This window comes from Sphingobium aquiterrae (genome assembly GCF_037154135.1).
GTDB classification, from domain to species: domain Bacteria; phylum Pseudomonadota; class Alphaproteobacteria; order Sphingomonadales; family Sphingomonadaceae; genus Sphingobium; species Sphingobium aquiterrae.
In genome coordinates, this window is sequence record NZ_JBANFL010000024.1 from 1 (window position 1) to 57,671 (window position 57,671).

The following is a 57,671-nucleotide window of genomic DNA, read 5'->3' on the forward strand; positions in this document are numbered from 1 at the left end:
AGGGCAACCAGTCTCCGCTTTAAGGGGGAAACTAGTCACGAGACGCCCCCAGTCTCCGCTTTGGGGGAAAACGACAGTGCCGTTTGGTGGTTGTCCACCGAAACGGCGCGCTTCTACTAAAAGTTATGTATTTCTTGTTAGGGAAGTTAGAGGGTCCGCAAACCCGCGCCGTTATTGGCTTTCCGGCGTTTTCGTACTCCTGATAGCACGATAGGCGTACTCCCGATAGCACGATACCCGGTACTCCTGATAGCACGAGGCCGTCCACACCTTTTCCCGCAGTTATCCCCGTGCCGTGTGCAGCACGGGCCGGAAGGTCAGCAGTTCTTGTCCGTCGTCCGGCATTCGCTCGATGCACAGGACGTAGCCGGGCAGCGACTGCCGCGCGACCAGCGCGCGCAGGTCGTAGGCGAAGTCCGAGTAGCGCGCCGCGCTGCCGGACTTGCGATACAGGTGCCGGAAGTCGAATTGCCAGCCGTGTTCCTGCCGCCCGCCGTGCTTGCGCACCAGGCGGTACAGCCAGCGTTCGATGCCGCCCTTCAAGCGGAAGTACGCCGGGTCGATGGTCAGCACTAGCGCGGCGTCGAGCACGCCGGCATAGAACCAGTCCGGCAGGATCAGCTCGATGCCCAACGGCATGCCGCTGGCGTCGGCCAGCTCGCGCCATTCGTTGATCCATGAGAAGCGGTGCAGCCGCCGGCCGGTCGTCTCGCGGATGGACGTGGCAATGCTGGTCGATTGCAGCCGGTCGAGCGCGGCTTTCAGGCGCAGATAGTCGTTGAGGGACGTGCCGCGCCCGATGAAGCGCAGGATCTCGTAGGGCGTGGCGCGTATCCAGCGCGACGGGCGCAAGCCCGCGTCGCGCGCCTCCACGATCTGCGAGGCAGCCCATATCAGCACGTCGGCATCCCATATCGTTGCGATGCCATGCTCGGCCGTGCCTTCCACGCGGATGGTGATGCCGCCGGCGCGGAAGTCGATCGGCGCGATGCGCCGTGACTTTGCGAGCGAGAAGAACGGAAACGCCATCAAGTCCTGGCTGTCGCGGGGTGCCATGTCGCCCGGCAGCGCACGGAACAGGTCGAGCTGTTCGCGCTGCGGCAAGGCTTGCCCTGGCGGGCTGGACATGGCGAAGGCCACCCACGCGCCGACGATCAGCGGCCATCACGGTAGTCGCCCGCATGGCGTTCGGCATATTCCGGGTCGGACGTTGCCTCGTAGCTGCGCTGGTCGGCCCAGGCATCGAGGTCGCTCACGGCGTACATGACGCGCCGGCCGAACTTGCGGAACTTGGGGCCGCCGCCGACCACGCGCTGTTTCTCCAGCGTGCGGGGACTGAGGCGCAGGTACTCGGCGGCTTCGTCGTTGGTCAGGTAGCGTTGGGGCTGCGCAGGCGCAGCGCCAGCAGCGGCGGCAGGCCGCAAGGGAACAGGTCGCATGGGATGAACCTCCATCAAGCCCGGCCGCAACACGCGGTCGGATAGAGGCACTTTCAAGAAAGCGCGGCACCCCGCGAAGGGACGATCTGCGGGGGCTGCGAAACGTCCCCCCCTACTGAAACGGCAGCGGCGGAAGCTGTGCCAGGCGGCGGTAGCCGCCGCGCATCAACGCATCGCCGCGACGCACCAGCCGGCGCACGCGGGCGCGCAAGGCGCTGTCGGTGTGCCAGTCTGCGACGACCGCATCCGCACCGAACAGACCTTCGGCCATTTCGCGCAAGGACGCGCCCGCCAGGGTCGCGTCGAGCGCCTGGAGCGTATGCAGTTCCAGCAACGCGGCCGGCGTAGGCCGGGAACGGGCCGCCGCCGCAGGCGCGGCGACCGTGGCCACGGCCAGGGCGGCCAGCCCGGCCGCGAGCGTGCGATAGCGCGTGCAGGGTGTGGCGCAGGCGCGGGTAGCGTAGAGGTAGGCCATGCCATCTTCCAGGCCCGGCCCGAGCGCGAGCCGCAGGCAGCAGCCGGGCCACCGTGACACCAGCACCAGGCGCTTGCCGTCGTGGATCAGTTCCTTGCGGCCAGGTACGCCCCAGAACTCGAAGGCATGGGCTTCGGGTGGCGGATCGTCATCCGGGTAGAGCTGCACCACCGCATCGTGATCGGGGAACCAGGCCGGATGCGCGTCGCGCGCATCCAGCGCCGGGTCTTCCAGCAGGCGCAGGCCCCACGCCTGCGCCGCGTCCGGCCAGCGGCGACGGCGCAGCCAGTCGCGGCGGTAGCCGGGATTCCTGCGCAGATATTCCCAGGCCAGCGCGGGGCCGTCGAGGTGCAGGACGTAGAGATAGGCCGCTGTCGGATACCAGTGTTCGGCGCTGCGATCAGTCATGGCAAAACCTCCCTGTGCTTGGGATGCGTCGCCACGGATTCCGCCGTGCGGGAGCTATCGAATCGCCATCAGGTCGTCATCAAGATCGGGTTAAGCTGTAACTGTCGGTGTCAAGACCGTTTGGCTCCGGCGTGTTGCGGAAATCGTCTGAATGCGACGGCCGCACAACCCGGAAATGGTACGCGGCATCGGATACCGTGCCGCAGTCCTTGCCAAAGATCATGACTGTTTGCATCAGGCTGGCACCGCTTCGGTGCATCAATGCCGATCCAGACCTGTCCGGTCTTGAGTAAGACTGAAATAGTCTCAATGCGCCCTGGCTGGCCGGACTGCGCTGGCGTTCATCAGTCCGTGATCGAACCGTTCTCCTGCGCCAGCCGGACATACGCCGACAGCGGGCGCACCGCCTGGAAATACCGATCCCGCCGCACCGGCAGTTTGCGCGGCCCGACGATGCCGGCCAGGTCGGAGAGCTTGACCGTCCCCAGCGCAGGCATCCCGATGCCGAGGTCGATCAGGCCGTAGGCCGTGTCGCCATCCGCAGGATCGAGCGATACCAGCAGCCAGGTCGCGTGCGCATCCGGGGTGAACAGCCGCACCACGGGCATCGGGTCGATGCCTTGGCCGGCAGCGCGTGCGGCGCCGTGGGCCAGCAGCCGGGCGCGTTCGTCGGCGGTGAGAAGGGGCAGGGTCATGGCCGGAACCTCCACGAAACCGAGGATGCGCGGATGCGCTTCTCCGTCGAAGCACGGAACCGCCAAACCGTTTCCGTGCTTTCGTGCGCAAGCACGGATGCGCAAACCATCGCATCTGTAGAAGAACGCAAGCGCGTAAGCGGGATTGTAGGAAGCCGGAAAGACACGGATGCGATTCCCCGGTTCTGTCGAAATCCACACATGCGGAATTCCGTAAAAGCACGAAAGCGGGCCAGTCAGCCATGAATGAACACTATAGATTGTAGCTCTATAGGGCGCAATGGACTGTCATCTTGGTTTTTGTGGGGAAACCAAGTTAGTGGCAGCGAAACACTCATTAGCAGCGGCAATACGGACAGTCAGGAAGGCGCGAGGCTTGAGCCAGGAAGCGTTCTCCGACGTGTCCAGCCGCACCTATATGAGTACGCTGGAGCGCGATCTGAAAAGTCCGACGCTGCACAAGCTGACCGAACTATGCGAGGTCATGGAAGTGCATCCGCTGACGCTGTTGACGCTGGCCTACGCCGGCGACGACACGCGCAAGGCAGACGAGCTGCTGGCGCGGGTGCGCCAGGAGTTCGAGGCCGTGCTGAAAGAGCGCGACGCGCTGTAGCGCGTCTGGATTTCCGCAAGCGGAGCGCGCAGCACCGCAGGCGCGGAGGCGTGAGGGATTGAAGCCGCATGGCCGTGACGGCTTGCCGGCACGGGGCGCAAGCCCGAAAGCCCGGCGGCGCAACGCGCCGACACGCCATCTTGTGCTTGCTGCTACGGGCGTTGAATCATCCGACCATCGCCAATGCGATGCCGGCCCTGGACATGCCGGGCATGAGGCAACCGCCGAAACCCGGTGCGTGTGGTGCTGCGATCAGCAGCACCGCGCCCCGCCGCAATGGACGGGGCGCGGTGGGCGGCCGTCAGGCCGCCTTGGGCTTGCTGCGCGACCAGATCAGGTCATGCGTGCCGTTCTCGCCTTCGATCAGGCGGGCATAGACCGTTGCCGGGAACGAAGGATCGTCGATGGCCACCGACAGGTAATCCCGCCCGGCCTCGCTGGTTTTCTTCCACGCCGCGCCGAAGTCGTGGCCGGCCGCTTGCAGGCGGAAGTCCGGGGCGCTTTCGTTCTCACCCTTGTCGTTGGGAACCAGCTTGGCCTTGACGTTGAGGGTCAGGGTGCGGAGCTGGCCGGTGAAGCCGTCTTTCTCTGCGGTGAAGGTGCCGATGTTTGCCATGATGATTTCTCCTTTCGGGTTGAACAAGGTCGCGCCAGTGCGTCCTTGTTGTGATCCGTCCGGCGGGGGATGGGCTGGCCGCACCGCGCAGCGGTCGCAACACTGTGGAGAACCTGGAAGCGAAAAGAATTTGTCCCGCGAGGAATGCGCGCAGCGCAGGGGAAATTGTTTTCGCTGGAAGGTTGCGGCCATGAAGCCCAGCCACCGCCAGGATTCACAACAACACAAGGACGTACTGGCCGCCCGCTCCCGAATGGAGACATGGCCGACTCGGCATCCCCGCGCGACGGCTTCACCGGCCTACGCCCTGACACGGCAAGGACAACACCGGCGACAAGGGCGCAGGCGCCCCTGACGTTGCAGGTGGCCTCTTGTGTGAGGCGTGGCGTGGAGGCTCCATTGCAAGGCCGGGCGGCGTGTCGGTGAACCGTCCTTCGTGACGTACAGGCGACGAACTGCCAGCGTCGAGGACGGCACGCATTCGTGCAACCTGTCGCAGCAAGCCGAGGCGTAGCCCCACAAGCCCCGCCCATTGCGGCGGGGCGCGTTCGGAATGTCGTCGGTGCTGTGCGCCGACGCACTTATGGGCTTCGAGAGTTTTTCCGCGCATAAGGGCCACTTGTGCGTCGCCCCTTCGCCACCTGCCCGAAGGCGGCGAAGGGGCGTTGTGGCTTTGGGCCTTGAAACCGGGCGCGGCCGTCGCCGCGTCCGGTTTTTTGACCACCAGCCCCAGGGCGGAACGGCCTGGGGCTGGCGTTGATGGAATGGTGAAGCGCCCCGGTCGGAACCAGGGCGCTCATCGGTGCAGGGTCACGCAGCCAATGCCTCGGCCGGTTCATCGGTCACGGCGGCGGTGTCCGTGGTGTCGGCTTCCGCTTCCGTCGCCACATCCTGCGCGGCCTGCTGCTGCGTGGCTTCGGCTGCGAAGATGGCGGGCATCCATCCAGTGCCGTCCGCCAGCCGTTCGGCTTCGCTGGCAATGTCTCCCTTCTTCAACTTCGCCAGCCGGGTGACGTGCGCCGGGGCGAACTGCCCCACGGCTTGCAGAATCACGGCCTTCGGGATGTGCTGGAAATAACCCTCATTGGTGGGCTTCCACCATGCGGTCATATCCAACCCCACGGCCTGCGCCAGTTCCGCGCCGGGCTGGCGCTGCGCAGCGCGGGGCGTTACCACGTCCACCGTGACGGCCACGCATACCGCCAGCAGCCGCACCAGTTCATCTTGCGACTTCGCCAGCAGCACGGCGAACAGTTCGGCGCTGTCCTCCGGCAAGCCTTCGCCTGCGACCTGCTGCAACTCGCGCAGCGCCACGGCGGCGGGCGAATCCGGTATGTCCGGGGCGATGCCTTCCAGCCGGTCTTGCACTTTCAGGCTCACGCCCAGTGGCAAGTCGTGGCCGTAGTGGCTGCCCTGCAAGACGGTCTGCACCATGCCATGCACCAGCGCGGCCAGCGCGACTTGCGGATGCCGGGCGACTTCGATTTGCAGTGCGCCGGTACGGTGGGCGCTCAACCGCTGCGCCAGCTTGTCGGACATGGCGGCGGTCTTGGGTTGTTCGTCGTCCTCGCCTTCGTCGTCGTTCGCGGCTTCGCCTTCGCTACCGAAACCCTGCCGCAAGCGTTCCAGCGTGCGCAGCGCCTTGGCTTCGGCTTCGCGCAGCAGCCCGCGATGAATCACGGCCTGCCCGTTGCGGTCGATGGTGACGATGGCACCGGCTGCGGCCTTCGCGGTCGCGCTGTAGTCCTTCAATCCATCTTCCAGCGCCTGCAACTGTTCGCCCACGGCTTCGCCTTCTTCCTGCAAGGCATCGGCCTTTTCCTCGTCCTCGGCATCGAGCGCGTCATCCACGGCTGCGGCCAGTTCGTGCAGCTTGGTTTGCAGCTTTTCGATGCGCTGCGCTTCGCGCTTGGTCGGTTCGCGGCGCTCCCTCGGCGCATGCTGGAAGGCGTGCAGGTCGGCATGGGTCACGGCGGGCGTGGCATCCACCCATGCCCAACCTTCGGCCTTCACCTCGGCGGCGATACCGGCCAGCTTGTCTTGCGCCAGCCGTTCCAGCAGCGCGGCATCGGTCAGATACACGCCCGCATCGCCTTCCGCGAACAGGTCACGGCGAATGCCGCCGCCTGCGGCTTCGTAGGTGTCCAGCCCCACGAAACGCACCAGCGGATGCCGGTATGCGTCAGTCTCGCGCTCGGTCAGGCGGTCGCGCAATTGGGAAGGGTTGCGCTGCCACGTCGGAGCGTCGTAGAAGGCGCTTTCCTGCGCGACGTGGTCGTCGGTGATGGCAAGCGCCATCAACTGATCGAGCGTCACGGCTTCGGCGCGATAGTCGGCCAGCAGGCGAGGCGAGACGTTCGCCAGCTTCAAGCGGCGCTGCACCACCAGCGGGGACACGCTGAAATCGGCGGCTATGTCCTCGATGGGGCGGCCTTCGGCCACCAGCGCGGCGAATGCCTCGAACTGGTCGGCGGGGTGCATGGCTTCGCGCTGCACGTTCTCGGTGAGGCTGGCCGTGCGGGCCGTGCCATCGGCCACCAGCAGGCAAGGCACTTCCCATTCCTTGCTGATGCGGCGCTTCTTCGCCAGCAGCTTCAACGCGGCGAGGCGACGGCCACCCGCCACCACTTCGTAATGCTCGCCATCGGCGGCGGCAATGACGATGAGGTTTTGCAGCAGGCCGACACGCTGAATGCTTGCGGCCAGTTCGGGGATAGACATGCGCGGGGTCTTGCGCACGTTGCGGCCAGCAGGGCGCAACACCAGCCGCGAAAGCGGAACCAAAATCAGGTTCTTGGTCGGGTCAGCGGCTTCCAGCGGGATAGCGGCGGCGGTGTTGAGGGCGCGGGCTTCGGTTTGGGTAACGGCGTTCATGGTGATAGCTCCTATCGGTTCAGGGATGCAGCAGCGAAGGAAGCGGCAAGGGCTGCTGCCTGCCCCTGCTGCGTCGGGAATCAGGCTTTCAACTGGCGCAGGCCATCGGCCAGCATCCAAAGGGCGCGATTCAGGCGCACATCGGAATCCATGCCCTGCACCGGGCGGGTTTGCTGGCGGCGTCCGTTGGCGCTGCGGCCATGCAATCCGCCTTTGGTCAGGTTTTCTTGGGTGCGGTTGAACACGCTCCACAAGTCCGGGCGGCGGTCATCGAACCGACGCGGCATCAGGATTTGCGATTCGGTGATGGGCGCGGGCTTGTTGTCGGTGGGGTCATACTTCAAGGCCAGCGCGGAACGGGCGAATACTTCGGCTTCGCCTTCGTCCAGCGTGATCGCGCGCATGGCATCGCGGGAATCCTTCACCCGGTCGAAGCCGCGCAAGACTTCGTAAGCGCCTTCGATGACGTGCCCGGAAACGTCGCCCTTGTGGGGCACGCGCACATCGGCCACGGTGTCGCCGCACACAAGGCCATTGCTGCACACGAACCGGAACATGCCGGCCAGCATCTGATAGCTGCTCGTCCCGTCATGGGAGTTCAGCAGCACGATTTCGTTAGCTTCCGCGCCGTTGATTTGGCTGGCGTGGCGCAGGCGCAGCATGTGTTTGGTGTGCTCGCGCTTGCCTTCATCGCGCACGCGGGTTTGCGTCACCATGAAAGGCTGGAATCCTTCTTTGCGAAGCTCGGCCAGCACGGCGGCGGTGGGGATGTAGGCGTACCGCTGCGAACGGCTTTCATGCGGCGCGTCCGCGAAGATGGACGGCGCTACGCGGTGAATCTGGTCATCGGTCAGCGGGTAATCGCTGCGCAGCGAGGGGGAACGGGAAGCGAAACGGGATGCGAGTTGCATGGTCTTTCTCCTGACGAAAAGGGTTTGCTGTTCAAACCGCACACCGGATTCCTAGATTCGGAAGCCCAGCCTTTCGGCTGTTCTGTGCGGTTGGCACGAGGAACCCGGTTGGCCCTGTTGCCACCGTCTTTCCTGAGTTCATCGCCCGCGGCCAAAGGAGCGCGTGGACGGGGGCCGTCAAGGAGACAAGCGCAGGGTTGGTGCGGCCCGCAGGCGCAGCCGAGGACACGGCCCTGCGCGCCTTGACGGCCCACGGGAGCGGGCTACGGTCGCGGAGAAGGTGATGAAGTCAGGGGAGACGGCTGGACATGGCAACGGCCGTCCCTGTGTGCCGAACCGCACGCAAGCGAAGCGCGCAGGCCCGAAGCTGGAAGCCGGGCCGTAGGCGTCAGCCGAGCGGAGCGAGGGAACGATGGAAGCCCGTCAGGGGCGAAACCCCGAAGGGGGTTCGATGCGCAGCACGACAGCGCGACCGGCCATGTTTCTTGGCCGGGGACGCCCATGCAATCAACGATGGACAGCATGGGCCGGATGCTCAGGATGAAATGCCGATGGTATGCAGGTGTTGCCGCGCCGGCGCAGCCGGGGCGGCGGGCTTTGAGGGGCGCCAAGCGCAGCGCGGCGGGGATGGCCGCATGGCCTTCCCCTGGAGTGCAAGCGAAGCGCGCAGCGCCCCGGAAGGGGCGCGAAGGCATCAAGCCGCGTCGTCAGGGCGCAGGCTGGATTCCGCAACCGGCATCCACGGTGAGGACGAATCCAGAAAATAGCGCCGCCCGAGCGCGTACAGCCCGCAAGGCCCGGCAGGCTGATAAAACCCGGTGACGCGGCTATGGAACTGTGCGCCGAAGTCGTTGGTGTAGATCACCGCGTCGCCGATCTTGAAGCGCAGCGGCTCGCCGTTCTCCGGCGCGAATGGCTTGTGCGCGTCGTGCTGCGCTGAAACTTCGATGACCCAATCTTGATGGCTGCTCATGGCATTGATCTCCTGTGATGGTCGAGAAAACACATGGAGCGCCTTGCGGCGCTCCAAGGGCCGGGTCAGACAACGACACGCCCGGCCAGCCGCGCTTCGCGTGCATAGGCGCTCAACCGCTTCTCGGCGCGGAAAGACAGATCGCGTTCGATCGACAGGCCCAGCCCGCCGCGCACGGTCGCCAGCTCGTTCAAGCTGACCCAACCGATTTCCGGCATTCCCAGGCCCAGGTCGCAAAGACCAAAGGCGTGGTCGTGGTCATCGGGATCAATCTCGGTCAGCAGCCAGGTCGCGCCGGCATCCGGCGTGAACAGCTTGACCACGGGGGCCGGATCGAAGTGCGGGTTTTCCAGCGATGCACGGCCGTTGGCCAGCAGCACGATGCGCCGCTCGTCAGTGATGAGTGCGTGGTTCATGGTGAACTCCTGAAAGGATGCCGGGCGGAATTGCCCGACCCTTCCGGGGCACGGCGCAGCGCAAGCAGTCAGGGGTCTGACCTTGCCCGCGTTCTCCGGATCCCATAGCTGAGACCATCACGCGGCCTGCCTTGCCTGGGCGGCAAGCCAAGCCCGTTCGAACTGCATCGGGCTGACGTAGCCCAGCGACGAGTGAAGTCGTCGGTGGTTGTAGAACGTCAGCCAGTCGACGATCTCGTCCATCGCGGCGCGCCGGGTCTCGAACCGGCACCCGTGCAGCCTGCCGACCTTCAGCGAGCCCCACAGGCTCTCGGTCGGCGCATTGTCCCAACAGTTGCCCTTGCGGCTCATCGAGCTGCGCATGCCGTACTCGGTCAGCGCCCGCTGGAAGTCGTCGCTGCAGTACTGGCTGCCGCGGTCGGAGTGGAAGATCACCCCGGGCTCGGGCCGGCGTCGGAACCAGGCCATGCGCAGAGCATCGATGACCAACTCGCGCTTCATGTGTGGCTTCATCGACCAGCCCACAATCTGACGGCTGAACAGGTCGATGACCACGACCAGGTACAGCCATCCTTCATCGGTCGCAACGTAGGTGATGTCGCTCGTCCACACGCGGTCAGGTGCCGCTGGCGTGAATTGGCGGTCGAGCAGGTTCTCGGCCACCGGCAGCTTGTGGTTGCTGTCGGTGGTCGCCTTGAACTTGCGTTTGCCTCGCGCCTTGATGCCGTGCAGCTTCATCAACTTGCGCACTCGCTCCTTGCCCACGCGGATGCCACCTGCGAGCAGTTCCCTCCATACCCGCGGCCAGCCGTACTCGCCACGTGTCTGGGCGTGCACAGCGCGGATGTGCACCAGCAGCGCGTCGTCGCCGATGTGGCGTCGCGGCTTGGCCGATCGAAGCTTGTGCTCGTGATACCCGCTGGCGCTCACGCCCAGCACCTCGCAGCTCAGCGACACCGGCCAGTGATTGCGGTGCCGCTCGATCCAGGCGTACTTCACCCCCGCTCCTTCGCGAAGTACGCCGTCGCTTTTCCCAGGATGTCGCGCTCCATCTTCACACGGGCCAGTTCAGCTCGCAGCCGCGCGATCTCCATCTGCTCGGGGCTCACCGGCTTGGTGCCAGCTCCGCTCAGCCGACCATCCTTGTCGGCCCTGATCCAGTTGTGCAGCGTCTGCTCGGCGATGCCCAGGATCTTCGCCGTCGCCGCCATGCTCTGCCCGCCCTTGACCAGCCGCACCGCCTCGAGCTTGAACTCCAGCGTGTACTTCGCTCTCGTCGCCTTCTTCACATCCGCTCTCCTTGTCTGAATTCAACCACTCAGCAAGGGATCCGGTTCTCGGGGGCAAGGTCAGTCGCAGACGGCCGCGAGGACGCAAGCGCCATCGGCGCGCAGCCCTTGACGGCGAGAACGCCGTGGCACGATGAAGGGGACAGCAAGACCGCCCCATACCTCCATGCAGGCCGATGAATTTCCGAAACGCTGTCTCGGATTTTCGAGGCAGCGTTTTCGCCCGGCCCGCGCCGGGCGCAGCAAATAGGGGCCGAAGCCCCTTCGTCAGATCAAGCCGCGTTCGGCGAATGATGTGGTGTCGGTGCCCGCGACGATGATGTGATCCAGCACACGCACGTCCACCAGCCCCAGCGCCTCCTTGAGCCGCTGGGTCAATGCCCTGTCGGCACCGCTCGGCTCGGGATTGCCGCTCGGGTGGTTGTGCGAAATGATGACCGCCGCCGCGTTGAGCCGCAGCGCCTCCTTGACCAGCTCGCGCGGATACACCGATGCGCCGTCGATGGTGCCTCGGAACATCTCGGCGTATTCGATCAGCCGATGATGCGTGTCCATGAACAGCACCGCGAACACCTCATGCTCGAAGCCGGCCAGCTTGGCGCGCAGGTACTCCTTGACTGCCGCCGGCGACGTGAACGACGTGCCGCGCTGCATCTTGCGCTCGATGGCCTGGCGCGCGGCCTCCAGAATTTGCTCGGCAGTTGCCAGCAGGTAACGGCCCTGCGCATCACGCACCATCAGCGAGGAATCGAACGAGGAAAAGGACAGTTGCGACATGATCGTGCTCCGGTTGCTCGGGCGGAATTGCCCGGAACCGTCGCCCTCACGGCGCAGCGCAAGCAGTCAACGATCGAAGACGGCCGCCAGGACGCAAGCGTGCGAAGCACGCGCAGTCATTGACGGCGAGAACGCCGTGATACGGTGAAGGGAACAGCAAGACCGCCCACACCCGCCCACTGCCCACACTCGGGTTTCGGCAAGCGGAGCGCGCAGGCCCGCCAGGGCCGAAGGCGTCAGGGGTCAAAGCCGGATGGCCGCGATTCGGCACGAAGCGCGGGGCGCAGCCCGCGAACCCGACGGCGGCACGCCGGGACGCACGAATGCTGTTTGGGCTACTCGGTATCTTGCTTGCGCTGCTCGATCTGCAACCGCGCCCGCTCGGTAGCCTGCTGCAACTTCTCGCCCAGCACCGCACGCGGCGGCAAGCTGGTCAGGTACTCGGCAACGTGGATGCCCGACTTATCCAGCTCCAGCAATTCGATCTGCTCGCGCTTCTTGCCGGTGCAAAGGATGATCCCCAGCGGCGAGGCTTCTTCCGGCTCCCGCTCGTGCTTGTCCAGCCAGCGCAAGTAAAGCTCCATCTGCCCTTTGTAGGCTGCCTTGAACTCGCCGATCTTCAACTCCACCGCCACCAGCCGCCGCAGCTTTCGGTTGTAGAAAAGCAGGTCAAGGTGAAAATCCTCGTCGTCAATCGGGATGCGCTTCTGCCGGGCGACGAAGCAGAAGCCCGCGCCCAGCTCCAGCAGGAAGGCTTCCATTTCGCGGATGATGGCCGCCTCAAGGTCGCTTTCCTGCCAGCTATCCCGCAGGCCCAGGAAGTCGAGGATGTACGGGTCGCGCATGACCAGCGCCGGGGTCATGCGCTGCACATCGCGTAGGGTCGCCAGTTCCTGCGCGATGGTTTCCTCCGGCTTTTGGGACAGGGCCGTGCGTTCGTACAGCATCGAGTCGATGCGCTCGCGCAGCGTCCGCACGCTCCAGCGTTCGGCGCTGGTCATCTGCGCGTAGTAGTCTCGCTGAAGCGGGTCTTTCAGCGGGATCAGTGCCACGAAATGCGACCAGCTCAATTGTCGTGACAGTGAAACGACAATTCGCTCGTCGGGGTAGGCGATGGCGAACTGCACCATCCGGCGCAGGTTCTTGTCCGCGAAGCTGCGCCCGTAGTCGTGGACAAGCTGTGCGGCCAGGGACGGCAGGATTTCTTCGCCGTACCCGGCCCGCTGACCGGCCAGCACTTCCGTATGGATGCGCTGGCCGACGCGCCAGAACAGCAAGGTCAGTTCCGCATTGACCGCCGAGGCGGCGCGCTGGCGCGACGCCTCGATCAGTGCCCGAATGTCGCCCACCAGCGCCTTTGGTGCTGCTGGTGACGCAATGGATGCCTTGCGCCTGCTCATGCCGTTGCCTCCGCAGGGAGCCGCTTGGCGCCGGTGATCGTCTTGCGCCGGTTCGCCACCAGTTCGGCCGCCTTGCGCACCGGGTCATCCTCGGTGTGGACGTAGCGCATGAACATCGCCACGGTCTTGTGCGCGGTCAGCGCCATGCCGACCTTGACCGGGATGCCCGAGTTGGCTATGTCGGTCGCCGAGCGGTGGCGGATGCCGTGCGTGCCTACATGCGCCGCGCCTGCGGCCTTGAGCGCACGGCTCCAGCCGTTGTAATACTCGCCCGTGGTCAGGTGCTGGCCGGGATGGTTCGGGGACGGCAGCACATACGGGCAATCGTCCCGGCGCGGTGCCGTCGAAAGCAGCCGATAGGCTTCCTCGCTCATGGGCTTGGACATGCCGCCGGTCTTGCTGTCGGGCCAGACGACGCGCCGGTTCTCGAAGTCCACCCAATCCCATTGGAGCGTGACGATTTCGCCGCGACGGCCGGCGAACTCGAATTGCAGCCGGATCGCGAGCGGGATGACGTAGCTCTCCAGTCTCTCGGCCTCCAGATGCTCAAGATGACGGAACAGCTTGCCCATGTCCTCGTCGCTAATGAGGTGGGTGGCCTTGCCGTTGGGGAACATCGGGACATGCCGGCACGGATTGGTGCCGTCGGGCCGGTAGCCCCACACCTCGGCCAGATTGAACATGCGGCGCATGACGCTGAACGTGCGGTTCGCGTCGGCCGGCTTGTGCGTCATCTTCTTCATCATCCCGGCCACGTCCGGGCGCTTCACGTCCTGAACCTTCATCCGGCCGATCATCGGGACGATGTTGCGGTCGATGACGCTCTGATAGCCTTCCTGGGTGCTGGGCTTGTTGCGCAGCTTGGAGTAGTCCTCCATGAACTTCGTGCAAAGCTCCTTGACCGTGGGCGCTTTGCGCGCCTGCGCCTTGTCTGCGGCCGGGTCGCCGCCCCGGCGCACCTGGGCCAGCCATTCCTGAGCCAGCGAGCGGGCCTGTTCGACGGTCAGTTCCCCGTACTGACCCAAGGCGGGCTTGCGGCGCTCGCCGGCGTTCGTCCGGTACTGGAGCATGAACACCTTGCGGCCCGATGGGGTAATCTTGCACAAGAAGCCGGGCACCAGGGTATCCCTGAGTTCGACAGCCTGCGCCTGGGGTTGTGCCGCATCGACTGCGGACTTGGTGAGCTTGATCTTTGCCATGATGACTCCTCGGAAAGACCCGATTCCCAAGAGCCTCATAGGGGCCACCAGCAGGGAAGTTGGGTCAGGTTTCGGAAAGAACCGGCATATGTTGAACTCGCCTAAGTTATTGATAAACCTGCTGTATCGGGCTTCGGCGTAGTCCAGCGAAGTTCGGTGCTGGAGTCATGGTGAAATGAAAAAACCGCCCCATGCAGAGCATGGGGCGGCCAAGGTTCAGGGAGGAGACGTCTCCAAAGGGGGGAGACGCCCATACGACACACCCGAAAGGGGGGCAGGTGCACCGTATGATCCGAATTTAGGGGAGAGGCCGATAGGTTTCAACCCCTTACTGATTTTATCTGCGGCGATGCGATGAAGCGTGTCACGCAAACGGCCATGGCACCGGGGGAATCCCCTTGTGCCATGGCCGCTTCCTGACCTTCTCCGGCCGGATCGGGTGCTGCTTTTATCTGGCGCCGATCATTCGATCAGGCGCCGACCCCCGTTCAGGCGTTGGCGGGGGCCGGTTGCTGCAGGACCGGAATGGACGGTCCCTTGCCCTGTTCGACCTGCATCTGGAAAATATCGCGTACCAGCTGCAGCGAGAAGAGATGCGCGTGGAGCAGTGGCAGCATGCCGTTCTGCGCCAGCTTGCGCTGCTGGTCGCCGCGCAGGTCGCGCAGCTTCTGCTCGTTGACCATCTGGAAACCGCGATAGACGAAGGGCTGCTCGGTGCCCGGCACCTGGATGGCGACTTCGCCTTCCATCAGCAGGTCCATGTCCTTCAGGTCGTTCATGAACTGGTTGGTGCGCGCGGCGGCCTGTTCGAACTCCTCGCAGAAGCTGAGGATGCTCTTGGTGACTTCGGTCGGCTGGGCATCGGCCAGCAGGGCCTCGCCTTCCGCAAACTCGCCGACGCCTTCGGACGTGGGATCGAAGCAGAGCGACAGCTCTTCCGAATCGGGGCGCAGCTTGGCGAGCATCCAGGGGTAGCGGCGGATATAGGCGGGCACATAGGTGCGGCCCAGCAGCTTGCCCGCGTCATCGACAAAGACGTTGATGCCTTCGTTCAGGCCCATCAGCGCCAGCGGCACGGGCGCGTCGCCCGAAGAGAAGATGATCGGCAGGAAACGCTGGGCGGGCACGAACTCGTCGATCGTCAGCGGCACGGCATGATGCTGCGCCAGGAAGGGCAGCGCCTCGACCGGGCGGGTATGCCAGGAGGCATGCTCCTGGCTGTTGAGCGGGATCAGGTCGTTGTAGAAGATCGGCAGGGTGCTGGTCGGCGCGGTGGCCATTGAAACTCTCCATCTGGTCGGGTGCGCGGACGATGCCGGGCTGTTCGGTCGGATGGGGTCAGCGCAGTAAAGCGCTCATGCCCCGGACGCAATTGCTTTGTCGGTGAAAGACCCGGTCCCTGCGCCTTTTGGCATGTCGGCCCGGTTTCGGGGTGCCGCTACGCCTCGTCGGGCAGGGGGATGAGCTTGCCGGGATTCATGATGCCCAGCGGATCGAAGGCGGATTTGATCGCGCGCATCGCGCCGATCCGCGCGGGCTCGGCAAGGCGCCCCAGCTCCGCGCGCTTCATCTGGCCGATGCCATGTTCGGCGGAGATGGAGCCGCCCGCGGCCACCACGATATCGTGGACGAAGGCGCTGATGGTCCGGCCCTCCGCCGCGATCCAGGCAGGGCCGTCGCCGGTGCCTTTGGGTGCGCGGACGTGGAAATGGACATTGCCGTCGCCCAGATGGCCGAAGGACGAGGCCGTGCAGCCCGCAAAGGCGCGCTCGGCCGCCGCCGCCGCGCCGGTCATGAAGGCGGGCATGGCGGATACGGGCACGCTGACGTCGAACTGCAGCGCCGGCCCCTGCGCCTTTTCCGATTCCGACAGGGATTCGCGGATGCGCCAGAAGGCGTCGGCCTGCGCCTCGTTCGCGGCGATGGCGGCGTCCATGGCGATGCCGGCGTCGAATGCGTCCGCCAGCGCGGCTTCCAGGCGCTGGGCGGCAGTGGCCCCGCCTGCTGCCGTTCCGTCATGCCGGACGGGCAAGTCCGCCTCCACCAGCACATGCCATGGCGTGCGCGTCCCGATCGGGCAGCGGGTGCCGGGGATATGGGAGAGCACATGGCCAAGGCCGTCGTCGGCGATGATCTCGAACCCCTCCACCAGATCGCCCATGCGCGCTTCCAGCAGCCGCAGCAGTGCCAGCGCCTGTTCGGGCGAGGCGACGCCGACCCAGCCGACCGCCCGGTCGCCGATTGCCGGCACCAGCCGCAGGGAGGCGGCCGTGACGACGCCGATCGTGCCCTCCGCGCCGACCAGCAGCTGCTTGAGGTCATAGCCGCGATTGTCCTTCTTCAGCGCGGCCAGGCCATGGAGGATGCCGCCATCGGGCAGCACCGCCTCCAGCCCCTCGACCAGCGCGCGCATCGTGCCGTGGCGCAGCACCTGCGTGCCCCCGGCATTGGTGGAAACCAGGCCGCCGATGGTCGCCGACCCCTTGGCGCCAAGGCTGAGCGGAAAGCGCATCCCCTCGGCCGTGGCGGCATCGTGCAGGTTGGAAAGGATCACGCCCGCCTCGCACACCGCCAGCGCATCGGCTGCCGACAGGCTGCGAATCCGGTTCATCCGCCGCAGCGAGAGGATGAGGGCGCTGCCGTCTGCGGGGGGCGTCGCGCCGCCGACCATGGAGGTGTTGCCGCCCTGCGGCACCAGCGCGATGCCAAGCCCAGCCGCCAATGCCACGGTCGCGGCGACCTCCTGCGTGCTTGCCGGGGCGAGGATCGCGGCTGCCTCGCCGAAAAAGCGGCCACGCCAGTCATGCGCCCAGGGCGCGACATCCTGCGGATCGTCGATGACACCCCTGGGGCCGAGCAGCGGGCGGAAGCGGTCGATCTGCGCGGATGTCACGCGCGACTTGACGGGGGTGGTAGCCATGGCCTGTTATGTGCGCGAATTCATCGAATGTTCAACCGCTGCTTCTTATCGCCCTTTCTCCCACAAGGGGTTTGTTCTTGCTTCACGCCATCACGTTCCTGCTTCTCGGGGCTCCCGGTGCTGCCGCTGATCGCGGCCCGGTGATTCTCGCCCAGTTGCAGATCGAGCAGCGCGTGATCATCCGGGTGCCGATGGCCCGGCCGCCCGCGCGCCCGCCGGTGCCGGACCCGCCGAAAATGGACTTTGACGAGAAAAAGGGGCCGCGTTGCCTGGCCATTCGGTCCATCCGCTCGGCGGGCATCACGTCGGACGACGGCGTGGACATGATCCTGACCACCGGCCAGCGCTATCGTGCCCGGCTGGAGCGGGGCTGCCGCGCGGTGGATTTCTACATGGGCTTCTATGTCGAGCCCAGCGAGGACGGATCGCTCTGCGCCGAGCGGGACGAATTGAAGGCGCGGGGCGGGCGGGAGTGCAGAATTACCGCCTTCCGGCGCCTTGTACCCGAGAAATAGCGGATTTCCTTGACATCGGGCTGCATTTTGCGCAGAGGGCGCCGGATTAAGACGCGCCTTGGCCGTTGCCGGCCGGGGCCCTATCCCGGACATTTGAATGACTTTTGCCGATCTCGGCCTTTCCGACGAATTGCTGAAGGCCGTAACCGAGGCCGGATATGACACGCCGACGCCGATCCAGGCGCAGGCGATCCCGCCCGTTCTGATGATGAAGGACATCATCGGCATCGCCCAGACGGGCACAGGCAAGACGGCCAGTTTCGTGTTGCCGATGATCGACATCCTGGCCCATGGCCGCAGCCGTGCCCGCATGCCGCGCTCGCTGATCCTGGAGCCGACGCGCGAACTCGCCGCGCAGGTGGCCGAGAATTTCGAGAAATACGGGAAGTATCACAAGCTCTCCATGGCGCTCCTCATCGGCGGCGTGAACATGGGCGATCAGGTGGCGGCGCTCGAAAAGGGCGTGGACGTGCTGATCGCGACGCCCGGCCGCCTGATGGACCTGTTCCAGCGTGGCAAGATCATGCTCAACGGCTGTTCGCTGCTGGTGATCGACGAAGCCGACCGCATGCTCGACATGGGCTTCATCCCCGACATCGAGGAAATCTGCACGAAGCTGCCGGCAACCCGCCAGACGCTGCTGTTTTCCGCGACCATGCCGGCGCCGATCAAGAAGCTGGCCGACAAGTTCCTCTCCAATCCCAAGTCGATCGAGGTCGCGCGGCCCGCGACCGCCTCGATCAACATCGCCCAGTGGCTGGTGCCGGTCGAATCGCGCAAGAAGCGCGACATGCTGCTCACCCTGCTGGATCGGGAAGAGGTCCACACCGCGATCGTCTTCTGCAACCGCAAGACGACGGTGCGCGAACTGAACAAGAGCCTGCAGCGCCACGGCCTGCGCTCGGGCGAGATCCATGGCGATATCGACCAGTCCTCGCGCATTGCCGAACTGGACCGGTTCAAGAACGGCACCGTCAACATCCTGGTCGCGTCGGACGTCGCGGCGCGCGGGCTGGACATCAAGGGCGTGAGCCATGTGTTCAACTTCGACGCGCCCTGGCACCCGGACGATTATGTCCACCGCATCGGCCGCACCGGCCGCGCGGGGGCCAAGGGCGTGGCCTATACCTTCGTCACCCCGGAAGATGCCGAGGCGCTCGACAATATCCAGAAGCTGATCGGCACGAAGATCCCGAAAATGGGCGGCGAAGGCGCTGCGCCGGCAAAGGCCGCCGACGTGCCGGAAGCCGGGAAGGCGGACGACAAGCCCGCCGCCAAGCCGCGTCGCCGTGGCGGCAAGGCCCGTACCGGCCGCGAGGCCCCTGACGAGGCAGCGGCACCGGCACCCATCGAGGCTCGTGCGCCCGCCGAAACGCACGCACCCGTCGAAACGCGAGCCCCGGTCGAAGCTCGCGCGCCCGTCGCGCCGCGGGCAGAGCGTCCTGCGGCACCCGCCCCGCAACAGCCCCGCGCGCCGCGCCCGGCGGATCGCAGGGACGATCAGCGCCGCGAAGCGCCGCGTGGCCGCCGTCACGAGCCCGATGACGGCCCGGACGATGGCTGGAACGGCCCGATGCCGGACTTCCTCTCCTTCGGCTTCAACAACTGACGCCAGCATAAAAAGGCCCGACCGTCACCGGCCGGGCTTTTTTACGTTCTGCCGTAGATCGGCCGGATGACGGATCAGTCATCGGCACCGCCACGCGACGGGCCGCCGCGCAGGGTCTCGTCGCTGCAATCCCGGTCGCCGAACATGGCCTGCTGTTCCTGCTCGGCGTGCCATGCCTCATAAGCCTGCGCGGCGGTCTTCTCCAGCGTCACCCTGTCGTCGCCGACCATGTCGATCCACCCGCAGGGGATCGCATGATGGATGCCGCCGGCATCCCTGTCCGTCCTGGTCAGGATGATGCGGTCGCCGCAGACCTTGTCGACGGTGCCGACATGATCGCCATCGCTGCCTACCACCGCCATATGCTCGCGCACCTGCGCCAGGGCCGCGCGCTGTTCCTTCCGCCGCGAGCGCCAGTTGCCGAAATCATTGTCGAAGCGGGCGCGATTCTCCCGCCGATATTCGGCATAGTCACGGTCCAGTTCCGCGATCCGGTCCTGCCGCCAGCTGTGATAATGGCTGTCGTGCGGCGCGCCATAGCCGACGTCGGCGGAGGGCCGGTAGTGATAGCCCTGATCGGGCATCTGGCCGCTGTCCTGCCCCGTAAAGGGGGCATAGCCCTGATTCGGGCGATAGCTGGCGCTGTTCGCGGAAGCAAAGCCCAGGCGGCTGGACTGGTCGCGCGGGTCGCCATAGCGGCGGTTGAACCATGCATCATAGGCACGCCTGCGCTCGGCCTCCTCGTCGCCGAACCAGCGGCGCACTTCATCGCCCGCACGGTTGAAGAAACCGCGACCTTCCGGCTCATAATCGTCGGGCGGCGGGGCGCCGTAGCGCTGGGCATCGCCATAATGGCCCTGCCAGTAGCCGTCCGAAGAGCGGTCCTCCGAAAAACGGTCGCGGCCGCGACCGTAGGTTCGCCCATGGTGGCGTCCATCTTGATGTCCCATGATGGTTCCTCTCGATTTTTCTGGACGGCGCGGGGCTGCGCCATCGTGGAGATCAATGATGGGCGGGGCAGGATGTTCCCGCCATCATGGCGGGATATTGCCGGGCCCGGACGCGGCGGCGATCGTGAAGGCCGATCATGGCAGCCGGGCGGGTGGCGACGGCCGGCGACGCCGGGAACAAAAGCGCGCAAGCCGCTGCCGAAAGAGGATTGCATGGCGCGAATGGCTCGCCTATAGGCGACCGCCTTGGGGCCGTAGCTCAGTTGGGAGAGCGCGTCGTTCGCAATGACGAGGTCAGCGGTTCGATCCCGCTCGGCTCCACCATTTTCCCTCCATCGTCGGTGACGCCCGACAGGCGCCATCCTGTCGGTGGTGGGGCGGTCGCGCGTCGCCCTGGGGAGGATTCCCGCTATTGCGCGACGATCGTCACCACCGCCCTGCGGTTCGCCGCCTCCGGCACGTTGTCGGCCGTTGTCAGCGCCTGGCCGTGCTCGCCGGCACCCGATATGCGCAGCCGTGAAGTCGCGATGCCGGCCCCCCCCAGATAGCGGGCGACCGCATCGGCGCGTGCGAGGCTCAGGCGGTCATTATAGGCGTCGGGGCCGGCGCTGTCGGTATGGCCGACGACGCTGATCGTGCGTCCGCTCGCGGACATCGCGGCGACAAAGGCGCCCAGAATCTGCTCGGCATCGGGCGACAGATCGGCGCTGTCGAAGGCGAAATGGATCGTGACCGGTTGCGGCGCCGGCGTTTCCACCGGGGTCGCGACGATAGGGCTGCTGTCTTCCCTGGCCACGCTGTCCTGATGGAAGGCGGCCCGGCATTCCTCGCTGTTCCAGGCGATGCCGTCCAGGCGCATGCCGCGCCCCCAGTGGAGCTGCAGGCGACAGACGCGATAGGCCGTGCCCGCCCCCGTATAGGCATTGACGATATAGTCCCAGCGACGTTCGCCGAATAACCCCTCATGGAAATGGGGGACGCCCAGGAGCGGATAGACCTGGCGCTTCGTCATGCCGGGCGCGATCAGGCGGACCGTTGCCGGCGCGACGAAGACGCCCTCCTTGCGGGTCGCCCGGCGCGCGTCGGGGAAGGTGGAGGCCGGCGCGATGTCCGGCGTGAATTGCGGTTCGGCTGCGGTTGCGGCCTGGGGGAGGGTGGCGAGCAACGCCAGGACGATCAGGGCGCTCATATTAGAACGCGACACCAAAGCCGGCATTGGCACCTCCCTGATTACGGCTGTTGTAAGTGGCGGCGGCGCGGATGACGAGCCTGCCATTGTCGGATGCCTTGGAAACGCCCATCGCGACCGCATGTTCGCCCTGCCATGTGCTGACGCCCATGCCGAACATGCCGCTGCCCGGTTCCGTGGATTGCGGGATGCCGGACATCGCCATCGCGGCGGCCGTGCCGCCCTCGGCATCGGCGCGCAGGTCCCGAAGGCCGGAGTCGAACTGGCTGAAGCGCAGGTCGGTATAAGCGTTCGCATCGGCCGTCGCCTGGCTCATGCCGCTTTGCAGTTGGCGCAGGTTGACCGCGTCGGTGGCGGATACGCCGTCCGCCACATAGGCGATCTGCCGTTCCGCGCCCAGGCTGCCGACCGATACCGTGCCGGCCCGGTCGGCAACCGAGCCATAGCCGATGGCGATGCTGTTGTCGGCCAGCGCCTGTGCGTTGGTGCCGATCGCCGTGCTGCGCGTGCCCGAGGCGACGGCGCCCGCGCCACCGGCAAGGGAATCCGCCCCGGTGGCTTTGGGCGTGGCATAGCCGGCGCTGTTGTTGACCTGGAAATAGCCGGCGGTGCCGTTCTGAAGCTCGGTGATGGCGGTCGTGTTATAGGCGAGCTGGACATTGGTGGCGTAAAGCTGCGCGCCGTTCACCGCGTCGCTGGAGGTGGCGCTGAGGTCGCCCGCGGCAACGCCGGTAATATGCTGGTCCACCCCGCCGCGGCTGGCATCATAGGCCTGTTTGACCGGGTCGTACAAAAGCGCGTCCTGACTGGTCGGCGTGCCGCCGCCTCCACCGCCGCCGCCCGTGCCGCCGCCGGACGTGGACAGTTGCGCCACATTCACCGCATCGTTGCTCGCGACTCCCGGCGCGACATTGGTGATCGTCGTGCCGCCGGCGCCTTCCAGCACCACGGTCGACTTGGTCATATCCTGATATTTGACCGCCAGCGCGTTCAATATCGCAAAATCATAGGAAAGCTGGGTAATCGCCGTGCTGTTCTGGGCGACGATGCTGTTGGTCGCCTGCAGTTGGGCGCCGTTGACCGCATCCGTGCTGGTCGCGCTGATCGTGCCGGGGGCGACGTTGGTGATCCGGGTGCCCGATGCGCCCGCCAGCGTGACAACGTCCATGGCCGCACTGTCATATTGCACCGCCCGGGCGGAAAGGCCGTCGACCGAATTGGTGACGTCCGTCAGCTGCTGCACGTTGACCGCGTCGGTCGGGTTCACGCCGGCGGCGACATTGGTGATGGTCGTGCCGCCTGCGCCGGCCAGGGTGACGATGGTCTTCGTGCTGTCGTCATAATGCACGACGGCGTCGGAAAGGTCGGCAAGGGCGTCGTTGACGACCGTCAGCTGCTGCACGTTCACGGCATCGGTGGGATTGGCGCCTGCGGTGACGCCGGTGATGCGCCGGTTCCCGATATTGAGTTCCGCGGTTGCGGTGCCGCCCACCAGATAGCCCAGATTGCCCAGGGTCGCGCCATCGGCGAGCGAATTGGCGCCCAGCGCGATGCTGCCGCTATGCGTCGCCACCGCGCCCGAGCCGATGGCGATCGCATTGAAGGCGCCGGTGGAGGTGGACGCCAGATTGCCGATGGCGATCGCATCCATCTCGCCCGCGCTCGCCTCAAGGCCGGGCGCGCCGAGCCCGGTGATCTTGTTGCCGCCGAACGAGATCCCTTTTGGATTGGAGAGGGTGTAGCTGTCCGCTGTCGTGTCGCACACCGGATCGGTCAGCAGATTGACCGCGTTGCCGTTGATATCGAGCACGTTGAGGCTGATCGGCGCGCCCGATGCCACGCTCGCCAGGGTGCTGCTGATGCCGAGGTTGACGGTGCCGAGCGTCAATGCGCTCAGGATGGATTCGACCGGGTTGAGCACCGGCGTGATGACGTCGCCGATCGCCTGGGTGAGCACGGATTTGGGCAGGCTGACCCCCGAACAGGCGCTGACCACATTCGCCCGGGCCGGCATGACCTGCCCAAGCACAGGCAGGATCGACGCCGCGGCGAGCAGGCGAAGGCCCATGGATGGCCTTTTTGAACGCTGGCCCGAATGTTGGGCGATAACGCATGCGGGCGTCAGCAGCGATGGGTCGGCATAACTGGCATGTGTCGAAGGCCCGATGCCCGGCCGCAACGGGAACGCATGACGCGCACCGGTCTTTTTCTGTCCTGTTTTCATGCCCTTGCCCTGCGATATTGAATTCAGGGATGCCCTGTTGTCGGGCCGGATCTCCTGCGAGATCCGGATCGGCCAACCTGTCTCCTCGAACGGCAAGGTGCATTGCGCGCGCTAAGATCGCGCCAACCGGGCGGTTTCCCGAAATTACAGAAAATATGGAAAATACCGGTTAGCCATCGCTACAATCGATTGTGATCGAAACAGGGTGTTTTCGCTATATTTTTAACGCCTTAGGAAGATTATTTCGCTACAACAATGAGTGGGATCAAAAGGGTTAGCAGTTCGTTTCCATGGGTTTCGAATGCGCATCAGGATTTTCTGTAGGGTCGCCATCCTCAAAAAGGGGAGGAGGAAGGAAATCGGGGGAAACAGAGGAGAAGGCGATGCAGGGGAATCTGCCAGGACAAGTCGTCAGTGCGACGTCGTTCGTCCGTAATTTTGCATCCTATGCCCGGAGCGCGCTGGGGAGCCCGGTCCATATCCTGAACCATGGCCAGGTGGGGTTGTCACTGATCGCCACCGATCTGTTCCTTCGCTATTCGGCGGCCCGGCCCGGCAGCGACGATGAAGGCCGGATGGCGGCAAAGTTGGACATCGTCCTGGATGTCGTGCCGACGCTGGTGGTCATCACCGACGACAGGGGGGATATCGTGCGGGTCAATCCGGCCGCGCGGCGATATCTTCAGCTGAGCGCCGAAGCGGTGCAGGGGATCGCGCTGTCGGAAATCCTGTCCGACCAGAGCGGGCACCTCGTCACCCGCGCGCTGGAGCGGGTCCGCGACACGGGTATGGCCGAAGTCTTCGAGATCGACCTGACCGAGCAGCGCGTCAATACATTCCGTGTCACCGTGACGCGTTTCCCCGGCGGCTTCGCCGTGCTGGCGGACGAAATCGCGCACCGGCTGGCCGTGCGCGAGCTGGAGGCGCGGGCCATGGCCTATGAGACATTGATCGACGGATTGCCCGATATGGCCAGGGGCACGATCAACATCCGCGGCATGGTGACGGCGGCCTCGCCGGCGCTGGCCGCGCTTGTCCAGGCCGATGAAAGCAGGATTGTCGGCCTCAGGTTCGCGGCCCTGTTCGACGCGGCGAGCCGCAGCGACATCACCGACGCGGTCGAAACCCTGCTCACCGGCGGCCGGCCTTTTGCGATGTCCGCCGACCTTCTGGGGCGCGGCGCCAGGACGACGCCGGTGTGCGTGAGCGCCGCCCCGCTGGTCACGCATGACAAGGGGAGCGGCGCGATCTTCCTGTTGGGCAAGGCCGGCGATCCCGATCCCGCCATGTTCTGAGGGCGTGTGTGAGCGGGCTGGAATCGCCATGGAATAGCGCCCGGCCGCGCGCCGCCCCTCATGTCGCGCGCCGATCATCGATTGTCATTTCGTCTTTCCAGCCAGTCCCGCGCGTGCCAAATGACCTTGGAAAAGGCATGAAGACATGATGGCGACAACCGGCAATCCCACTCCACATCCTGGCGCACGCGATGCCGCGACGCTTGTCGTCTTTCGGGATCGCGCCGACGGGCCGGCGGAACTGCTGATGCTGGAGCGCTCGTCTCGCATGGTCTTTGCGGCGGGTGCGATGGTGTTTCCGGGCGGCGCGGTGGATGACGGGGACCGTGCGCTGGGCGCGGGGCTGGCCGGGATGTTCGGGCTGGAAGAGGATGAAGCCGCCGCCCGGATCGCCGCCATTCGCGAAACGATGGAGGAAGCGGGGCTGGCGGCGGGCCTGACGCCGCTGCCCGATGCCGCGACGACCGGCGCGATCCGGGCCGGGCTGGCAAATGGCGAAGATTTTGCCGCGCTGCTCGCCCGTTTCGGGCTCTCCCTCGATCTGGCGGCACTGGTGCCCTTTGCACGCTGGCATCCCAATCGGGTGGAGCATGCAAAGCGCGTGTTCGACACCCGCTTCTATCTGTTCTGCCTGACGGGCGAGGACCACCGGCCCGTTGTCGACGCGACGGAGAATGTGCGCCTGCTCTGGGCGAGCGCGGCCGAGGTGTTGGCGCGCAGCGACAATGGCGAGGCGCATGTCATCTTCCCCACGCGCCGCAATCTGGAGCGGCTGGCGCTGTTCGAGGGCTTTGCGGCGGCCGCCACCCATGCCTGCGCGACCCCCGTGGAGAAGGTGACGCCCTGGGTCGAGGATCGGGACGGGGCGCCGCATCTGTGCATTCCGGCGCATCTGGGCTATCCGGTCACGGCGGAGCGGCTGGAGACGGCCAGGCGGGGCTGAGCGGACAAGCGGCCTTTATCGGCCATGGGCAATCGGCCGTGGGCATGCAGGCGCGCCACGGCCGGGAGCATCCGGTTCAGGTCGTCCGGCTCAGACCGTCCAGCTTAGGCCGCCGGCGTCAGCTTCAGCAGCCGGCCCTGCACGCCGCCGCGCCCATCCTCGATCACCCAGAGCGCGCCATCCGGCCCCTGTTCGACGTCGCGGATGCGGGCGCCCATGTCCCACTGGTCGGCCTTGCTGGCTTGCTCGCCGTTCAGTTTCACCCGGATCAGCGCCTTGCTGGACAGGCCGCCGATGAACAGCGATCCCTTCCATTGCGGGAACATGGCGCCGCTGTAGTAAAGCAAGCCGCCCGGCGAGATGGACGGGTTCCACCAGAGTTTCGGCGCCTCGAAGCCGTCGCCCGGCTTGTGATCGGGAATGTCGCGCCCGTCATAATGGCTGCCGTTGGAGGCGAGGGGCCAGCCATAGTTGAGGCCTGGCTTGATGAGGTTCACCTCGTCGCCCCCCTGCGGCCCCATTTCCTGTTCCCACAAGCGTCCCTCGCCGTCGAAGGCGATGCCCAGCAGGTTGCGATGGCCATAGGACCAGATGGCAGGGTGGAAGCCCTTGGCCGCCAGCGGATTGCCCGCCGCCGGCGTGCCGTCCAGGTTCAGGCGCAGCACCTTGCCCAGCGTTACCTTGGGGTCTTGCGCGGGATCGAATTTCTGCCGCTCGCCATTGGTGAAGAACAGATATCTGCCATCGGGCGAAAAGGCGATGCGGCCGGAATAATGGCCGTTCCCCTCGACAAAGGGTGTCGCGCGGAAGATCGTCCTGAAACCCTGCAGGCTGGTGTTGCCGTCGCTCGCCTGCACGAACTTGCCCATGCCCAGCGCCACGCCCTTGCCACCTTCGCCGCTTTCCGACCAGCTGAGATAGACCATGCCGTTCCGGGCGAATTGCGGATGCGGCACCACGTCCATCAGCGCGCCTTGCCCGGCGTTGTCGGCCTTCGGCACATTGCTGATCGGGATTTTCGTGCCGTTCGCCGGATCGAACAGCAGCAGCGCGCCCGCCTTCTCCGTCACCAGCATGCGTCCGTCGGGCAGGAAGGTCATGGCCCAGGGAGACTCGAAGTCCGCGATCACCGATGTCTTGAACGGCCTGTCCGCCACCATGGTCTGCCCATTGGCGCCCGAGCCCCCGCTGCAGGCGATCAGCAGCGCGGACAGAGCCGTAAACATCAGGTGACGCATGTGTTTCCTCCCATATTTCCTGCAGCCAGACGCATGATCGCGAATAAGGTTGCAGCGCATCATAGTCCTGCCTATATGACGCCTGCTTCCTTACATCGTCAAACATGTCAGGGTCGGCACCAGCGGGTGCCGGCGGCAACAAGCCCATGTCCATAATATCGGAGCATTCATGGCGGATATCGCCGAACTGACCCAGATGATCGAACCGGAGGTGAAGGCCCTCGGTTTCGACCTCGTGCGCGTCAAGCTCTTTGGCTCGGGGGACGAGCGCACGCTGCAGATCATGGCCGAGCGCCCCGATACCAAGCAGCTGATCATCGACGATTGCATGGCCATTTCGCGCCGCCTGTCGGACCTGCTGGACGAGACCGACCCGATCGAGGAAGCCTATCGGCTGGAAGTCAGCTCGCCCGGCATCGACCGCCCGCTGACCCGGCTGCACGACTTTGCCGACTGGGCCGGCCATGAAGCGCGGATCACCACGCTGGAAGGGATCGAGGGGCGCAAGACGTTCAAGGGCCTGCTGGTCGGGCTGGATGGCGAGACCGTCAATCTGAAGGACGCCAAGGTCGGCGATGTCGCCATCGCCTTCGAGAATATCAACAGCGCGAAGCTGGTGCTGACCGACGCGCTGATTGCTGCTACAATGCCGCTCTCTTCCGAGGGTGCGGACGAAATCGAAACGGAAGGATGAAAGTCTAGATCATGGCCAACGCCATTTCCGCCAACAAGGCCGAACTGCTCGCGATCGCGAATTCCGTCGCCAGCGAGAAGATGATCGACAAGGCCATCGTCATCGAGGCGATGGAAGACGCGATCCAGCGTGCCGCCCGCGCGCGCTACGGCGCCGAGAACGACATCCGTGCCAAGCTGGACCCGGACACCGGCGACCTGCGCCTGTGGCGCGTCGTGGAAGTGGTCGAGCTGGTCGAGGATTATTTCAAGCAGGTGGACCTGAAGCAGGCCACAAAGCTGCAGAAGGATGCCGTCGTCGGCGACTTCATCGTCGATCCGCTGCCCCCGATCGATCTGGGGCGCATCGACGCACAGTCCGCCAAGCAGGTGATCTTCCAGAAGGTCCGCGACGCCGAGCGCGAGCGCCAGCATGAGGAATTCAAGGACCGCGTGGGTGAGATCATCACCGGCGTCGTCAAGTCTGTCGAGTTCGGCCATGTCGTGGTGAACCTGGGCCGGGCCGAGGGCGTCATCCGCCGCGACCAGCAGATCCCGCGCGAAGTCGTCCGCGTCGGCGATCGCATCCGCTCGATCATCCTCAACGTCCGCCGCGAAAATCGCGGGCCGCAGATATTCCTCAGCCGCGCGCATCCCGACTTCATGAAGAAGCTGTTCGCGCAGGAAGTGCCCGAAATCTACGACGGCATCATCGAGATCAAGGCCGCCGCCCGCGATCCGGGCAGCCGCGCCAAGATCGGCGTCATCAGCCGGGACAGCGGCATCGACCCGGTCGGCGCCTGCGTCGGCATGAAGGGCAGCCGCGTGCAGGCCGTCGTGCAGGAAATGCAGGGCGAGAAGATCGACATCATCCCCTGGAGCGAAGACACCGCGACCTTCGTCGTCAACGCGCTGCAGCCCGCGACCGTCAGCCGCGTCGTCATCGACGAGGATGAAGGCCGCATCGAGGTGGTCGTTCCCGACGACCAGCTGTCGCTCGCCATCGGCCGTCGCGGCCAGAATGTCCGCCTCGCCAGCCAGCTGACCGGCAAGGCCATCGACATCATGACCGACGCCGACGCCAGCGAGAAGCGCCAGAAGGAATTCGTGGAACGCTCCGAACTGTTCCAGAACGAGCTGGATGTGGACGAGACGCTGTCGCAGCTGCTGGTCGCCGAAGGTTTCGGCGAGCTGGAAGAGGTTGCCTATGTCTCCATCGACGAGCTGGCCTCGATCGAAGGCTTTGACGACGATCTGGCCGCCGAGTTGCAGAACCGCGCGCAGGAAGCGCTGGACCGCCGCGAAGCCGCCGCCCGCGAGGAACGCCGCGGTCTGGGCGTGGAAGACGCGCTGGCCGATATCCCGCACCTCACCGAAGCCATGCTGGTGACGCTGGGCAAGGCGGGCATCAAGACGCTGGACGATCTGGCCGACCTCGCCACCGACGAGCTGATCGCGCGCAAGCGTGTCGATCCGCGTCGCCGGACCAAGGAAACGTCCGAGGACAAGGGCGGTGTCCTGGCCGAATATGGCCTGAACGAAGACCAGGGCAATGAGATCATCATGGCCGCGCGCGCCCACTGGTTCGCGGACGAAGAAACCTCGGAGGCGAGCGAAGCCTGATGCCTTTTGTCGACATCCGCCTGGCCGGACCCGCCACCCGCGAGCAGAAAGCGGGGATCGTTGCCGACGTGACCCGGTCGCTCGTGGAGCGGCTGGGCAAGCCGGCGGCTGCCGTACAGGTGAACATCACCGAACTCAGCCTGGAAAATTATGGCGCGGGCGGCATATTGATTGCCGACCGTGCCCCAGTACCATCGCAGGAGGACGCTCTTGCGGATGGAAAACGATGAGACCGCACACGACCTGAAGGTCGACGCAAAAGAGGCTGCCCCCGCCACCGGTGAGGGCAAGCGCGGACGCGCCTCCAAAAATCGTCATGCCCAGGCGGCACGGGACAAGGCGGAACGCACCGACCCCGAGCGCCGCTGCATCCTGACGGGCGAACGAGAAAATCCGGACCATCTGATTCGCCTGGCGCTTGGTCCGGACGGACAGGTGCTGCCCGACATCCGCGCCAAGGCGCCGGGGCGGGGCGCCTGGATCGGTGTCGATCATGCCGCGCTGGAAAAGGCGCTGGGCAATGGCAAGCTGCGCGGTGCGCTCGCGCGGGCGTTCAAGACCGGCGACCTTGCGATTCCCGACGATCTGCCGGCGCGGATCGATTCGGCGTTGCGCGCGGCCTTGCTCGACCGGCTGGGGCTGGAAGCGAAAAGCTCCATGCTGCTCACCGGCTCCGAAAAAATCGACGTCGCGGCGCGGCGCGGGCAGGTCGTCCTGCTGCTGCACGCGGCCGACGGCGCCGCCGACGGCAATCGTAAACTCGACCAGGCGCTGCGTGTCGGGCAGGAGGCGGAAGGCAGCGATCTTGCCGGTCTCGTCTTGCCTGTGGACCGCGACGCCTTATCTATGGCAATGGGACGCGAGAATGTCGTCCACATCGCCGTGACGGACGATCGGGCGGCCGCGCGGCTTCGTGCCGCGCTTGGCCGCTGGCAAAGCTATCTGGGATGCGCTAACGAGGCGCCTTCGCGCGTGGACCCCCGGTCCGCCGAGGAAGTGCCCCTACAGAACGTTCCGGCATCGGATTGACGGCAAGGGGTCGGGTGCCTGTGGCGCCCCGGTCCGCGCGTATGGAAGTGAAGGGTTAAGTTTAGTCGATGAGTGACAGCAAGGAAGACAAGCCGACTCTGGGCCGCAAGCCGCTGGGCATCAAGCGGACCGTGGAGGCTGGGCAGGTACAGCAGAGCTTCAGCCATGGCCGTAAGAATACGGTCGTGGTCGAGGTGAAGCGGCGCCGCCTCATCGGCAAGCCGGGCGAAGGCCCGGTGGCCGATCCTGTGCCCGCCGCGGCGGAGCCCGCTGCGCCGCCGCCGCCGGTGGCCCGCGCGCCGCAACCGGCACCGCGCCCTGCGCCCGCGCCGGTTCGTCCGTCCGCTGGCGACAGCCTGATGTCGCGTCAGGAATTGCAGGCCAAGCTGCTGCGCGAGGCCGAGGAGGCCCGCATGACCGCGCTGGAGGAAGCGCGCCGTCGTGAGGACGCCCAGCGCCTGGCGCAGATCGAGGAAGAAAAGCGCCGCGTCGAAGAAAATCGTCGCGCCGAGGAGGTGGCTGCCGCGCAGCCCGCCGATGGGTCTGAACCCGAAGCGGCCCCGGTTGCCGAAGCGCCTGCTGCGCCCGTCGCTGCTGCCAGCGCGGCGCCGGAAGTGGCGGAGGCCCCTGCGGCTGCCCCTGCGACCGCGGAAGGCACGACCGCCGAGCGGACCGCCGCCCATCCGCCGCCACGCCGCTTCACGCCGGTCCAGCCCGTGCGTCGCCCCGAGCCGGCCAAGCCGGAGCGTGCGAAGCGCGGTGTCGACGATCGCCGCCAGTCGGGCAAGCTTACCGTCAGCCGTGCGTTGGCCGATGACGACAGCGCCCGTGCCCGCAGCCTCGCCGCGCTGAAGCGTGCGCGTGAAAAGGAGCGCCGCGCGCATTTCGGCGGCTCGTCGCAGCCGCGCGAAAAGCAGGTCCGCGACGTGGTCGTGCCGGAAGCCATCACCATCCAGGAACTGGCGAACCGCATGGCCGAAAAGGGCGCGGACCTGGTCAAGGCGCTGTTCAAGATGGGCACGCCCGTCACGATGAACGACGTGATCGACCAGGACACGGCGGAACTGCTGGTCGAGGAATTCGGCCACCGCATCCAGCGCGTGTCGGATTCCGACGTCGAAATCGGCGTGACCGGTGATGAAGACGCGGTCGAAACGCTCAAGCCGCGTGCGCCGGTCGTCACCATCATGGGCCATGTCGACCATGGCAAGACCTCGCTGCTCGACGCGCTGCGCGGCACCAATGTGGTGTCGGGCGAGTCCGGTGGCATCACCCAGCATATCGGCGCCTATCAGGTGAAGACGAAGGGGGGCGATATCATCACCTTCCTCGACACGCCGGGCCATGAAGCATTCACCGAAATGCGTGCGCGCGGCGCCAATGTGACGGATATCGTCATCCTGGTGGTCGCGGCCGACGACGGGCTGATGCCGCAGACGATCGAGGCGATCAACCACACCAAGGCGGCCGGCGTGCCGATGATCGTGGCGATCAACAAGATCGACAAGCCCGAAGCCAATGCCCAGAAGGTGCGGGAGCGCCTGCTGGAGCATGAGATCGTGGTCGAGGACATGGGCGGCGACGTCCAGGATGTCGAGGTTTCCGCGCTCAAGGGCCTGGGCCTCGATGACCTGATCGAGAAGATCCTGCTCCAGGCCGAAATCCTGGAACTCACCGCCAACCCCGATCGCGCCGCCGAAGGCAATGTGATCGAGGCGAAGCTCGACAAGGGCCGCGGCCCCGTCGCCACCGTCCTGGTTCGCAAGGGCACGCTGAAGATCGGCGACACCTTCGTCGTCGGTGCCGAGAGCGGCAAGGTGCGCGCGATGGTGAACGACAAGGGGCAGCAGGTGAAGACCGCCGGTCCCTCGACCCCGGTCGAGGTGCTTGGTCTTTCCGGCGTGCCGATGGCGGGCGATCAGCTCTCCGTCGTGGAGAATGAGGCCCGTGCCCGCGAAGTCGCGACCTATCGCGCCGAGCAGGCGACCAAGAAGCGGACCACCGCCGCGCCGACCAGCGTCGAACATATGTTCTCCGCGCTCAACACCACCGTCATCGAATATCCGGTGGTGGTGAAGGGCGACGTGCAGGGGTCCGTGGAAGCGATCGTCAGCTCGCTCAACCGTGCCTCGACCGACGAGATCAAGGTGCGCGTGCTGCATTCCGGCGTCGGTGCGATCACCGAATCCGACGTGACGCTCGCCGCTGCGTCGGGCGCGCCGCTGATCGGCTTCAACGTCCGCCCCAATGCCAAGGCCCGGCAGCTTGCCGAGCGGGACAAGGTGTCGCTGCGCTATTATGACGTGATTTACGACCTCATCGAGGAAGTGAAGAACGAAATGGCCGGCCAGCTGGCGCCCGAGCGGATCGAGACGATCGTCGGTCGTGCCGAAATCCGCGAGGTGTTCTCGGCCGGCAAGCATGGCAAGGCTGCCGGTCTGCTGGTGGTCGAAGGCTTCATCCGCAAGGCGCTCAAGGCCCGCATCACCCGCGACGACGTCATCGTCTACAATGGCGAGATCGCGTCGCTGCGGCGCTTCAAGGACGATGTGGCCGAAGTGCGCGCCGGCCTTGAATGCGGTGTGACCTTCCTCAGCCACACCGACATCAAGCCGGGCGACTTCCTTGAAACATATGAAGTCGAGGAGCGTGCGCGCACGCTCTGAGGCGCGGTCGACGCGCGAGCGAATGCTGCAGGAAGAGATGCGTGACCCCGGCGAAAGCCGGGGGCTCGTCTCCCTTCTGCTTGTGCCCGCTCGCTTGGAGACCCCGGCCTGGCCCGGGGTGACGAGGATATGTGATGGTCAGTCCCGTTGAAGGTCCCTCTGTCCGCCTGCTGCGCGTGGGTGAACAGGTGCGCCATGTGCTTTCCGAAATCCTGATGCGCGGCGACGTGCATGACGACATCCTCGCCAGCCATCTGGTGAGCGTGACGGAGGTGCGCATGTCGCCGGATCTTCGCCATGCCACGGCCTTCATCAAGCCGCTGCTGGGCAAGGATGAGGAAGCGGTGCTGAAGGCGCTGCGCACCAACACCGCCTATCTCCAGCGTGAGGTCGCGAAGCGGATCAAGCTCAAATATGCCGCGAAGCTGAAATTCATCGCGGATGAGAGCTTTGACGAGGGCAGCCATATCGACACGCTGCTGCGCGATCCCAAGGTGGCGCGCGATCTGGCCGAGGAAGACGAAGAATAGAGCGGTTTCCAGGCGGTCGGGATCGATCCGCCGGTCAAGGGATTGCGGTCGGCCAAGGGGCATGGAGCGGTTTGCGGATGCCCTCGGCCCAGGAGCGTGTCACAGCGGCAGCGCCGAACCTTCGGAAACGCGCCGGATCATTCCCGTTCGGCAACGGGGGGCACCGCCTGACGGCATGGGCTCTCGCTCGTCCTGCCCCAGTGCAGGCGTAAAATGCCATCCTTCGTCGCACGCCACCCTGCCGGCGGCCTCCATATATGGCCCCTGTCCCTCAACGGATCGCGATGATGGACTTGCTGAACCCCAGGATACGCTCATGTTCGATGCGGGCATCGGGGAAGAGGTGGGCCATCTGGCGGGTGGAGAGCAGGTTGATCGCCTGTATTTCCAGCATGGCGCCGTTCATGTCCGCCTGCTTCTTGATGAAGCCGCGGGCGCGGCGCAGTAGCATGGCGGCCCGAATCGGTTCGGGATACCAGTGGATGAACAGCGATCGGAAATGCGGTTCATAGGGGAAGGCGATGTTGGGCGTCTGCAGATAATAATGCGGGGCGAGGCGGCGGACCTCGCGCGCCATGGCCTCGACCTCCGGCCACTGGCCGACATGCTCGATCACGCTGTTGGAATGGACGATGTCGAAGCTGTTGTCGGCAAATTGCGACAGGTCGCAGGCGTCGCCCGGCCGGATGAAATAGGGTGCATCGTCAATGGCTTGCGTGCCGATGTTGACGATGGTGATCTCCAGCGGGAGATGCGCCCAGAGCGGTTTCAAACCCGCCCAATAGTTGCGCGCGCCGCCGATATCGACAACGCGGATCGGCGATTTTCCCACGAAATTCTGTTCCACCAGCGCGCGGAACAGAGAAAAACGCTTCTGGCGAAAGCGATTTTCCGAAACATTGGGGGCGATTTCATCGGCGGGGTCAGTAACGCCTGGTCGTTTTGCCCTGTCCTGCGAAACCATTTTGGCCCTTTCATCTTGAAGCACGCGCGCTCGGCATTGTGTTCGGCGGAATTGCGCGAGCGCCGGCGTGCCGTCAAGCATGCTGATAAAAGCCCGTCATGGGTTTCCCCAAGGCAATGCCCGGCCTGCCCCATGATGGAGCAGACCGGGCATCATCATGGACCGGGGTTACATTTCAGAGAATGAAGTCGCTCATGAACATCGTCGGCACATTGTCGACATGGATGGCGAAATCCGCGATCTTGTCGCCATTGACGTCGCCATAGATCACGGCATGGCCGTCGACCGTCTGGTAGCGCAACTGGCCCGCCGCGCCGGTGAAGGCCGCCGACCCCATATAGGCGAAGCTGTCATTCGCCGTGGTGCCGATGTTGGCGTCTATGGCGCTCAGGTCGATCTTGTCATTCTCCGCTCGCCAGAAGGTGAGAATGTGGTCGCTGGCGCTGGTCGTGCTGTCGCCGATCGCGGTGAAGACATAGCGGTCCGCGCCGTCCCCGCCGGTTAGCCTGTCCGCGCCGGCGCCGCCGACAAGGATATCGTCGCCATAGCCGCCGTTCAGCAGGTCGTTGCCGTCGCCGCCATAAAGGGTGTCGTTGTTGCCGCCGCCGAACAGGCTGTCATCGCCCGCAAGGCCGCAGATCTTGTCGCTGGCCGATCCGCCGATGATCGTGTTGTCCAGCGCGTTGCCGGTGCCGGCAAAGCTGCTGGCGCCCGAATAGGTGAGATTTTCGACATTGTCGCCCAGCGTGTAGGCACGCAGGATGGTAAGGATCGTATCCGTGCCTGTGCCCAGGCCCGCCTGTTCCACGACGACATCGCCGGCTTCATAGACATAATAGATGTCGTCGCCGGCGCCGCCTTCCATATGGTCGTTGCCCGCGCCGCCATAGAGCGTGTCGTTGCCGGCCCCGCCATAGAGCATGTCGTCGCCGGCATTGCCGTTGAGATAATCGTCGCCATCGTCGCCATAGAGCGTGTCGTTGCCGTCATCGCCGCTGATCGTGTCATTGCCGGCATCGCCATGCAGCACGTCGTTGCCCGCGCCGCCATAGATCATGTCGTTGCCGCCGCCGCCCGAAATATGGTCGATCCACTGGCCGCCGTTCAGCCATTCGCGGTTGCTGTTGCCCACCAGCGTGTCGATGCGCTGGTCGATGGTGACGGTCACGGCCTGTTCGGCCAGGCCGCCATGGCCGTCGGACACCTGGATGACGAAGGCGTCGGTGCCGGTCGCGTCATCGGCCGCATGGTAGGTATAGGTGCCATGCGCGGCATCGAACACCACCTCTCCCTTGGCCGGGGCCGCGCCGCTCTTGAGTGCATAGGACAGCGTGTCGCCATCGACATCCGTCGCGCCGATGGCGATGGCCGCTGTGGTGCGGCTCTGAACGACGCCCAGGGTGGAGGAGGTCGCGGTGACGACCGGCGCTTCGTTGACGTTGGTGACGTTGACGGCGACGGCCAGGTCCTTGTTCAGCGACCCGTCATCGACGCGCACCACCAGGTCATAGACATTGTCCGTGCCGCTGTCGGCCGCCGCTTCATAATCGGGCGCGGCCTTGAAGCTGAGCGCGCCGGTGTCGGCGTCGATGGTGAACAGCGCCGCATCCGCGCCGCCGGCGATCGCATAGTGCAGCACGGAACCGCTGTCGGCATCCGTCGCGGTCAGGGTGGCGACCGCCTGGCTGCCCTCCGCCACCGAGAAGGCGGCATGATCGGTATAGCCGATAAATTCCGGGGCATGTTCGACGGGCGCGGGCGGGGACTGCGGCTGCTCGGCCGGGATCTCCGTTACCGTGGTGCCGGAGCCGGTGACGAGCTTCTGGATGATGGCGCCATCGACGCCCTTGGACTGCACGTTGAGGTCGAGATTGTTGATCGTGAGCGAGCCCGTGCCGCTGGTCACTTCCGCGCCCAGCTCGATCGAGGCGAGAAATTCGCTGTCCGACACGATGCCCATGTCTTCAAGGGCGCTCAGCAGATGCGCGACATCCAGCGTGCCGGCGTTCCAGTCCTGATCGGCGACGACGGCGGTATAGGTGCCGGTATGGTACACCGTCGCGTGGAAATTCCCGTCGGTATAGGTGCCGATGACATCGCCGAAGGGCGGGAAATCGCCCTTGTGGACCCAGACCATCACTTCGTTGGTCACGGTGCTCTCGTCGCCATGCGCCACGTTGGTCAGCCAGATGTCATAGGCGACATTATAGCCGCCGCTGTTGCCCGAATGGGTCACGTCAAAGTCCGCCGTCAGCGAGACGATGTCGGAGACCTGCAGCGGGAAGACATTGGCCTTGTCGGTCGTGTTGTACACATTGCCATAGGGCGACACGCCGAAGATCACTTCGGGATAGGCGCGGATCGGCTGATAATTTTCGGTCGTCAGCGGGAAGGACCAGTTGAAGGTCGTGCCGCCGGTCAGGTCCAGCTTGTTGTAGGCGCTGTTGATGGTGAAGTCGGTGCCTTCGGTCAGGCCGGTCGCGCCCCAGGCGTTGTTGAGCACATACCAGCCATTGGCGACCCATGCCTGCCCGGCCTTTGATATGGTCGTGAAGCCCGCGGGCGCCGTATAGGGCGCCGCCATGTCGAAATCATAGCTGTGCAGGCTGGAGAGCTGCGTGTCGCGCAGCACCAGCTTTTCGCCGTTGGAGAAGGTGAAGGTGGCGTCCGCGCCGGTCTGCGCGCCCAGCGAGAGCAACTGGCTGAAACTGGTGATGCCATAGCCGTTCAGGCGGATCGCGTCGAAGCCGGTCTGGAAGCCCATGATCGCGTCGGAGCCATTGCCGGCCGACAGGTTGAACACGTCCGCGCCCTTGCCGCTGACCAGCACGTCATTGCCGCCAAGGCCATCCAGCGTGGCATGCACATCCCCCGCGACGATGATGTTGCCCAGTGCATTGCCGGTGCCCGCGGTCGACCCGCCGCTCATCAGGAACAGGTTCTCGACATTCGCCGACAGGGTCGCCGGGCCCCAATAATAAGCGTAGACCGTGTCTATGCCGCTGCCGGCGCTTTCCGACACCTTCGACACATTGTCCCACAGATTGTAGATGTCGTCGCCCGCGCCCCCGACCAGCGTGTCGCCATAGCTGGAATAGAACACATCGTTATTGCCCGTGCCGTAACGGGTTTGATAGCTGCCCGATGGGGCCGCAACCCAGTTCTGCGAAGCCCCTGAAAGACGAAGTTCGGTGCCGTCTGCTGAAATGTACACGATGCGTTGCTCCTTTGCCCGAGAAGAAACATCCTCGCATCCCGACAATTTACGGTTTTCGCAGTTAGTTAACGCCATATTTGGAATGTTATCAATGGCTGGAATCCGCGACTTTTCAACCGATGCGGATTGATCGGGCGCTTCGGGACCATTTGTTGCGTAAACGAAAAAATAAGCCTGTTCAGCCGCTTGCCCGACCATCGATAGGGGTGGCGCGGGTGCGGCGGGCGCGATGGAGCGTGCGAAGGTTAAGGTGGAGGAAAGCCTCCGCTCCGGAAGCGATATCGTGTCCGGCGCGGGCAAGCGCGCGGGAAAAGCGGCGGGATGAGCGGATGGCCCGCCATGGCCGGCCCGCGAATCGGGCTGCAGGGCGGCGGCGGATGCCGGCGAAGGCGCGAGCAGCAGCAACGGCAGCAGGCAGGCGCCGATCATGGACAGGGTTTGACGGAGCACCGGAAGCATCGCCGCAATGGATCAGCTTTTTCGCTGCAATGCAAAAACCGCAAGCCAGGGCGCCCGCCCCGGTCGATGGGCGGGCCGTGCGGCTATGCTCAGGCGGTCTTTACCGCGTCGCCCGCCACCATCGGCGCTTCCGCGGCGAAGGCGCAGGAAATGATGTCCCGCTCCGTCCCCTCCAGATAGAGGGCGGTGAGCACATTGGTCTTGTAGGCGCCGGTATCGATGCCGATGCGGTTCGCGCGCAGTTCCACTTCGCTGGACACGCTGTGCCCATGGACGACGACGACGCCATGATCGTCCTCGTTCGACAGGAATTCCTCGCGAATCCAGAGCAGGTCGTTGCGGTTCTGCTTCTTGATCGCCACGCCCGGGCGGACGCCGGCATGGCAGAAGAAATAATCGCCCGACCGCGCGCTCAAGGGCAGGGTCTGCAGCCAGCTCACCCATTCGCGGGGGATGGCATCGGCCACCCTCTGCGTGAATTCGCGCAGATCATAGGCGCCGGTGGGCACGTCTATGCCGAAGCTGCGCAGGGTCGGGCCGCCGCCCAGCTTGATCCAGGCGTTGAGCATGCCCGGCTCGCCGGACAGCGCGCGCACCATCAATTCTTCATGATTGCCCAGCAGCGCGGTCATGTTCCGCGTCTGCCGCTGCACATTATAGACGAGTTTCAGGACCTGCGCGGAATCCGGGCCGCGATCGATCAGGTCGCCGACCAGGATGACATGGGTGGTCTTGCCGGCGGGCAGGGAGGCGGCATGTTGCTCGATCTTGTCGAGCAGCGCGCGAAACAGGTCGTGGCGGCCGTGAATGTCGCCGATCGCGTAGATCCGGTCGCCCGCATCCGTCGACGGCGCCTTCGCGCTGCGGGAAGAACCGAAAAACTTTGAAAACTTGCCCATTAAGCTCCCCGAACCGGACCTGCATGCGCCGGGTTCTTCGCTGTTGCACAATGCCCTGTAATGGCATGGTTCATCAAGCTTTTTAGATGCAGTGTCTTGACGGGCGATGAACTTGCCGCCCGATCCATGCCGTCGGGCCGTGCCGCCGTCATGTTCCGGCCCCTGGCGCGCGCGCATTGAGGGCGGGGGCGGGCGGTGGCTGGACGGGCGGCAATGCCTGCGCGCCGGCTCGCAGGACGCCGCCGGTCACGCTGCGCGGTGGCGCAGGGACGAGGGCCGGGGCGGCGAGGGCCGAGGTAGGCGTAGTGGCAGGCGGGGCCGCCCTGGAGGAGAGATAGGCGCGCGCCGGGGCGGGCGCGGTTGTGCCGCCTGCCGCCGCCGCCAGCGCGGCGTCCGGCACGGCAATGGGCGCGCCGCTATGCAGGACGGGGCGTTCGGCGGGCAGGGTCGAGGGGAGCAGCAGCGGCAGGCCATCGGCGCCGATCAGCCCTTCCTGCTCGGCTCCCGCCGTTTCGACGCCGTGATCGTCGGGAAAGGGCTGTTCATTGCCGACATAGGGGGAGACGAAGGCGGCCAGCTTGCCCCACAGGCCGGGCCAGCGGTAGAAGATGTGCCGGCCCAGCGTCTTCACCTTGGTCAGGCTGGACGCCCAATAGGGCACGACATAGTCGGCATGATAATGGGTCGACAGGCCCACCGGCGCATAGACGAGGCCGCTGAGCGCCGCGCTGGCGACGCCACGTGCGCGCAGCCAGCCCTGGCGGGAGGGGATGCGCGCCATCGACCCGTCGCAGGTGAAGGAGAACTGGCAGCCGGTGCGCCGTTCCGACCCCTGGAACACCACGCCGCAGACGCTATGGGGATAGGCGACATGGCGCACACGGTTGAGGATGACCTGGGCGACGGCGCGCTGGCCGTCCAGCGGCTCGTTCGCGGCCTCATAATAGATGGCGGCGGTCATGCAGTCGAGCGAGCGCAGGAAGTTGACGCCGTCGCCCAACGGCACCGAAAGCGGCCGTGCCGGCTGGACTAGGCCGGCGATGGCGGGGATGCGGGCGTTATAGGCCTCCGCGTCTTCCGGCGACATGCGCTGCAGCATGGCCGTGTCGGAAACGGTGGTTTCCTCGATAATGCTGGCGTCTTCGCGGGTCGGCAGCGCATTGAAGTCTATGTTGACGATCTTGTGCCGGAAGGCGGCGGGGGCCACCGCCCTTTCCGGTTCGCGCAGCGCGAAATAGACGCCGGCCGCCGCCGCGCCGATCGCCAGCGCGAACAGCAGCAGGACGACGATGAGCATCGCGGTCCGCCGCTGTGCGGGCCTTGGCCGATCCGGCGTCAGCGGCTGGGCGCCATGGACGACGATCATGCGCGAATCGCCCCGCGCGCCGGTGCATGCCGCCTGCCGGAACGCCGCGGCGCATCCGGCCGGGCCAGGGGCGACGGCCGGATCACCCGCATGGATAGGTCTGCTTCAGGGCGTTGATGACGACGGAGGCCGCCTGGCCCGATGAGTCCGACGGATAGGCCGACACATAGGTCATGAAGGCGCTGCGCACTTCGGACTGGGCAATGCCGGCGGGCAGGCAGAATTCGCGGGCGCTCAGCCAGATTTCATAGGCGCGCGCGGAATCGGTGACGGCGGCGATATAGGCAAAGCAATAGGAGACTTCCGCCGATGCGCTGCTCCTGCACTTGGCGGACAGCTGTTGCGCGGTGAGATAGCCGATATCGGATGCCGAAGATGCCGGCGCGGCGGCTGCCGGCCGGGGCGCGGATACGGCTTGCGGAGCGGGGGCCGCAGCGCCTGCCACGGCCGCCAGAAGAGCAGCGAACATCTCAAAACCTCAATGCGCCGGGCATCGGCGGGAAAGTCGGCATCACGATACCCCTAGTCGTTGCAGTGCAATATGGCAATTGTACACAGGCTTCGGCCCATCCCATATTGAGAAGAGTTGGTGCCATTATGGCACTGATGTGAATGAACGGTGGATGTGGACCCATTTTCCGGCCCGGGCCTTACAGATTTATTTCATCAACGACGATAGGGTCGGTAACGGCGAGTCTCGTCTGTGGGTGTGGACTGGACAGGAAATGAGTGTCGAATGCGGGAAAAGCGTCTCCATGGCTGAACGGACCATCATTGACGGGAGGAGCAATGCCGACATGCCGTGCCTGCGATGCGCCGGCCCGAGGAGGCGCCGCGCGTGAATGAGGAGATCGCCATTGCGCGCCGATCGGCCAGGGGCCGGGCCGGGCCGGGCGAGCGCCCCGATGCGGCGGCGCTGGCCCGGCGGTTCCGGCAATGGCTGGAGCCCGTCTGGCAATCTCCGGCGCTGACGGCGCTGGTGATCGGTGCGGGGCTGTTCCTGAACGGATTTGACGGTGCGGTGGGACAGATCCTGTCCTGCCTTGGCAACAGCCTGCTGCTGGTGGCGCTCATCCTTTCGCGCCCGCCGTCCATGCGGTTCTGGCGGCGGACCGCGTCCGTGCTGCTGCTGGCCGGCGGGGCGATGCTGTGGCTCGTCATCGTGCGGTTCAGCGCGGTCTGGATGCCGGGCGATTCGGGTGTGCCGCTGGCGCCGGATATGTTCCTGCCGAAATTCCTCAGCATCCTGTCGGGGCTTGCCGCGCTTGTCATCGGCGCGCGGGCCGGCTGGCGCGGACGGCGGCGGCAGGAATTGATCGATGCCCTGCTGATCGTCATCGGCATCCACCTGATCTTCGCCGTCATCCTGCGTGCGCTGCCCCATGGCGGGGTGTGGGACAGTTGGGCGCTGGTGCGCGATCATCGCTTTGCCGGCCTGATCGGCAATCCCAATGTCACCGCGGCGGTATGCGGCGCGGCGGCCATCCTGGCGCTTGCCAGCGCGCTGGACATGATCGGGCGCCGGGCAGGCGGCGAGCGGCGGCATAGCGATGGCGCCAGGGGGATGTTCTATGGCGGCATCGTGCTGCTGTCGCTGGCCTGCCAGTTGCTGACGGCCGCGCGCTTCCCCGTGCTGATGACGCTTGGCCTGATGGCGGCGATGCTGCTGGGCGAGCGCCACGGCATTCGCCGGCGCGCGCGCCAGTTCGTGCCGGCGCTGGCCACGGCGGGGACGATCGTGGTCGCCACGCTGCTGCTCTATTCCGACCTCTGGCTTGAGCGGCTCGCCAATCTGGGCGGGGAGGCCGGGATGCGGATGCAGCTGTGGAGCCAGTTTGCCGGGGCGGCGTGGCAATCGCCGATCCTGGGCTATGGCGCGGGCTCCTTTTCCGCGCTCAACGAACATATCCTGTCGGACAATGTCGGCGCGCCCGCGACCTGGACGGTCAATTCGGCCCATAATCTGCTGTTGCAGCTGTTGCTGAACGGCGGCCTGCCTTATGCGGCGCTGATGATCCTGGCCGGGGGGCGGCTGGCCAGGGACATCAACCAGCGATGGCCGTGGCGGGCATGGAGCGCGCTGCAGCGTGGGCTGGTCTTTGCCGTCATCCTGTTCCTGGCCTGCGCGATGGTCGACATCGTGCTCGATTTTCCGGCGACCGCCTGCCTGATGCTGTTCCTGGCCGGCATGGCCTGGGGCCAGGCGCTATCCCGCCAGCCCGCGCTCATGCAGCTGGAACAGGCGCCAGCGCAGAAAAATGCGCTGATAGGCCGGAGAGCTGCGCGCAAGGTCAAATAGCACGCGGCGGGAGGCCGGTGGGCTAACCTGCAGCAACCAGACCGTTTCGGCGACGATCCTGTCCTGTGTTGCCGGATCGAAGGCCTGCCAGTTGGCCAGCGCCATGCGCACGCGCCATGGCCCGGCATCGCGCTGCAGCGGCCCATCCCCATAGCTGTGCGCCAGATCGGCCAGCATCGCCGGCGAGGGCGCATTGTCGCGGCCATAGGCGATGAAGGCCCTGACCACCCAGGCTTCGCCCCAATGCGGCCGGCTGGCGATGGCCTCGTCCACTTCCCGCTGGGCGATGTCGAGGATGCGCTGCTTGTCCTTGCTGTCGGGCAGCGGCGCGACCCCGCGCGCAAGATAAAGGGCGTGAGTCAGTTGCGCGCGCGGCGGCGGATCGCCGGGAAGCAGTTGGAACTGATGGAATGCGCGGGAATCGCCCCAGCTCAGTTGCCGATCGAGCAACTGCTTGGCCTGCGCAACCTGATCCTCGCGATGGAGGGCGACGATGCAGAGCGCCACCACCGCCGAAAGCACGCCGGCGGCGATGATCGAAGCCGTTCGGCGGGATGCTTCGGCTGAGCCTGTCTCGCGATGTTGTATGGAAGCGGGCACGATCAGCGCTCCATGAGGGCCGAGATGCGGAACGCGGCGGGCAATGGGGGCAACATTGACATATATCCCCCCTTTCAAACGCGCGCTTCATCCTTGCCGGCCCCTGCCGGAATGAACCACGCTGGAATCAGCCGCGCCAGAACGAACCATGCCGGAAACGAACCGCCGCCCGCGGGATGCGCGGGCGGCGGCGCTGTCAGCGATCCTGATAGTAGCTTGAATATTTCTTCGAATAGTAAAGACCGCCAATGGCCTCGGCCTGGGTGTCCGCCATGGTGAACATCGCGCCGATGGGGTTGGCCCCGTCCGAACGCAGCCAGTTGATTGCGGAGACGACCGCGTTGGTCGGCGTTTCGTCCCACTTGACCACCATCACCGTCGCATCGGCCAGCACGGCGAGGAAACGACCGTCGGCAAGGCCGATCAGCGGCGGAAGATCGAGCACGATCTTGTCGTAGCGGGTTGCCAGACGCTTCAGCAATTCGCGCATCTTGTCGCCGCCGAACAGATCTTCCGAGCTGAAATAGGGCGTCGTGACGAACAGCTGGTCCAGATTGGCGACGCTGCTGCTCGGGCGGATCGCCTGTTCCAGCGTGGCGTCGCCATGCAGCACCTCCACGATGCCGGAGGCGCCCTCATTGTCGTTGCCGGTCATGCCGCGCATCACCGCGCGGCGAACGTCGCATTCCAGCAGCAGCGTCTTTGCGTTGCCGATGGCCAGCGTCCGCGCAAAGGCGAGGGCGGTGGTCGTCTTGCCTTCGCTGGGCAGCGCCGAGGTGATGGCGATGACCTGAGAGGGCTTGTCGCTTCGCACGCCGAGGATGGACGCCCTGGCGATCCGCAGCGATTCGGAGAATAGCGAGGTGGGCTTCTCCACGACCAGATCGGCCGGGGCGACATCCTTGCCGACCTTGGGAACGGCGGCGAGGAGGGGGATGCCAAGCTGGGTCTCGATGTCGCTCGCCGAGCGCAGCCCGGTGACCATCATTTCCTGCACGGCGATGGTGCCGCCGCCGGCCGCGAGGCCGACGATCAGCGAGAGTGCGAACAGCAGGGGCTTGTTGGGCGAGGCAGGGGCCGTGGGCACTTCGGCGCGACCGACGATTTCCGCCTGGGCGATCGAGTTCTGCGCGGCCTGCGTGCTTTCCAGCAGCATCTGCGACAGGCGGTCATATTCAGCCCGCTTGGCGGTCGATTCGCGCTCCAGGCTGTCGGCCAGCACGGCGGCACGGGTGTTCTGCGCACGTTCCACTTCCAGGCCGCCCATCGAGCGACGCAGGCTGGAAACCTGGGCCTCCTTGGCCGCGGCGTCCGCCTGCAGCGAGCCGAGGACGCGATTGCCTTCGTCCTTGATCTGCGCATCCACGGTTTCGAGCTGACCGCGTATACGCAGGCTCTCGGGATGCTTGTCGCCATAACGCGCCTGCACTTCACCGATATCGCGCAGCAGTTGCGCGCGCTGGCGCCGCAGTTCCGCAACAACCGGCGAACTGCGGACCATAGACACGGAATCGAGGCCGCCTCTGGCCGCCTGCGACTGCGCCGCAGCGAGTTGGGACTGAGCTGCCGCCGCTTCGGATTCGGCGGTGGCGATCTGGCCGGAAAGCGGGCCGACGCGTTCGTCGGCGATGGTGCCGGCGCCAACCTGGCCCGGGCCGCCCGACACGATGCCGGCGGACGCGCGATATTGCGCGACCTTGGCATCGGCCTCACGGACTTCGCTGCCCAGCTTGTCCAGCCGGCTGCGGAACCATTCCACCTGATTGCGGGCGGTGCCGGCCTTCGAATCGATCTTGGTTTCCAGATAGCCCTCGGCAAAGGCATTGGCGACGCGCGCCGCCTTGATCGGATCGCGCGAGCGGAAGCGGATCTGGATGATGTAGGTCAGCTTGTCGCGGCTGACCGAAAGCTTGTTCAGCAGCGCGCCGGCAATGGCGGCATCGCGCTCCGTCTCGCTCATCGCGACGCCGGACTGCTCGTTCACCAGCTTGGAAAATTCCGGGTCGCTGGCAAGGTTCAGCTTCTTCACGACCTTCTGCGCAAGGTCGAGCGAACTGATCACGCTGACTTCGGTTTCGATCGCCTCGGGGGTCAGCGTGGCGGTGGAGTCCGCCGTCTTGGCCAGCGGATTGCGCGAGGGATCGATCTGGACCCGCGCCGTCGCTTCGAACTGAGGCGTCATCATCATCACCAGCGCCACCCCGGCCACGAAAATGGCCAGGGTGATCGCTGCCATGGTCTTCCATCTACGACGTACCGTGTCGCGAACCATGATAACCAGGTCGGCCAGCCGGCCTTCATATCCTTCAGCCTCGCGAGATACTTCCATAAGGGACCATGTTCCGTTGATGAGAGAGAGATGGAAAGGGTAAAAAATAACCGACGGGAGCTTACCGCTTAAAGGTTACTCCAACCTGACCGCGGAACTCATTGAAATCCTGCCCCAGGGCAATGTCGTTCGCCGAGCGACCGGTATAGGCGAGGTTGAGCGAGAAGCTCATCCAGTTGGACGCCAGATATGTGCCCGAGCCGGTGATGCGATAGACGTCCACCTTCTGCTTCGAGCCGATATAATCCTGCTTCGCATATTCGCCCATGGCGGAGAGGATGAGGTTCCTCAGCAATTCATGATCGATGCGGAGCGAGGCGCGGTTGTCGAAATAGCCGCTGGTCGTGGTGATGAACGAATCCTCGATCGTGCGCCGCGCAGCCAGGGTGACGGTCGTCAATTCCGTCGGGAAATATTCGACCTTGGCTTCGGCCGAGAAGCCGTCGACATTCCTGTACAGCGGACTGTCATAGCTGCGACGGATATAGCCGACGCCGATCGTGCCGCGCATCAGTGCCGAAAGGTCGAAATTGACGCCGCCGATGATGACCCAGCTGTCCGAATCGCGATTGGCATCGCCGTTGAGCAGCAGGTGCGGATAGTCGGTCTTGCGATAGCCCAGCTGGGCAAAGGCGGCCATGCTGGGTGTGAACGCATATTGCGCCTGGCCGGTCACGCGGAAGATGTTGCGATCGCGGTCGGACTGGTCGCGGATCGTGCCGGAGCGCAGTTCGATAGTGCTGAAATCATAATTGGTGTCGTCCACCGACAGCGTCAGCTTGGTCTGGCCGGAACTATATTCGGTCCGAAGTGAACCATAAGCACGCAGATAGTTGGACAGCGCCGACTGGTCGGCGGTCGTTTCGCCCGAAAAGGGGTTCTCGAATTCGCGCGCCAGCTGCACTTCGGGGATGAAGCGCAGCGTATCCCCCACGTCTACGCGCCCCAGGGCGCCCAGGTTCCAGGGGTTCTGGTTGCGGAGCGTCTCGTCGAAATAGCGCGTCAGCCGGGCATTGCCGCGCAGCCGCAGCTGATGCCGCGACCAGTCCGACACCACCTGCACGCTGGGCGCGACCGTGATCGAACCGTCGCTGACCGTGTTGTTGTCGGAATAATAGACGTTGTCCGAATAGGCGAGCGAGGTTTCCACCTGCGGGAAGATGTTGAACGCGCCCGATCGAATCCCGATGGGATCATAATCGGGGCGCGCGCGCTGCTGCACGCTGATGTTGCGGCCGCGATCGAAATCGTCCGGCAGCGAGGGCTGGACCAGCAGGGTTTCGGACTGGGCATGGGCGCTGGATGCATAGCAGCACGCCAGGGAACCCAGCAGGAATGAGAGGTTCCGCTTTTTCATGCGATGTGAACTCCGGGTTTGGGCGAGGCTGCCCGTCTCGTTTTCAACAGGGCGGACGTTGCGCGGCGCATGCCGGCTCATTGGCTGTAATTCGAGCCGCCGCCGCCTACCCCGATCACAGGACCGGAAAAGCCGACGCCTGAAAAAGAGCCGTCACCGCCGCCAAGGGCGCCCGTACCACGGGCAAGCCGGCCCAGCCTGCGGCGGATATTCTCGATCGCCTGCTTCACATTGTCCGGCGTGCCCGGCGTTGCGACGACCTGGTCGAACGCGGCATTGACCACGGCGTCGTCATATTCCTGCTGGTTCAGCACGAAGATGATCGATGCCTCGACGTCCTCCACGGTGGATTCCGGCGTGAACCGGGACAGTTCCGACCGCAGCGTGGACACCAGCGCGGCGATCAGCGCCGTATTGTCCACCGGCGCGGTGGCGCCCGGCGTGCCGGTGCTGTCCTGTGCCGCCAGGAAGGCGCCGGGAACCAGCAGGGTGAAGGCAAGGGCAAAGCTGGCCTTGCGCATGATGGTTTGCCGCTGGAAACCCCAGCGGCTGTGATTGGCGGTGGTCATATGGCTCATCAGAAGTATCGCTCCCCAAGTCGAATGGTGTCGCCCGGAAAGACCCGAAGTGACGGTGTCAGCTTCAGCGGTTCCTCACGGGTGGCGCCGGCGCGCCGGATATATGCGACCTTCTTATCTGCTCTTGGTGTAAAACCCTGGGCCGTGGCGATGGCGTTCATCACCGTCAGGCCGTTGGCATAGGGATACTGGCCGGGCGCGCTCACTTCGCCAAGGATGAAGAAGGGGCGGTATGTCGCGACTTCGATGCCCACCTTGGGCTCCCGAAGATAGCCGTCGGCCAGTTTCGTCTGGACTTCGGCTGCCAGTTTCTGCGGTGTCTTGTCCTTGGCGACCACCTCACCCACCAGCGGCAGGGAGACAGTGCCTTCGGACCCTACGGCGAATTCGCCGGACAGGGTCGGCTCGTTGAACACGTTGAGGCGAATCTTGTCGCCGGTGTCCAGCCGATATTCCTCATTGGCCATCGGTGCGGCGTAGCGCTCCCCGGTGGAGATGACTTCGCCGCCACCGCCGGCGGCACATGCGGTAGCGAGAAAAACCATGAAAAGGGAAAGAACAATTCTGGAAATCACATCATACCCCTTTGATTTAGTCTCAGCACTTACCGCGCATCTTGTCGGCGGCCTTATCGCACAGTTGCAGTGCAAGGTGTATCGCTTTAACCTTTTTTTCGCTGTCGCATCAAAATTGTGACGTCGATATGCCGCGTGGATTGCACGGAATGCCGCACATGAGGCCAGGGGCCGCATGGTGTCGCACATGAATGGTCGCCCCCGATGCTGCATCGCAGCACCCTGGTCCGTTCCGCGTTTAACCAATATGCGAAAGGCCGCCAAGGATTGCTTGGTCCATAATCACATCAAATATAATCTTCTCCCCAGGCCCCTGATCGGCGCCCTGGTCCGCAGGGCCAGGCCGATGAGCATCGCCAGGAAAAAGGTCTGGCTTTCAAGGAAGATGGCGGGGCTGATGATGCCATAGGTGCCGCACAGCACGCAGTTCAGCCGCAGCGCGCGCAGCCCCGGCGTCGAAAGATGCCTGAGGCGCGGAACGATGCAGAACCAGGTCGCGAGGATATAGATGAGAAGCCCCGGCAGGCCGAGCACGATATAGGGGCCAAGGATGCCCAGGTCCGACGGAAAGAGCGGGTTGTATTTCGGCGTGCGCAGATATTCCTGGAAGGTGCCGAAGTCGTTCCACAGGCCGACGCCCGTGAACCAGTGCCGCTGCAGCGCCTGAATGGCATAGCCATATTCGGTGGCGCGGGCGAGGCCGGAATTGTCGCCCGAGAAGAGCGCCATCGGGTTCCACGCAATGAACATCCCCGACAGGATGGTCGCGCCGACGCCGCAGAAAAGCATGAAGAGGAATGTGCGCGCGCCCACCCCCAGCAATTTGAACATGGCGAGCAGATAGACGAGGACGAAAAGCGCCTGGAATGTGCGCGATCCGCTGAGCCAGAGCGCCGCGATGCCCAGCCCCAGCGCGAGCAGCCGATAGAGGATGTTCATCCGGCGCGCGAGCGTGGCATAGAAGACGATGAACGAGGCGAGTTCCAGCACGAGTCGCAGGCGCGCGCCCCGGATATCGTCGCCTACCAGCAAGGCGGGGTTTTCCGCCGGCGTCAGATGCACCAGATAGTCGTACAGGAAGACATAGGTCGCCAGATACAGCACGGTGAAGAAGGCCAGCGACCGCATGAGGAAATGGATCGACACGACACGCTGGCGAATCAGGACGAAGCTGACCAGCGGCAGATAGCCGATCAGGGCGTTGAGGTTCATCCGCGCGCCGCTATGCACCGAGAACACGAAGTTCTGCAGCGCGAAGAAGCCGATGATCATCAATGCCCACAATGCCGTCACCGGCGTGCGGTTGACGACACACAGGAACAGGCCCGCCGTGATCGCGATGCTCATGCCCAGCAGGCCGAAAAAGGCCGCGCCGGGCCAGAACACCTCGAAAATGCCCGCGGAATGCAGGATCATCGACGCGTAGAGCAGCAGGATCATCGGCTTGGCGAGGAACCTAAGATAATAGGCGCGAACCGCCCGTGACAGCGCCATGGATGATGTGCCTCAACTCGCCGGCGTTTGAATAAACCTCTTGGTCGTCATGTGATTCGGTTGGAATGGACATGCGATTGCTGCCGGATGTGCCTAGCTTGCGCCATCCTCATGGAGCAATGACAAAATGGATCGGCGTCGAATTCATCCGTTCGATCCTGAATGGGGACGACGGCCGGCGGCGCCGTGCCGATGCAGCGCCTCTATGGACTTGCGCTCTTCCGGTGCGTAAGCCAGAAACCGGACAGCAAGAGGGCTTGCGTTCCACCGACAGGGCATCTGTGCAAAACAAGAAAGCAGCCGTCCCGATAGTGACCCTTTTCCGATCGCCGCGCTTTTGCGAGGGGGCAACCCTCGCAATCCGTCCGAGGGTGGGCCGTCTCAGGATGGACCGTCCGGGGATGAGCTGTCCGGAGATCGGGCGTCCACGGGTGGGCCGGGCGATGGCGTCGCATGCGGGGGAAGCCCTTTCCAGCATTTCAGGGCCGCCATGCTGAAACAGGGTCCGCAGGGCCTTGCGGAAGCCGCTTATCCCATCTGCGTGGTTGGCAGCGGGCCTGTGGGCCTTGCCCTGGCGACCGATCTGGCGCGGCAGGGCATCGACACGCTGTTGCTGGAATCGGGCGGCACCAGCTTCAACGAGCCGGTGCAGGCCCTGTCCGCCGCCGAACTGGTCGACCCGACCCGGCATGACGAGATGATCGTCGCCGTCGCGCGGCAGCTGGGCGGTTCGTCGAACCTGTGGGGCGGGCGCTGCCTTCCCTATGATCCCGTCGATTTCGTGGATCGTCCCTATGTCGATGCCGGCTGGCCCATCGGTTATGACGCGATCGCGCCCTATATGGCGCGCGCGGTCGCCGCGACCTGTTCCGGTGCGCCGGTGTACAAGGCCGATGCGCCGCTGTTCGACGAGGAGGGCGGCCCGTTTGCCACCGATGCGCTGGAGCGCTGGGTGAATGTCCAGGCGTCCCAGACGATCTTCAAGCATGCGATCGCGAGCGACCCCCGGCTGCATGTCCACACGCTGAGCACGGTGGTCGGCATGGATTTTGCCGAATCGGGCGCCGTCACCGCGATCGACGTCGCGCATTCCCTGAGCGGCGAGCGGGTGAAGGTGCCGATCCGGCGGCTGGTGATCGCCGCGGGCGGCATCGAGACGGCGCGGTTGCTGCTGGCGACGCAGCGCCAGGCGCCGCAGCGCTTCGGTGGCGGGGATGGACCGCTGGGCCGCTATTATATGGGCCATCTGATGGGCGAGATCGCCGACATCGTGTTCAGGGATGCGGGCATCGCCCGTGCCTTCGACTTCTTTGTCGACCGCCATGGTTCCTATGTGCGGCGGCGCATCGTGCCGACGATGGCGGCGCAGCTGGAAAACGGCCTGCTCAACAGTGCCTTCTGGCCGGTGGTGCCGCCTGTCGCCGACCCCCGGCATGGCAGCGCGATCCTGTCGGCCGCCTATCTGGCGCTCAGCATCCCGCCGCTGGGGCGGATGATCGTGGCGGAGGCGATCCGGCGGCGGCATGTGGGCAACCGGCCGGGCAATCTGGGCACGCACATCCTGAATGTCGCGCGCGGCCTGCCTTCGGCCATGGCCTTTGCCGTGTCCTTCCTGCGTCGCCGCCATGACCGGCGCTATCGCCTGCCGGGCTTCTTCATCCTTAACGATCGCAACCGCTTCGGCCTGTCCTATCATGGCGAACAGGTGCCCCGGCGCGACAGCCGGGTGTGGCTTTCGGGCGAGACGGACCGGCTGGGCCTGCCGTCGCTGACGATCGACCTGCGTTTCTCCACCCAGGATGCCGAATCGGTGGTGAAGACGCACGACCTGCTGGAAGCATGGCTCACCCGGCATGATGTGGGGCATCTGGAGCATCGCTGCGCGCGGGACGAGCGGGCGGCGATGGTGCTTTCCCAGGCATCGCACGGCACGCACCAGATCGGCGTCACCCGTATGGGGACCAGCCGGCACCGGGGTATCGTGGATGGCGACCTGCGCTGCTTCGACAGCCCCAATCTGTTCCTGGCGAGCTGCGGGGTGCTGCCGACATCGGGGCAGGCGAACCCGACCTTCACCGTCGTCGCGCTGGCGCTGCGCCTGGCCGATGCGCTTGCCCGCGACCAATAGCCCTTATTGGCGGATATAATGTGGCGCGATAAGCACAGCGTCGCATTGGACTATATGTTTTGGCATGGAACAATGTAATTAACGGTTCGTGCGCTATACAAATCCGTCACGTCAACCGAATCGAACTGTGTAGTGCGCGCTGTCTTGTCCCGTTCCGATGAAAATCCTCATGACATTCGGCTGCTGGGATTTCGGCTGCATCCGATGACGGTCAGCGATGTGCTCGATCATATCGACAGGGCGATAACCGCGCATCATCGTTTGATCATGGCCAATCTGAATGTTCATGGCATGGCCGTGATGTTCGACAGTCCGGTGATGGCGCGGCTGTTCAACCAGTCCGATACGCTGGTGATGATCGACAGCATGCCGCTGGTCTTCCTGGCCAATATGATGGGGCACAAGGTTTCGCGCGGGATGCGCACGACGTCGCTGGACTTTTACGACGACATGTTCGCGCTGGCCGTCCGCAAGGGGTGGAAGATCGGCTATGTCGGCGCCGATCCGGCGACGCTGGCGGCGGGCATGGACCTGCTGCACGGCCGGTTCCCGGGGCTCCAGCTGGAAGGGCGCAACGGTTTTTTCGACATGGCGGACCTGTCGCCCGGATCGACCCAGGCGGAGATCATCGACTGGTTGAAGGCATGGTCGCCCGATCTGGTGATCGTGGGCATGGGCATGCCCCGCCAGGAAGAATGGATTCACGCCATCCAGCAGATGGTCGATGTGCCGGTGTTCCTGCCCACCGGCGCCTATCTGGATTTTCAGGTGGGCACCCAGAAGATGGCGCCGCGCTGGATGGGGCAATATGGCCTGGAATGGATTTATCGCCTGCTGGTATCGCCCCGGCGGCTTGGCTACCGCTATCTGATCGAGCCCCTGGTGCTGACCCGATATCTGATGTTCCGTCGCCATCCGCAGGATGCGGCGGCGGCTGTCCAGGGTTCCTGATTGCCGGACCGAACGAACTAACCCGCCGGGCGCCCGATCCTGCGGGACGCCAGGCGGTGGGCGATCACGCCGCTGACCTCCTGCCACAGCGGATGGCGGAGTGCATAAAGTCCGGCGGCCCACAGTATGATGCCGAGCAGGACGGCGGGCGCCAGCGCGGCAACAGGCGTCCGCGCCGCCCATCCATAAGCGAGCATGACCGCCGCCGCCGGGCCGCAGGCCAGCGCCGTCACCCCCAGCGCGCGCAGATAGGCCCCGGCAAAGTCGCGGGTGCGCGTGTCGGTCATGTCGTTGATATGCTTGCGATAGAGGATGACGGCGAAGACCGCGTCCAATATCCGCGCGGCGGCCGCCGCGTTCAGGCTGATCAGGCAGCCGGCGGTGAAGGCGGCCAGCGCGACGATGCTGCGGACGATCTCGATCCGGGTCTGCGCGCGCATGCGGTCTGTGGCTGCGAACAGCTCCCAGGTCATGGTGATGGACGCCAGGATCACCGATGAGAAGGACAGCAGCGCCAGCGGCGTCGCCGCCAGCAGCCAGCGTTCGCCCAGCAGCGTCACGACGATCGGCCCCGCCAGGATCGTCAGGCCCATGAACAGCGGCCACAGCAGCGCCGTGATCATTTCCACCGTGCGGATGTACCGATCCCGCAGCGACTGGCCGTCGCGCACCAGCGCGGCATAGTCGACCAGCATCACCCGGCCGATGAACAGGTGGATATTGTTCCACAAAAGGCCGTTGATGGCGCTGGCGCGATTGAACAGGCCCAGCGCGCTCAACCCGGTGAAATAGCCGAGCAGCACGTCCGACAGCCGTGTCGACAGATTGTTGACGCCGGTGACGGCCAGCATCTGCAGCGCGAAATCGGCGACCCTGCGCCAGGCGCGCAGGCTGGGCTGGAGCGCGACATGATGGCGCCCCGCGATGTTCATGCCGATGGTGACGGTCGCGACATTGGCCCACTGGCCGAACACGATGCTCATATAGCTCATGCCCGCGACGGCGGATGCGATGACGACCGAGGTTCCGGCGATCGACCCGGCGGTGCCGACCAGCGCGATGCCCTTGAAATCGCCATCCCGCTCCAGCATCGCGGCGGGCAGGAAGGAGAAGATGGCGAACAGCGGCGTGGGCGCCAGACCGAGCAGGGCATAGCGCACGCCGACATCGCCCAGCATCGCTTCCCCGCCGAAGCTGAGCGCGACGATCGCCACGCTGAGCAGCATGGAGACCAGCGCGTTGACGGTGAAGGCCGATGCCTTGACCTCGTCCGTCAATGTCTCCTCGCGCACGATCAGGGCGGGCAGGCCCATGGTCTGGATGAGCGCGAGGATGCCGACCAGCGCCAGCGCGGCGGCATAGATGCCCGATTCATGGGCCGACAGGTAACGGGCGACGACGATGGTCGAGGCAAATTGCAGCGCAAAGGACAAGAGCTGCGCCAGCCCCATCCACGCGAGCGATTTCTTTATCGACATAGGCGCCCCGGTGAAGCTGAAGATGTGCGCGAAATAACGGTCCTCGACAATGTTACGCTAAAAAAACGCGCGGCGGCGGGCATGTTGCAGCAATGAACGCCAGTGGAAATATAAAAATTCGCAACCTCGCTTCGCCGGGGCAAGAAACAGTCTGTGCAATCCTGCAACGGCCCCATAAGGGCAGGGTCGACAAGGTTAACATGCTTTTCTTCTTCGCGGATAACAGGCATTTGTCGCGATGGGCCAGACAGTCGGAACAGGGTGGATGAGATGCACCATAGAGACGGTGAAGCCCATTCTGGCGCACTGACGTTGACCGCGCCGGAAAGTTTTTCGACAAAGGCTGCAACGCCCGACGATGGCGTGCGATCCCATGAACAAGGTGCCCGATCCATCACAGCGGTAAAGACCAAGGCCATCTTCATTGTCGCGCCGGATGGGCAGGCCGGCGGCGGCATGGGGCAGGTGAAGGATTATATCCTGCGCGCGGGCGCCGATGGGGCGGGCCGCTACGCCTTCGTGCCGCTCATCACGCGCGACGGGAGGGGCGCTGTCTATTCCCTGTGGCTGCTCGCGCTGTGCATCCTGCGCATCTGGAAAAGCGCGCTGACCGGCCGCGCCGCGCTGGTGCATGTGCATATGGGCGATTTCGGCAGTGCCGGGCGCAAGGGGCTGATCGTGCTGGCCGCGCGGCTTGCGGGTGTGCCCACGGTGCTGCACCTCCATGCCGTGAGCATGGCGCCATGGTATGCGCGGTCCAGCCGGTTCGTCCGCTGGGCCTTGCGCCGGCCTTTCCGGGCCGCGACGGTCGTGGTGGTGCTGGGCGAGCGGTTCCGCCGCTGGATCGTGGACGAACTGCATGTCGACCCGGCCAGGATCGACATCCTGCACAATGGCGTCGCCAATCGCGCCGGGCGTGCGGTCGCGCGCGGATCTTCCGGCGGATCGTCCGGCGGGCCGGTGGATATCCTGTTCCTGGGCAACCTGATCGAGCGCAAGGGCGTGTCGGACCTGATCGCCGCGCTGGCCAGGGTGCCGGCGGCGGCCGGGGACTGGCGGGTGGCCTTTGCCGGCGGTGGCGACCTTGACCATTATCGGGCCCTGGCCGCGCGCGAGGGCATTGCCGACCGCGCGGATTTCCTCGGTTGGGTGGATCGCGAGGGTGCGCTGGACCTGCTGGAGCGGGCCGATATCCTTGCGCTGCCATCCTATGAAGAGGGCTTGCCGCTGGTGATCCTGGAGGCGCTGGGTGCGGGGGTTCCGGTATTATGCACGCCGGTCGGCTCGATCGCCGAAGTGCTGGCCGACGGGACGAACGCGCTGTTCTGCGATCCGGGCGACCGGGCGGGCTTGGCCGCCGGTCTGGCGCGGCTGATCGGCGATCCCGCCCTGCGTCTGGCGCTGTCTTCGGAAGGCAGCGCGCTGTTCGCGCGGCGTTTCTCGCTGGAGGCCTTTCAGGATGCGCTGTTCGACATCTATGATCGCCGCTGCGGCATCCGCTTCGTGCCTGTGCGTGCGCCTGAGCCTGAGCCTGAGCCTGAGCCTGAGCCTGAGCCTGAGCCTGAGCCCGGCGCGGACGGCGCTGGGCGCTGATGCGGATTCTGGTTCTGGGCGCCAGCGGCTTTGTCGGGCGCCGCATCGTTGCGCAGATGGTGGCGCGGCATGGCCCGCAGTCCGTCATCGCCGGCGTGCGCCGCGCGGGCGCTGCCCCGGCTGGCGTCGAGGCGCGCGTGGTCGATGCCTGTAACAGCGGCGCGGTGGAAGCGGCGGCGCGGGGCACGACCCATATTGTCAACTGCGTCATGGGCAGCAACCGGGCGATCGTGGCGTCCGCGCGCACGGCGATAGCGGCGGCGGAACGGCTGGAACTGGCCGGGCTGGTCCATTTCAGCAGCGTTGCCGTCTATGGCGACCGGGAAGGCGAGATTCGCGAGGATGCGCCGCAGGGCGTGGGCGTAGATGGCTATGGCGCGGCGAAGGTGGAGGCAGAGGCGATCCTGCGCGCTTCGCCCTATGGCCGGATCACGATCTTGCGGCCCGGTCTTGTCCATGGCCCCGGCTCGGTGCTCTGGACGGCACGAATCGCGCGTTTGCTGATGGCGGGGCGGCTGGGCGATCTGGGCGCGTGCGGGCAGGGTATCTGCAACCTCGTGCATGTGGACGATGTCGCCGCTTTCGCGATCCATTGCCTGGGCGAGGGGCAGGGTGGCGTCTATAATCTCGTCGCGCCGGAGCCGCCGAGCTGGAACGGCTATCTGACCGATTTCGCCCGCGCGCTGGGCCTGCCGCCCCGCCGCATCTCGCCCGCGCGGCTGCGGACGGAGCGCTACGCCGCCTATCCGCTCAAGATCGCGGAGATGCTGGGCGGACGGCTGGGGATGGTGACGCCGCCGCCGATGACGCCCGGCCTCACCGGCCTGTTCAACCGCCGGGCGCATTATGTGTCCGATGCGGCACATGCGGCTTTGCCCGGATGGGCCGGCCATGCCACTGCTATCGCCGATAGCGCAGCATGGGCAAGGACCGCATCTGGATGACCGATTCGGCGGGGGTGAAGCTCAACGTCTATTCTTCCGTCTCCCGCAGCGGGGCGATGCGCTATGTCAGCGCGCTGGTGGACGGGCTGGCCGGCGCGGGCGCGCAGGTGCGGCTGATCGCACCGCATTTCGATCCGCGTGAGCGGGAGCCCGGCCACCCGTCCGTCACCCGCGATATCCTGCCGGCGGGCGGCGGCGGCGCGGGGGCGGGCACCATCGTGGCGCGCGGGCTGCGCACGGCAAGCCGGATCGCCGTGACATTTCCCAAGCTGCTGCGTGCGCGCCGGCATGCGCGGGACTATATCGTCACCTTCTACGACTGGATTCCGATCCAGGTCGCGCAGTTCCTCTGGATCAAGGCGATCGGCGGGCGGATCACCCATATCGTGCATGATGTGACGCCCCATGCCTGGCGCTTTCCCCGCCGGTTCCAGCGGCTGGAACGCTGGCTGCAGGGCCTGTCCTACCGCCTGCCGGACCGGGTCGTCGTGTTGACGCAGGCCGCGCGGGAGGAACTGGCGGCCGACTGGGGGCGCAGCGCCCGCGTCTGGGTGTTGCCGCATGGCGCCTATGACTCCGGCGATCCTGTGCCCGCGCCGGGGGATCGCCGGCTGCTTCTGTTCGGCAGCCTGCGCCGCAACAAGCGGATCAGGGAAGCGATAGAGGCGATGCGGCTGCTGCGCGGCCAGGTGCCCGACATGGCGCCCGGTCTCAGGCTGACCATCGCCGGCGCGCCGCATCTTGAGGATAGCGCCTATTGGGAGGAATGCGCGGCGGCGGCCAGCGGGCTGGAGGATGTCATCACGATGGACATCGGCTTCGTGCCGGAAGAGCGGCTGCATGCCCTGCTGGCGCAAAGCGATGCGGTGCTGTTGCCCTATGAGGAATTCCGCTCGGCCTCGGGCGTGGCCATCCTGTCCGCCTTTGCCGAGCGCCTGCTGATCACGACCAG

At 65.4% G+C, this 57,671-nt stretch carries 48 protein-coding genes and 1 tRNA gene (1 of these 49 running past the window's edge); 18 read left to right on the top strand and 31 right to left on the bottom strand.

All coding sequences use genetic code 11. The features are described from left to right. Positions 1-282: 282 nt before the first annotated feature. From WFP78_RS20115 to WFP78_RS20130, 4 genes are all read right to left on the bottom strand, one after another. A complete protein-coding gene (locus WFP78_RS20115; protein ID WP_336966234.1) occupies positions 283-1,128 on the bottom strand; it encodes a replication initiator protein A in 846 nt (281 codons plus the stop codon). 26 nt (positions 1,129-1,154) lie between these two features. Continuing rightward, on the bottom strand, positions 1,155-1,439 hold the full coding sequence (locus tag WFP78_RS20120) for a helix-turn-helix transcriptional regulator (protein WP_336966165.1): 285 nt from the start codon (positions 1,437-1,439) through the stop codon (positions 1,155-1,157). A gap of 112 nt (positions 1,440-1,551) precedes the next feature. Continuing rightward, a complete protein-coding gene (locus WFP78_RS20125; RefSeq protein ID WP_336966166.1) occupies positions 1,552-2,322 on the bottom strand; it encodes a DUF2285 domain-containing protein in 771 nt (256 codons plus the stop codon). Between the two features lie 344 nt (positions 2,323-2,666). Then, positions 2,667-3,017, bottom strand: a complete 351-nt coding sequence (locus WFP78_RS20130; protein ID WP_336966168.1) for a DUF2958 domain-containing protein — start codon at positions 3,015-3,017, stop codon at positions 2,667-2,669. A gap of 280 nt (positions 3,018-3,297) precedes the next feature. On the opposite strand from WFP78_RS20130, the gene WFP78_RS20135 reads away from it, so the two are divergent. After that, on the top strand, positions 3,298-3,630 hold the full coding sequence (locus WFP78_RS20135) for a helix-turn-helix domain-containing protein (protein ID WP_473829057.1): 333 nt from the start codon (positions 3,298-3,300) through the stop codon (positions 3,628-3,630). 301 nt (positions 3,631-3,931) lie between these two features. Here the strand turns inward: WFP78_RS20135 and WFP78_RS20140 are convergent, their stop codons facing one another. The 11 genes from WFP78_RS20140 to WFP78_RS20190 all read right to left on the bottom strand — a co-directional run bounded on the left by WFP78_RS20140 (position 3,932) and on the right by WFP78_RS20190 (position 17,005). Next, complete coding sequence (locus WFP78_RS20140; RefSeq protein ID WP_049445269.1) at positions 3,932-4,246, bottom strand: DUF736 domain-containing protein; 315 nt, start codon at positions 4,244-4,246, stop codon at positions 3,932-3,934. 810 nt (positions 4,247-5,056) lie between these two features. Beyond that, the gene (locus tag WFP78_RS20145) at positions 5,057-7,240 is read right to left on the bottom strand and encodes a ParB/RepB/Spo0J family partition protein (RefSeq protein ID WP_473829058.1); all 2,184 of its coding nucleotides are present in this window, start codon (positions 7,238-7,240) and stop codon (positions 5,057-5,059) included. Next, positions 7,201-8,031, bottom strand: coding sequence for a DUF932 domain-containing protein (locus tag WFP78_RS20150; protein WP_336966175.1), 831 nt, complete (start codon positions 8,029-8,031; stop codon positions 7,201-7,203). The genes WFP78_RS20145 and WFP78_RS20150 overlap by 40 nt, the downstream gene beginning before the upstream one ends. 694 nt (positions 8,032-8,725) lie before the next feature. Further along, positions 8,726-9,004: a hypothetical protein gene (locus WFP78_RS20155; RefSeq protein WP_336966177.1), complete on the bottom strand. Its 279-nt coding sequence runs from the start codon at positions 9,002-9,004 to the stop codon at positions 8,726-8,728. 65 nt (positions 9,005-9,069) lie between these two features. Then, on the bottom strand, positions 9,070-9,420 hold the full coding sequence (locus WFP78_RS20160; RefSeq protein WP_336966178.1) for a DUF2958 domain-containing protein: 351 nt from the start codon (positions 9,418-9,420) through the stop codon (positions 9,070-9,072). Between the two features lie 117 nt (positions 9,421-9,537). Beyond that, a protein-coding gene (locus tag WFP78_RS20165) for an IS3 family transposase (protein ID WP_336966179.1) occupies positions 9,538-10,709 on the bottom strand; the annotation gives its coding sequence in 2 pieces (ribosomal slippage) (positions 9,538-10,454 and positions 10,454-10,709; 1,173 coding nt in all). A gap of 267 nt (positions 10,710-10,976) precedes the next feature. Further along, positions 10,977-11,486, bottom strand: a complete 510-nt coding sequence (locus WFP78_RS20170; protein WP_336966180.1) for a JAB domain-containing protein — start codon at positions 11,484-11,486, stop codon at positions 10,977-10,979. Between the two features lie 335 nt (positions 11,487-11,821). Next, positions 11,822-12,886 (bottom strand): PDDEXK nuclease domain-containing protein, encoded by a 1,065-nt coding sequence (locus WFP78_RS20175; RefSeq protein ID WP_336966181.1) that lies wholly within the window; start codon positions 12,884-12,886, stop codon positions 11,822-11,824. Next, positions 12,883-14,085, bottom strand: a complete 1,203-nt coding sequence (locus WFP78_RS20180) for a tyrosine-type recombinase/integrase (RefSeq protein ID WP_336966182.1) — start codon at positions 14,083-14,085, stop codon at positions 12,883-12,885. The genes WFP78_RS20175 and WFP78_RS20180 overlap by 4 nt, the downstream gene beginning before the upstream one ends. Positions 14,086-14,573: 488 nt before the next feature. Beyond that, a complete protein-coding gene (locus WFP78_RS20185; protein ID WP_336966183.1) occupies positions 14,574-15,365 on the bottom strand; it encodes a SapC family protein in 792 nt (263 codons plus the stop codon). Between the two features lie 158 nt (positions 15,366-15,523). Beyond that, positions 15,524-17,005, bottom strand: coding sequence for an FAD-binding oxidoreductase (locus WFP78_RS20190; RefSeq protein ID WP_336966184.1), 1,482 nt, complete (start codon positions 17,003-17,005; stop codon positions 15,524-15,526). Positions 17,006-17,082: 77 nt separating this feature from the next. On the opposite strand from WFP78_RS20190, the gene WFP78_RS20195 reads away from it, so the two are divergent. After that, entirely contained in the window at positions 17,083-17,520 is a 438-nt protein-coding gene (locus tag WFP78_RS20195) for a hypothetical protein (protein WP_336966186.1), read from the top strand. Positions 17,521-17,617: 97 nt separating this feature from the next. After that, positions 17,618-19,129: a DEAD/DEAH box helicase gene (locus WFP78_RS20200; protein ID WP_336966187.1), complete on the top strand. Its 1,512-nt coding sequence runs from the start codon at positions 17,618-17,620 to the stop codon at positions 19,127-19,129. 74 nt (positions 19,130-19,203) lie between these two features. Here the strand turns inward: WFP78_RS20200 and WFP78_RS20205 are convergent, their stop codons facing one another. Then, positions 19,204-20,079 carry a DUF2171 domain-containing protein gene (locus WFP78_RS20205; RefSeq protein WP_336966188.1) on the bottom strand — a complete coding sequence of 292 codons (876 nt, stop codon included), beginning with the start codon at positions 20,077-20,079 and terminating at the stop codon, positions 19,204-19,206. 248 nt (positions 20,080-20,327) lie between these two features. On the opposite strand from WFP78_RS20205, the gene WFP78_RS20210 reads away from it, so the two are divergent. Then, positions 20,328-20,403: transfer RNA gene (locus WFP78_RS20210), tRNA-Ala, on the top strand. Positions 20,404-20,488: 85 nt separating this feature from the next. Here WFP78_RS20210 and WFP78_RS20215 read toward each other — a convergent pair. Together WFP78_RS20215 and WFP78_RS20220 are read right to left on the bottom strand one after the other, a co-directional pair. Beyond that, positions 20,489-21,268 (bottom strand): OmpA family protein, encoded by a 780-nt coding sequence (locus tag WFP78_RS20215; RefSeq protein WP_336966189.1) that lies wholly within the window; start codon positions 21,266-21,268, stop codon positions 20,489-20,491. A 1-nt stretch (position 21,269) separates the two neighbouring features. Further along, positions 21,270-23,336 carry a YadA family autotransporter adhesin gene (locus WFP78_RS20220; RefSeq protein WP_336966191.1) on the bottom strand — a complete coding sequence of 689 codons (2,067 nt, stop codon included), beginning with the start codon at positions 23,334-23,336 and terminating at the stop codon, positions 21,270-21,272. A 539-nt stretch (positions 23,337-23,875) separates the two neighbouring features. Here WFP78_RS20220 and WFP78_RS20225 point away from each other — a divergent pair. After that, positions 23,876-24,787, top strand: a complete 912-nt coding sequence (locus WFP78_RS20225) for a PAS domain-containing protein (RefSeq protein ID WP_336966193.1) — start codon at positions 23,876-23,878, stop codon at positions 24,785-24,787. 145 nt (positions 24,788-24,932) lie between these two features. Continuing rightward, the gene (locus WFP78_RS20230) at positions 24,933-25,730 is read left to right on the top strand and encodes an NUDIX hydrolase (protein WP_336966194.1); all 798 of its coding nucleotides are present in this window, start codon (positions 24,933-24,935) and stop codon (positions 25,728-25,730) included. 104 nt (positions 25,731-25,834) lie between these two features. On the opposite strand, the gene WFP78_RS20235 is transcribed toward WFP78_RS20230, so the two are convergent. After that, positions 25,835-26,968 carry a PQQ-dependent sugar dehydrogenase gene (locus tag WFP78_RS20235; RefSeq protein ID WP_336966195.1) on the bottom strand — a complete coding sequence of 378 codons (1,134 nt, stop codon included), beginning with the start codon at positions 26,966-26,968 and terminating at the stop codon, positions 25,835-25,837. A 169-nt stretch (positions 26,969-27,137) separates the two neighbouring features. On the opposite strand from WFP78_RS20235, the gene rimP reads away from it, so the two are divergent. The 6 genes from rimP (at position 27,138) to rbfA (ending at position 33,488) form a co-directional block, all read left to right on the top strand. Further along, positions 27,138-27,662, top strand: a complete 525-nt coding sequence (gene rimP / locus WFP78_RS20240; protein ID WP_336966197.1) for a ribosome maturation protein RimP — start codon at positions 27,138-27,140, stop codon at positions 27,660-27,662. A gap of 11 nt (positions 27,663-27,673) precedes the next feature. Further along, complete coding sequence (nusA, locus tag WFP78_RS20245; RefSeq protein ID WP_336966199.1) at positions 27,674-29,263, top strand: transcription termination factor NusA; 1,590 nt, start codon at positions 27,674-27,676, stop codon at positions 29,261-29,263. Further along, a complete protein-coding gene (locus tag WFP78_RS20250) occupies positions 29,263-29,493 on the top strand; it encodes a tautomerase family protein (protein ID WP_336966202.1) in 231 nt (76 codons plus the stop codon). The genes nusA and WFP78_RS20250 overlap by 1 nt, the downstream gene beginning before the upstream one ends. Next, a complete protein-coding gene (locus WFP78_RS20255) occupies positions 29,480-30,292 on the top strand; it encodes a DUF448 domain-containing protein (RefSeq protein ID WP_336966203.1) in 813 nt (270 codons plus the stop codon). Before WFP78_RS20250 ends, WFP78_RS20255 begins: the two co-directional genes overlap by 14 nt. Positions 30,293-30,360: 68 nt before the next feature. Then, positions 30,361-32,958 carry a translation initiation factor IF-2 gene (gene infB, locus WFP78_RS20260; RefSeq protein ID WP_336966204.1) on the top strand — a complete coding sequence of 866 codons (2,598 nt, stop codon included), beginning with the start codon at positions 30,361-30,363 and terminating at the stop codon, positions 32,956-32,958. Between the two features lie 134 nt (positions 32,959-33,092). Further along, positions 33,093-33,488, top strand: coding sequence for a 30S ribosome-binding factor RbfA (gene rbfA, locus WFP78_RS20265; RefSeq protein ID WP_336966205.1), 396 nt, complete (start codon positions 33,093-33,095; stop codon positions 33,486-33,488). 271 nt (positions 33,489-33,759) lie between these two features. Here the strand turns inward: rbfA and WFP78_RS20270 are convergent, their stop codons facing one another. The 5 genes from WFP78_RS20270 to WFP78_RS20290 all read right to left on the bottom strand — a co-directional run bounded on the left by WFP78_RS20270 (position 33,760) and on the right by WFP78_RS20290 (position 40,862). After that, positions 33,760-34,452 (bottom strand): methyltransferase domain-containing protein, encoded by a 693-nt coding sequence (locus WFP78_RS20270; protein ID WP_336966206.1) that lies wholly within the window; start codon positions 34,450-34,452, stop codon positions 33,760-33,762. A gap of 175 nt (positions 34,453-34,627) precedes the next feature. Further along, the gene (locus WFP78_RS20275; protein ID WP_336966207.1) at positions 34,628-37,666 is read right to left on the bottom strand and encodes an Ig-like domain-containing protein; all 3,039 of its coding nucleotides are present in this window, start codon (positions 37,664-37,666) and stop codon (positions 34,628-34,630) included. A gap of 551 nt (positions 37,667-38,217) precedes the next feature. After that, positions 38,218-39,027 (bottom strand): metallophosphoesterase family protein, encoded by an 810-nt coding sequence (locus tag WFP78_RS20280; protein ID WP_336966209.1) that lies wholly within the window; start codon positions 39,025-39,027, stop codon positions 38,218-38,220. Positions 39,028-39,175: 148 nt separating this feature from the next. Beyond that, complete coding sequence (locus tag WFP78_RS20285) at positions 39,176-40,393, bottom strand: cell wall hydrolase (RefSeq protein ID WP_336966210.1); 1,218 nt, start codon at positions 40,391-40,393, stop codon at positions 39,176-39,178. A gap of 82 nt (positions 40,394-40,475) precedes the next feature. Continuing rightward, the gene (locus WFP78_RS20290; protein WP_336966211.1) at positions 40,476-40,862 is read right to left on the bottom strand and encodes a Rap1a/Tai family immunity protein; all 387 of its coding nucleotides are present in this window, start codon (positions 40,860-40,862) and stop codon (positions 40,476-40,478) included. 369 nt (positions 40,863-41,231) lie between these two features. Here WFP78_RS20290 and WFP78_RS20295 point away from each other — a divergent pair, with 369 nt between their 5' ends. Next, positions 41,232-42,692 carry an O-antigen ligase family protein gene (locus WFP78_RS20295; RefSeq protein ID WP_336966212.1) on the top strand — a complete coding sequence of 487 codons (1,461 nt, stop codon included), beginning with the start codon at positions 41,232-41,234 and terminating at the stop codon, positions 42,690-42,692. Here WFP78_RS20295 and WFP78_RS20300 read toward each other — a convergent pair. The 6 genes from WFP78_RS20300 to WFP78_RS20325 all read right to left on the bottom strand — a co-directional run bounded on the left by WFP78_RS20300 (position 42,600) and on the right by WFP78_RS20325 (position 49,625). Next, a complete protein-coding gene (locus WFP78_RS20300) occupies positions 42,600-43,292 on the bottom strand; it encodes a hypothetical protein (protein WP_336966214.1) in 693 nt (230 codons plus the stop codon). The two genes, WFP78_RS20295 and WFP78_RS20300, sit on opposite strands and share 93 nt — an antisense overlap. Positions 43,293-43,488: 196 nt before the next feature. After that, the gene (locus WFP78_RS20305) at positions 43,489-45,621 is read right to left on the bottom strand and encodes a GumC family protein (RefSeq protein WP_336966216.1); all 2,133 of its coding nucleotides are present in this window, start codon (positions 45,619-45,621) and stop codon (positions 43,489-43,491) included. A 61-nt stretch (positions 45,622-45,682) separates the two neighbouring features. Further along, complete coding sequence (locus tag WFP78_RS20310; RefSeq protein WP_336966217.1) at positions 45,683-46,978, bottom strand: outer membrane beta-barrel protein; 1,296 nt, start codon at positions 46,976-46,978, stop codon at positions 45,683-45,685. A 77-nt stretch (positions 46,979-47,055) separates the two neighbouring features. Further along, complete coding sequence (locus WFP78_RS20315; RefSeq protein ID WP_336966218.1) at positions 47,056-47,556, bottom strand: hypothetical protein; 501 nt, start codon at positions 47,554-47,556, stop codon at positions 47,056-47,058. Next, positions 47,556-48,101 (bottom strand): polysaccharide biosynthesis/export family protein, encoded by a 546-nt coding sequence (locus tag WFP78_RS20320; protein WP_336966220.1) that lies wholly within the window; start codon positions 48,099-48,101, stop codon positions 47,556-47,558. The genes WFP78_RS20315 and WFP78_RS20320 overlap by 1 nt, the downstream gene beginning before the upstream one ends. Positions 48,102-48,413: 312 nt before the next feature. Beyond that, on the bottom strand, positions 48,414-49,625 hold the full coding sequence (locus tag WFP78_RS20325; RefSeq protein ID WP_336966221.1) for a hypothetical protein: 1,212 nt from the start codon (positions 49,623-49,625) through the stop codon (positions 48,414-48,416). A gap of 490 nt (positions 49,626-50,115) precedes the next feature. On the opposite strand from WFP78_RS20325, the gene WFP78_RS20330 reads away from it, so the two are divergent. Together WFP78_RS20330 and WFP78_RS20335 are read left to right on the top strand one after the other, a co-directional pair. Beyond that, on the top strand, positions 50,116-51,753 hold the full coding sequence (locus WFP78_RS20330; RefSeq protein ID WP_336966222.1) for a GMC oxidoreductase: 1,638 nt from the start codon (positions 50,116-50,118) through the stop codon (positions 51,751-51,753). Between the two features lie 204 nt (positions 51,754-51,957). Beyond that, entirely contained in the window at positions 51,958-52,704 is a 747-nt protein-coding gene (locus tag WFP78_RS20335; RefSeq protein WP_336966223.1) for a WecB/TagA/CpsF family glycosyltransferase, read from the top strand. Positions 52,705-52,721: 17 nt separating this feature from the next. On the opposite strand, the gene WFP78_RS20340 is transcribed toward WFP78_RS20335, so the two are convergent. After that, entirely contained in the window at positions 52,722-54,182 is a 1,461-nt protein-coding gene (locus WFP78_RS20340; RefSeq protein ID WP_336966225.1) for an oligosaccharide flippase family protein, read from the bottom strand. 270 nt (positions 54,183-54,452) lie between these two features. On the opposite strand from WFP78_RS20340, the gene WFP78_RS20345 reads away from it, so the two are divergent. The 3 genes in view from WFP78_RS20345 to WFP78_RS20355 are tightly spaced (each overlapping or abutting the next) and all read left to right on the top strand, a layout consistent with a single transcriptional unit that may run on beyond the window. Next, entirely contained in the window at positions 54,453-55,775 is a 1,323-nt protein-coding gene (locus WFP78_RS20345; RefSeq protein ID WP_336966226.1) for a glycosyltransferase family 4 protein, read from the top strand. After that, complete coding sequence (locus WFP78_RS20350; protein ID WP_336966228.1) at positions 55,775-56,719, top strand: NAD-dependent epimerase/dehydratase family protein; 945 nt, start codon at positions 55,775-55,777, stop codon at positions 56,717-56,719. Before WFP78_RS20345 ends, WFP78_RS20350 begins: the two co-directional genes overlap by 1 nt. Beyond that, a protein-coding gene (locus WFP78_RS20355) for a glycosyltransferase family 4 protein (protein ID WP_336966229.1) crosses the window boundary here: on the top strand, positions 56,716-57,671 show its 5' portion. 217 nt of this gene lie beyond the right edge of the window; only the first 956 of its 1,173 coding nucleotides appear in the window; its start codon is at positions 56,716-56,718; the stop codon falls past the right edge of the window. Before WFP78_RS20350 ends, WFP78_RS20355 begins: the two co-directional genes overlap by 4 nt.

Bases quoted from the DNA above. Each gene is read 5' to 3' on its own strand.
- rbfA (WP_336966205.1), top strand. From the start codon at position 33,093: ATGGTCAGTCCCGTTGAAGGTCCCTCTGTCCGCCTGCTGCGCGTGGGT.
- WFP78_RS20280 (WP_336966209.1), bottom strand. From the start codon at position 39,027: ATGGGCAAGTTTTCAAAGTTTTTCGGTTCTTCCCGCAGCGCGAAGGCG.
- WFP78_RS20140 (WP_049445269.1), bottom strand. From the start codon at position 4,246: ATGGCAAACATCGGCACCTTCACCGCAGAGAAAGACGGCTTCACCGGC.
- WFP78_RS20150 (WP_336966175.1), bottom strand. From the start codon at position 8,031: ATGCAACTCGCATCCCGTTTCGCTTCCCGTTCCCCCTCGCTGCGCAGC.
- WFP78_RS20225 (WP_336966193.1), top strand. From the start codon at position 23,876: ATGCAGGGGAATCTGCCAGGACAAGTCGTCAGTGCGACGTCGTTCGTC.
- WFP78_RS20340 (WP_336966225.1), bottom strand. From the start codon at position 54,182: ATGTCGATAAAGAAATCGCTCGCGTGGATGGGGCTGGCGCAGCTCTTG.
- WFP78_RS20320 (WP_336966220.1), bottom strand. From the start codon at position 48,101: ATGGTTTTTCTCGCTACCGCATGTGCCGCCGGCGGTGGCGGCGAAGTC.
- WFP78_RS20310 (WP_336966217.1), bottom strand. From the start codon at position 46,978: ATGAAAAAGCGGAACCTCTCATTCCTGCTGGGTTCCCTGGCGTGCTGC.
- WFP78_RS20335 (WP_336966223.1), top strand. From the start codon at position 51,958: ATGACGGTCAGCGATGTGCTCGATCATATCGACAGGGCGATAACCGCG.
- WFP78_RS20160 (WP_336966178.1), bottom strand. From the start codon at position 9,420: ATGAACCACGCACTCATCACTGACGAGCGGCGCATCGTGCTGCTGGCC.
- WFP78_RS20315 (WP_336966218.1), bottom strand. From the start codon at position 47,556: ATGAGCCATATGACCACCGCCAATCACAGCCGCTGGGGTTTCCAGCGG.
- WFP78_RS20345 (WP_336966226.1), top strand. From the start codon at position 54,453: ATGCACCATAGAGACGGTGAAGCCCATTCTGGCGCACTGACGTTGACC.
- WFP78_RS20200 (WP_336966187.1), top strand. From the start codon at position 17,618: ATGACTTTTGCCGATCTCGGCCTTTCCGACGAATTGCTGAAGGCCGTA.
- WFP78_RS20170 (WP_336966180.1), bottom strand. From the start codon at position 11,486: ATGTCGCAACTGTCCTTTTCCTCGTTCGATTCCTCGCTGATGGTGCGT.
- WFP78_RS20270 (WP_336966206.1), bottom strand. From the start codon at position 34,452: ATGGTTTCGCAGGACAGGGCAAAACGACCAGGCGTTACTGACCCCGCC.
- WFP78_RS20255 (WP_336966203.1), top strand. From the start codon at position 29,480: ATGGAAAACGATGAGACCGCACACGACCTGAAGGTCGACGCAAAAGAG.
- WFP78_RS20285 (WP_336966210.1), bottom strand. From the start codon at position 40,393: ATGATCGTCGTCCATGGCGCCCAGCCGCTGACGCCGGATCGGCCAAGG.
- WFP78_RS20185 (WP_336966183.1), bottom strand. From the start codon at position 15,365: ATGGCCACCGCGCCGACCAGCACCCTGCCGATCTTCTACAACGACCTG.
- WFP78_RS20115 (WP_336966234.1), bottom strand. From the start codon at position 1,128: ATGTCCAGCCCGCCAGGGCAAGCCTTGCCGCAGCGCGAACAGCTCGAC.
- WFP78_RS20190 (WP_336966184.1), bottom strand. From the start codon at position 17,005: ATGGCTACCACCCCCGTCAAGTCGCGCGTGACATCCGCGCAGATCGAC.
- WFP78_RS20290 (WP_336966211.1), bottom strand. From the start codon at position 40,862: ATGTTCGCTGCTCTTCTGGCGGCCGTGGCAGGCGCTGCGGCCCCCGCT.
- WFP78_RS20250 (WP_336966202.1), top strand. From the start codon at position 29,263: ATGCCTTTTGTCGACATCCGCCTGGCCGGACCCGCCACCCGCGAGCAG.
- WFP78_RS20230 (WP_336966194.1), top strand. From the start codon at position 24,933: ATGATGGCGACAACCGGCAATCCCACTCCACATCCTGGCGCACGCGAT.
- WFP78_RS20350 (WP_336966228.1), top strand. From the start codon at position 55,775: ATGCGGATTCTGGTTCTGGGCGCCAGCGGCTTTGTCGGGCGCCGCATC.
- WFP78_RS20125 (WP_336966166.1), bottom strand. From the start codon at position 2,322: ATGACTGATCGCAGCGCCGAACACTGGTATCCGACAGCGGCCTATCTC.
- infB (WP_336966204.1), top strand. From the start codon at position 30,361: ATGAGTGACAGCAAGGAAGACAAGCCGACTCTGGGCCGCAAGCCGCTG.
- WFP78_RS20155 (WP_336966177.1), bottom strand. From the start codon at position 9,004: ATGAGCAGCCATCAAGATTGGGTCATCGAAGTTTCAGCGCAGCACGAC.
- WFP78_RS20135 (WP_473829057.1), top strand. From the start codon at position 3,298: ATGGACTGTCATCTTGGTTTTTGTGGGGAAACCAAGTTAGTGGCAGCG.
- WFP78_RS20220 (WP_336966191.1), bottom strand. From the start codon at position 23,336: ATGGGCCTTCGCCTGCTCGCCGCGGCGTCGATCCTGCCTGTGCTTGGG.
- WFP78_RS20175 (WP_336966181.1), bottom strand. From the start codon at position 12,886: ATGAGCAGGCGCAAGGCATCCATTGCGTCACCAGCAGCACCAAAGGCG.
- WFP78_RS20235 (WP_336966195.1), bottom strand. From the start codon at position 26,968: ATGCGTCACCTGATGTTTACGGCTCTGTCCGCGCTGCTGATCGCCTGC.
- WFP78_RS20215 (WP_336966189.1), bottom strand. From the start codon at position 21,268: ATGAGCGCCCTGATCGTCCTGGCGTTGCTCGCCACCCTCCCCCAGGCC.
- rimP (WP_336966197.1), top strand. From the start codon at position 27,138: ATGGCGGATATCGCCGAACTGACCCAGATGATCGAACCGGAGGTGAAG.
- WFP78_RS20325 (WP_336966221.1), bottom strand. From the start codon at position 49,625: ATGGCGCTGTCACGGGCGGTTCGCGCCTATTATCTTAGGTTCCTCGCC.
- WFP78_RS20180 (WP_336966182.1), bottom strand. From the start codon at position 14,085: ATGGCAAAGATCAAGCTCACCAAGTCCGCAGTCGATGCGGCACAACCC.
- WFP78_RS20330 (WP_336966222.1), top strand. From the start codon at position 50,116: ATGCTGAAACAGGGTCCGCAGGGCCTTGCGGAAGCCGCTTATCCCATC.
- nusA (WP_336966199.1), top strand. From the start codon at position 27,674: ATGGCCAACGCCATTTCCGCCAACAAGGCCGAACTGCTCGCGATCGCG.
- WFP78_RS20130 (WP_336966168.1), bottom strand. From the start codon at position 3,017: ATGACCCTGCCCCTTCTCACCGCCGACGAACGCGCCCGGCTGCTGGCC.
- WFP78_RS20120 (WP_336966165.1), bottom strand. From the start codon at position 1,439: ATGCGACCTGTTCCCTTGCGGCCTGCCGCCGCTGCTGGCGCTGCGCCT.
- WFP78_RS20205 (WP_336966188.1), bottom strand. From the start codon at position 20,079: ATGGGACATCAAGATGGACGCCACCATGGGCGAACCTACGGTCGCGGC.
- WFP78_RS20305 (WP_336966216.1), bottom strand. From the start codon at position 45,621: ATGGAAGTATCTCGCGAGGCTGAAGGATATGAAGGCCGGCTGGCCGAC.